We start from the raw sequence: 57,671 nt of genomic DNA, 5'->3' as shown, positions 1-57,671 counted from the left end.
GGGTCGGCAAGGTCGAAGGCGCCTATGCGCGTGCGACGCAAGCTTGTCAAGTGGCCTCCAGCACCCAGCATCGCGCCCAGGTCGCGTGCCAAAGCACGGATATAGGTCCCGCTGGAACAGCTCACTTCAGCATCGACATCCACCACGTCACGGTGCGAGCCATCCTGGAGCACGAGCTGCGAGCTTCGAAGGTTACTGAGCACGAATGAACTGATGACGACGGTACGCGCCTTCAATTCGACCGGTTGTCCCGCTCTGGCGAGGTCATAGGCCTTCACCCCATGCACCTTCACCGCAGAATACGAGCTGGGCACCTGCTCTATCTCTCCGGTGAGATGGCGCTGAACGAGGTCGTCGAGACGGGTAAGCGTGAGGTCGGATACCGTCAAGGGCGAGGATGTTTCCCGAGCAGCCTCCCCATCCGTTCGGGCTCCGTCATACTCGCGGTACTCCCCCTCGGCATCATCGGTTGTGGTCCCGATGCCGAGCCGTATCGTCGCGCGGTAGCTTTTGTCATGACCGCTGATGTAGTTCAACAGCCGTGTGGCATGACCGAAGCCAACGATGAGCACACCGGTCGCCATAGGGTCGAGCGTGCCGGCATGGCCGACGCGCTTCATGTGCAGCGCGGCGCGGAATGCCGCGACTACGTCGTGACTCGTCACACCTTGGGGCTTGTCCGCGATGAATACGCCCGACTTCGGTGCGGCGCTATTTCCCATCGGTACCGTGGCCCGCGTCGGAAGACGATGCCTCCTGGTCTTCTGACCGCGAAGCGCTGTCTTGTCCAGATTGTTGGAGGTTGTCGGCGATATCGGCAGGCTCGCTGTGAGCAGCATCATCGGCATCTTCAGCGAAATCACTGTCAGCTGCCTGGCTTTCCTGCTCGGGGCCATCGTCATGCCTGTACGGGTCGGCTTCGCCCGCGAAGCTGGCGTTCTCGCGCAGACGGGCCAATTCGGCATCCCTGCGTCTGGTGACCGTGAGAATGTCTTCGATTTCGGTCGCCTCTCCTGGCACTTCGTCATAGATGAAGCGCAGTTGCGGCGTCAAGCGGAGACCGGCCTTCGAACCGACAAGCGTGCGCAACCTTCCTCTGGCCTGGTTCAGGGCCTGCTGAGCGCGTTTGCGCTCTCCCTCTTCGTGACCTTCCCTACCGAGCTGCGTCCAATACACGTTGGCGATTTGCAGATCGTTGGTGACGCGTACCTCCGTAATCGTCACATTGCTCAGGCGTGCATCATGCAGATGCCCTTCGACCGATGATGCGATCACGCGTTGTATCAGCGCGGCAATGCGTACCGCGCGGGGGTTTGTTCCTGCCATAAGTTCCATCCTTCATTAGCTGACCGCCATTGTATCCATATTCATGCACGTTCAGCTCGCGTCGATGACCTTTGCGTAGGGATTGTTGTTCATACTCCAAGTATCGCCGAGTCTCGCCGAACTGGATGCCCGGAATTCCCATGGTCCATCCATGAAATCGCCTTGCCGGCTCAACAATCCCTTAAGGCCCCAAAACGATAACTGCACTAAAAGGACAGCTTTCAGGAGAAATCATTACCAGATTGCTGTCCTTTTAGTGCAGTTATCGTCTCTTACATGAGACTGTTAGACGATCACCGGACCGGTTCAGGCCTTGCGTTCGACTTCCTGCATCTCGAAGGTCTCGATGATGTCGCCAATCTGAATGTCGTTGAAGGAACCGAGGTTGATACCAGCCTCGTAGCCTTCCTTGATTTCGTTGACGTCATCCTTGAAACGACGAAGCGAGGATATCTCAAGATCGTTGACGGTGACCACACCGTCACGCATGATGCGTGCCTTGGTGCCGCGCTTGACCGTACCATCCTCGACCTTGACGCCCGCGATGTTGCCGAACTTGGAGGAACGGAAGATTTCACGAATCTCCGAATGGGAGGTGGTGACCTCTTCATACTCAGGCTTGAGCATACCCTTGAGCGATGCCTCAACATCCTCGATGGCATTGTAGATGACCGAGTAGTACTTGATCTCCACGCCTTCGCGATCGGCGAGCTCCTGGACCTGACGGTTCGGGCGCACATTGAAGCCGATGATGACGGCCTTGTCGACCGTGGCCAAGTTGACATCGTTCTGCGTGATGGCACCGACACCGCGGTGAATGACCTGGATACCGACCTCGTCGGCGACCTCGATCTTCATCAGGGAATCTTCCAGCGCCTCGACGGAACCGGAGGATTCGCCCTTGATGACGATGTTGAGCATGTCGATCTCGGACTTGGCGAACTGCTCCTTGAGGCTTTCCAAGGAGACGACCTTGCGACGCTTGGCCAGCAATGCTGCGCGTTCTGTGGCCTGACGCTTTTCGGCGATCTGACGGGCGGTGCGGTCATCCGGCGCCACGAGGAACAGATCTCCTGCTGTGGGCACCGAAGTCAGACCGAGCACGGCAACAGGTGTCGAAGGCTTTGCCTCATTCATCTGCTTGCTGTTCTCGTCGAGCATGGCACGAACACGTCCGTATGAGGTTCCGGCCACGATGGCATCGCCGACGTGCAGGGTTCCCTGCTGGACGAGCACAGTCGCCACGGCTCCACGACCCTTGTCCAGTCGTGCCTCGACCGTCGCGCCTCGCGCATCCATGTCGGGGTTCGCCCGCAGATCGAGCGCGGCATCGGCGGTCAGCAGCACAGCTTCGAGAAGCTTGTCCACGTTGGTGCCGAGCTTGGCGGAAATATCCACGAACATGGTGTCGCCACCGTATTCCTCGGGAACCAGACCGAATTCCGTGAGCTGACCACGGACCTTCTCCGGATTGGCACCGGGCACATCAATCTTGTTGACAGCGACCACGATAGGCACGCCTGCGGCCTGCGAGTGGTTGATGGCTTCAACGGTCTGCGGCATCACGCCGTCATCCGCCGCGACCACCAGAATCGCGATGTCCGTAAGTTCGGCACCACGCGCACGCATGGCGGTGAAGGCTTCGTGCCCAGGGGTATCGAGGAAGGTGAGCTTACGCTCCGAGCCCTCGTGCTCCACGCTGACCTGGTAAGCGCCGATGCGCTGGGTGATGCCACCGGCCTCATGCGCCGAAGTGTTCGTCTTGCGAATCGTGTCGAGCAGTCGGGTCTTACCGTGATCGACATGGCCCATGACCGTGACCACTGGCGGACGTGGCTTGAGGTTCTCGTCCTCCTGCCCGTCCTCCTCTTCCTGAAGGTTGATGTCGAACTCCTGAAGGAGCTCCTTGTCTTCCTCTTCGGCCGAAACGATCTTGATGTTCCAGTTGATTTCCTCGCCGAGGATCTGGAAGGTCGCCTCATCCAGCGACTGCGTGGCTGTCGCCATCTCTCCCAGGTGGAAGAGCACGGTGACCAGTGCAGCAGGATTGACGTTGATCTTCTCGGCAAGATCGGAGAGCGTCGCGCCCTGGCGCAGCTTCACGGTCTGACCGTTACCTGCGGGGATGCGGACACCACCGATGACCGGTGCTTTGATCTCCTCAAAATCATGACGCTTCGCCAGACGGTTCTTACGAGCCTTGGAGGATTTGCCTCCCTGACGTCCGAAAGCACCTGCTGCGCCTCCGCGGCCGCGCCCTGGGCGACCCCCTGTTGGACCGTTGCCTGAAGGTGCTCCGGTTCCTGCACCGGCTCCGAATCGGTTACCTGAATGGCCTTGGTTGTTGCCGCCGCTCTGACCCGGACGGGAGTGTCCCCACTGCCCTGGCTTTGCACCGCCGCCCTGACCCGGACGACCTCCGCGCTGACCCGGACGACCATTGGCTCCTGGCCTTCCACCGCGACCTCCACGACCGTCGTTGACGGTCGGGCGTGCCATTGGGTGTGGCCTTGGAATATCACCTGGGGTCGGAGTGCTCATGCCCTGACGGCGGCTGAAGGGATTGTTGCCTGGACGGGGCGAACCCGCGGCATGCCCGCGAGGTGTCGCCGCATTGCCGTTGCCGCCCTGCTGTCGAGGATTATGCGGTGCCGGTTTCGATGCTCCGCCTGGACGCGGTCCTCTGGACTGCTGTCCGTGGGCATTACGTCGTTGAGCATCCTGGTTTCTTTGCTCATTGTGCTGCTGTGGCCTTGGCGCGTGAGGAGTCGGGGCAGCCGATGACGACTGAGCCGTCGCTTCGGTATGCTGACCCGGTTTGCTCTGATTCTGCGGCTTGGAGGCTGAACGTTCGGCACTCTTGGTTGAGGGAGCCGTCGGACGTGCATCGCCTTGCGGACGCGGTGAGGCCGAGCCCGGCGCCGAAGTGCGCGGGTCACGAGGCATATGCTGTGCTTCGCGTGAAGCGGTTGCGCCACGCGTCGTACCGTGCGTTGTGGAATGTGCTGTGCTGTGGGGAGCATCCTGCTTGGATGCGTTTTGACCGTTCGGCTGCGACTGTGGGAAAGCGTTTTTCAGCTTGCGCACCACAGGAGCCTCAACTGTCGATGAGGCCGATTTCACGAACTCACCCATGTCCTTGAGCTTTTCAAGGACGGTCTTACTATCTACGCCAAGTTCCTTGGCTAACTCGTATACGCGTGCTTTGGGCACCAATTTCTCCTATCCAGACCACGCGCATTGTTGGCGTAGTCATTCTTCGGTGACGGCGAACATATCCTGTCTCATCGTGCGACCATGGTCGTGTTACCTCGTCTCTGTGCCTTGCTTCGGCTCTTATGCTGTTTGGTATTCCAGGCATAGTTGACTGAAGCTTGGATTCCGAGTCTCAAGCATACTCGTGTCTATGGATGTGTGTGACTAGCGTGCTTCGTTCTCAGAGGAAGACGTCGGAGCCGGTGATGTTGCTTCCGGTGTCGACGGTTCCTTCGCGCTTGTATCGGCATCGTCTGACGGCTCCGCCGGTTGCTTCGCAGCTGCCTCCTGAAGCGCCTTGGCATGCGCTTCCGCGGACTCTATACCAATCTTCCAACCGGTGAGCTTGGCCGACAGACGGGCATTCTGCCCTTCCTTACCGATCGCCAGAGAGAGCTGGTCGTCATGGATGAACGCGATTGCGGTCTTGTTCTTCTCGCTGATTACATTCACCTCGGTCGCGACTGCAGGCGAGAGAGCGGCGGCAACGAAGGTCGCCGGGTCCGCCGACCAATCGACGATGTCGATTTTCTCCGGACCAAGGTTCTCCATAACCGCACGAACCCTTGCACCACCGGGGCCGATCAACGCACCCTTGGGATTCACGCCATCGGCGTTCGCCCGCACGGCGATTTTGCTGCGTGCTCCGGCCTCGCGTGCGATGGCCATAATCGACACAGCCCCCGAAACGAGCTCGGGAACCTCACGCTCGAACAGACGACGCACCAGCTCAGGGTGAGAGCGCGAAACGATGATTTCAGGCCCTTTCAGTCCACGGGCGACATTGACCACGTATACGCGCAGACGCTCACCGTGCTTGTAACGCTCGCCGGGCACCTGCTCACGACGCGGAAGCAGGGCTTCCACCTCGCCGACGGATACGTGAACGTTGTTCGTGTCGTTCACATCCTGTTGAACGACGCCGGTAATCAGACGACCTTTTTGCCCCGAGAAAGCACCGAAAATCTTCTCGTCCTCGGCGCTGCGGAACAGCTGCCCGATGACCTGACGTGCCGTCGCGGCGGCAAGACGCCCGAAGTCCTTTGGTGTGTCGTCATATTCTTCGCCGAGTTCCGGCATGGGGTGCGGATCGTCCTCGGTGGGCTCCTGCCTGGTCTCGTCACGAGCCCAGACCGTGAAGCTTCCTGCCCTGTTGTCAATCACCACTCTTGCGTGCTTCGCCGCATGAGGTGTTTTAAGATAAGCCATACGCAACGCTTCTGCGAGCGCACCATCCAAGGTCTCTGCGTCAATTCCCTGCTCTGCCACCAACTGGTGCATGCCCGCCAGGTCTAATTCCATTTCAAGACCTCCTATGAAGTTATTGTGTGCCGGACATCCCACCGGCATGGTCTGCGTCGCATACTACTCTAACGATTCATGCAGACAGTATGGGACTCCATTCAGCTCGCAGCTCCACATCGACCTCATCGCGGCATTGCACGGGGTGTGATTGCTGGATTCGTGGGATTGGTCGTCCTGGTGACCTCGTCGTGCAGTCCTGCGGATTCGGCACTGGCAAGGGTCGAAGGACGCGCCGAACAGGAAACCGAGCTCAGCCCTTGCGAAGTGGCGTATCAGGGTGCGCAACAGGATCGGGTCGCCTTCGATACTGCAATCAGTAGCGTGCAACGGTCTCAGGCAAGCCGTTCCGCGAGTGAACATTGGATCGCGGTGGCCGCCAATTGCACGGGTCGCTTTGCGGAGGGCTCGATGAACAGCGCTTTGGCCTTGTACGCTCTGAGTCGAATCGAAGGCACTTCCCCGTTCTCGGATGCCATTGCTGCCGTGCCTTCGGACGCGATTGCGGGCAGTCATCTCTCATCGTCTGAAGCGTCCGCAATTGCCTTGGCGGAGGATCGCGCCGGGTTCGGCATCGAAGTGCTGGCGTCGCGCAGTGGCGCTTCGAGCGATTCTCTGCGGCTGAGCGATAATCACAAAGCCCTTGCGCAGTCTCTGGTCTCCTTGCACCCCGAGACGAGAGACCCTCGCGAGAAGGTATATGCGGTGCAGCAGCTGCTTGCGCATCCGGCCACCATCACCGACCCCGTAACCGGGTTGAGCACTACCACCAGTGGCCAGATTGAGATGGATACCGCCAGGGCGATTGTTGAAGCGATGACCGCCACCAGGAGTTCAAGTGAAAACGATACGGACGGGGATGATCCGAGTGCTAGCGCAAGTTCAAGTTCAAGCAACAGCACCAGCACCAGCACCAGTGCATCATCGAGCAACCGCAATGCAGAGGACAGCATTCAGGCCCTGACCGTGGCGGCCCGCATAACGGCCTCACGCGCGGCGACGGCTTTCGCCCTGGGATTCCCCGCATTCCGCGCAGCGGTCCTGACACCCGCAAGGTCCTGACAGGACCGTCAAATCTTCGTCAAGAGATAACTGCGCTAAAAGTACAGCAATATGGTAATACTGTTCCCGAAAAGCTGTCCTTTTAGTGCAGTTATCTCTCTGACGAAGAATCTGTAGGTGATTATCGCGCATTGGCGTCAGTCAATGGGGTCAACGGAGAAGATGCCGACCTCCCGAGGCGGGAATTCCCAACAAGTCTGGTCTCACGACGTGTGGGTCGTATCGTGACAGCAGCTCCCAGAAGTCCGTGGCGAACCGTCTGCGCTGATGCAAGGTCGGCTGATAACAGCCCAAAAGAATCAGATAGGCAAAAACCGACTGTGCATCCACAAGTCGTTTCACCTCGCTGCGAACCAGTCTGGCCTTCCTGAGATTCACGGTGTTGTATATCCGATTCCCGTGTGCGCTTTTGTTGCGAAGCCTCACGATGCACAGCAAGGCGTTCTGCAGATTATCGGCCGTAGTGTTGAACTCCTTTGCCACTGCCTGTCTGTCCTGTCGTTTCAAACACTGGTAATACCTGACAAGCCGCGAGAAAGGCATGGTTTCGACCATCACCCACAAGGGTGCCGTCTCACGATGCCTTGGATGCTTATGCGACCACGGAGTGCTCTGGTCCCTTTCGTCCTCGTGGGAGTACGCTTGGATGATGGCGAGCGCGTCACGTTTGCGATAGTAAAACTCCGCTTTGGTGTGCTGGTCGTGCGGACTTTCGCTGCAGTGCGCCGCAGTGAACACATGGGAGACGACCGCTCTCAGCTTGACCTCAACCGGCTCAAGGTAGCGAAGCAGCAGAAAGCGCAGCTCCTCATCAAACTGGTAGATGCTCATGATGTCAGCGAATTGGGTGCCGTCCTCGCACCAATGGCGGTCGGGCCTGACGCGGTACTGCAAGGCGTATCCGGTGATCCGATAATAGTTGATGCGAGCGAGGATACCTTCTACCTCGCGGTCCGTATACCCGTCAAAGCTGATGTTGTGCGAGGCCAGCCGCTCTCTCTGCTGTGCCAGGGATAAAGGCGGCTTCATATGCCGCGTTCGCAGCCCCGTGCCGGAGGGCTCTGATGGGATGGTAGCTGCGTCATCACGCGTAATGTCGCCAACCATGGGGTCTGACGCATCGTTCATGACCCCGTTGTTCATGACCCCGTCGTTCATGGCCGCATCCCGTTCCCTATAGGAAAGGCTACCGAGCACGAAGCCGGTAGCCTGGCACCCAATGGTTGCCGAACGCTCTGACGACCGTTCAACGAGTCCTAGGGTATAGGACACCTTTGGGAAGCTCTCCGTTTCACAGTATCACAGCGTCGTAGGAGATAACTGCACTAAAAGGACAGCTTTTTGTTGATAGTTCCTCTGTAAAGCTGTCCTTTTAGTGCAGTTATCTCATTCGCCCTTTCCAACGAAAAAGGCCCCGGGCGCGGACCCGGAGCCTTGTCTGCGGTTGAGGAGAGATTCGAACTCTCGGAGGGTGTTACCCTCACACGCTTTCGAGGCGTGCTCCTTAGACCGCTCGGACACTCAACCATCGTCGCCTACCGAAATCATTCACTCCTGAACACCGTAACCGCCATACAGCGGCCAGGTGGAGCAACCCTCGGAAAAGCAACTTGTCCATTATGCCACAGCATTACGACACCGACGGCACCCGACACACAGCATCCTTGCATCTCCGCCCCTAGAGGCGCGAAACTGTGCAGTATGGCACGTGACACGCCGAAAACACACGCTGCACATGCCATACCGCACAGTTTCGTGTATCGAGAGATGAAGAAGAGCGCTCAGGCTCGCTGTTCGTGCACGGAGGCGTTCACCCATTGTTCCTGCGTGACATTGGCCCCCGAAAAGATGCCGATGTCGAGCATGCAGTCACGATAATCCCGTCCATGTGCGATGGTGATGTATTCATCATTGACCAGTCGATTATGCGTCGGGTCAAGTCCGACCCAACGGTCATGGTCATATACTTCGACCCAGGCGTGCGTAGCTCCCTCGCCACCAAGCAGACCTGCGATGTACCGTGCGGGCATGCCCAGGTGACGGCAGGCCGCCAGCATGGCGTGCGCGTAATCCTGGCAGACACCCTTGCCCTGGGTCAAAGCCTCTTCGGCGGTGGTGCGGATGGTCGTCAGTCCAGGCGTGTAGGTGAAGGCCTCGAAAACCCGCTGCATCACGAGTTTCGCGTCATCAACCACGGAAGAATCCTGAGACCTGCGTCGTCCTAACGCGGACTCGACAGCATCGCCCTGCCCCTGCGAAGCATCGGCACCGGCAACGTCCACGGAACCGGCAGCATCCAAAGCGCTTTCCGACATCACCGGTGCTTCGGCGCCGGCGATATCGGCCCGACAACGCTCAATCAAGGCAAGAATGCTCGGGCCGGGAATCGTCAGGGCGGAATCGAAGCGATACAGCGGTTTGTATTCCTCCGGTTTGGTGTGGTCATTGTCGACGAAGGCGATGCCGGTGACCGAATACTCGAAGGAATCGTGTGGCTGGGGTATGTAACCGGTCATGACCACGGAATCGAAGGCATCGGCCTGACTCTCCAGCGTCGTTTCGGGCGATACCCGAACCTTGACATCCACCACCTGCTGACGTGGCCCTGATGCGGGCACGCAACGCAACTGAAAGCGATGGTCGGTCACTGGTGCACTGAAGCTCAACTTCATCGCATAATCAAAAACCAGTTTCTTCACAGTCCCTCTGTTTCCCAATCAACGGTTGTCGCCAACCTGCATCACCGTCGCGTTCATTGCAACGCCGCAATCATATGACTCATCCAACTGTAGCGGAGAACATGACGGATTCCTTCATCGGCTAGCCTAACCTCCGGTATGGCCTCAGCACCAGACATCCACCAGGCATCCACGTTTGTGTAGGGATTTGCGATGAGACGCCGAGTTGCCAACAGACGCCGAGACCGAAATTCCGCCATTCTCCCTCGCACGCGCCGTCAGGAACATGAGGCATCCCTACACAAATGCGGATTTCACCGTCGAACCACCTCCTATGGACGACGAGCGTCCATGTTCATGGCGTTCAGCACGCTGTTTCTACCCGCATCCATGTCGAGCACACGACCATCGAACTCGTTGAGGAACTCCTGAATCCGCTCCGCGAGACCGTCATACCCGCGAGCCGGCAACTGCGCCAACAGCTGCCTCGCCCCCGCCGCCAAACATTGAGGCAGGGGCAGGGCATCAAGCATCGCCGCATAAGCGGAAAGCTTTTTCAGCGGCGGGCCCAGACGTTGGGCCGGCAATCCGAAACGCGTATACAGGTCGACTCGCTCAAGGTACTTGCCGATGAACAGGAAGGCTTTGAGCACAGGGTCCAGAGGCGAATCTTCGATGCCTCCCCACAGGCAGAGCATATTGTCGGTGATGTCCCGCTGCCGATAGATGTTCTCGGATTTGAGGTCACCGTGTGCCGCCGCCGTAATGGATTTCACGGCCATCTCGATGTACTGCACCAGATTAGAACCAAGCTCGGGACGCAGGACGACGACATTGTTGAAGGCGCTTTGCACGGCGCTGCGCACCGAATCAGGATTGTTCTCGTCATAGAGGAAGGAATGGATGAAGGCATCGAAATCATCGAAGTCGTCAGGCAAATCCAAGGCGTGTGCGAATGGGCGAAACGCCTCGACCTCGGTGTCCATCACCAGGTCGTAGAAGGGGAAGAACTGACGGATGGTGGTGTAAACTCGCTCCGAATATCTGCCCAGCCAATAGAGATTATCCGCCTTCGCGGCGGTCACCAACGCCGGACCCCGCCTCGAATAATCGCTCAGGAGCTTCACCGCGTCGCGCTTTGCCTGCTCCGCATTCCCCAAGGAATCTTCAGGAGAAAGAACCCAAGTGTCCTTGAATCCGCCGCCCTGCGAGGAGTTGACTATCATCTCCCCCTGTATCGATGAGTAACGAGTCAGGCCGGAATACCAGACATGCGTTTTCTGACCGGTGAGCACGAAAGCCCGTAAATCAGCTTTTCGCGGCGTCAGTTCCCCTGTGGTGGGGTCGACGATGTCGATGTCCTTGAATTGGATGACCTCCTGGGCGATGAAGCGTCGCGGTTCGCGACGGATTCTGTCGGCCATCTCGCTGCGCTCCTTGGGGTTCAGACTGGAGCCGAACACCACCCCGTATCCCCCTGCTTCCGCCACATCCTTGATGACCAATTCGCCAAGCCTGTCGAGAACGGTCCGGCGATCCTTTTCGAACATCGGCATATAGGTCGGGGCGTTCTGCAGGATGGGCTGCTCATGCAGGTAATACTCAATCATCTGCGGTACGAAGTAATACATGGCCTTGTCGTCGACCGCACCGTTGCCGGGCGCGTTCATAATCGCCACATTGCCTGAGCGATATGCGGCCAGCAGGCCCGGGATGCCAATCACCGAGTCGGGATTGAAGCTGAAAGGGTCCAAGTATTCGTCCGCAAGCCTCCGGTAGATGACGCCCACGCGGTGGCGGTTGCCTGCATAGTCGATGAAGAACACACGATTGTCGACAACCTGAATATCCTCCGGGAAGGCGAGCGCGGCCCCCGTTTTCTCCGCGAGGTAGGAATGCTCGAAGAATGCCGAGTTCTGCCGACCGGGCGTGAGTATCACCGCGATGCCTTCGGTGGAGACGAAATCCATGGATTTACGCAGCAAACGCGGGTATGCACGGTTATCCCTGATATGCACGTCCCTGAACAGAGTCGGGTAGATGCGACGCTCGATATCACGGACGAACAGCGGGTAGCTCGCGCCGGAAGGTATGCGCAGATTGTCTTCGAGAACCCACCACTGGCCGTCCTCCCCCTGCACCAAATCCTCACCGGCGATATGTGCGAACACTCCTCCAGGCGGCGTGACACCGTTGACCTGCGGGAAATACCCTGCCGAGGTGTACACGTATTCTTCCGGAATGACACCATCCTTGATGATGTTCTTATCGGAGTAGATGTCTCGCAGGCACGCGTTCAGCGCGTCCACGCGTTGTTTGAGTCCTCGCTCAAGCACGTCGAATTCATCGGATTCGATGATGCGCGGTATCGGGTCGTAGGGGAACAGCCTGTCTTCGTACCGCCCGTTGGCATAGATGCCGAAACGCACACCGTTGCGGCCCAGTTCGCGGTTGATGGACTCTCGACGTCCTACCAATTCCCTTGCAAGACGTTGCGCATTGGACTCCAGCATGGCCTGCTCCATTTCTTCGACCAACGGTGAGCGCCGGACCGGCACCGCATCCTGTGGGTCTAAGAAAGCCGCCAGATGCAAGCCAATACGGTACTTCGTTGCACCGAACCGGATGAATCGATTACGCCTAAGGGTAGGCGTATTTCATTACCGATGCCAACAGCTGGTGTTACGAGACAGGTGTTACGAGAGAGCTCAGTCGCTATCCGCAGGCAATTCACGCCTGGCGCGGATGCGCTCGGCACGTTCGGCGAGCATCTCGTCGGCAGGGTACGCGATGCGCTCAAGAGTCAGACCGCAAGCAGCAGCCGGGCCGGTGGACCCCTCTCGCTTGGGATGATGCAGTTTCTCGATGAACCAGCCCTCATCCCGTTTGCCGAGGCCTATCTGCAGCGAGGCCTGCACCAGCGAACGCACCATATTGTGAGCGAATGCGTCCGCCACTATGGTCAGTGCGATAAGACCGCCGCGCTGCAGGGAAATGTCGTCAGCGGAGGCGCGCACATCCTGGATTCCTATTCGATGCCACTGCAGGGATTTGACCTCCCGGATGGTGGTCCCGCCCTCATTAGGCGTGGCGAAGGAACCGAAGTCGTGCAGACCAACGCAATGGAATAACGCGGAATTCATGGCCTCGATATCCAGTTCGCCCTCCACCCTGGCGACGCAATGCCGGAGTCTTGGGTCGTATGTTGTCGAGGAATCGCTTACGCGATACACATAGACACGTTCCAGGGCAGAGAAGCGGGCGTCGAATCCCGGGGGCGCCAGCGATATACGGTGTATCGCGATATCGGCGGGCAGAATATGTCGAAGACGGTGTTCGAGTGCGGCCATGGGCTGCAGCGTTAGATGCCCGACCGCGCGTTGCAACGTTTGCTCTTCGATATCGAGATGACAGGTCTGACGGCTGGCATGCACACCCGTGTCGGTACGTCCTGCGACGACCAGACGAATCGGTGGTTTCTCACGGTCGAGGTGCAGAATACGGCAGATGCAGTCCTCCATCACACCCTGAACGGTTCGCAGATGCGGCTGTCGGGCCCATCCATGGAATTCCGAGCCGTCATAGGCGCAATCAATTCGTAGTCGAAGCACATCAACCATTGTTCCACACCCCTGTATGCGTTTGTGTAGGGATTCTGAAGTATTCAAAGCCTCGCAGCGCTGCTATCACGTTATATTGCACGAAAAGGCAGACGTGTCTTGCGCTACATCCCTACACAAACGACATCACTCAGCAAAAAGAACTGGTCTGAACCGCATGATAAGCCGGCTGACAGCTCCAGTTCGGAACATTGTGCACCATAAGCGCACAAAGTGCATATCAAAGTGGCTCTTCGCGTTTTGGCAGGTAAGGACCCAATATGATAACTGCACTAAAAGGACAGCTTTTCCAAGAAATTATTACCCCATTGCTGTCCTTTTAGTGCAGTTATCTATCTCAAAGTCTGCAGCGCACTGCCCACACGACACAACTGTGTATTGAAGCACACGAAGCACGCTGATTTGCTGCCTTCCCGTGCTACTTTGCACACTTTCACGCACATTGTGCATCCTAAGCGAACTCCAGACATAGTTGAGGCCGGACAATCAGGTGATTGTCCGGCCTCAACGCAGTAAGACACACGGTCTCCCGAACTCATCCGGCACAAGTGCCGTGTTCGGTCAACGAAAGCGACTACTCGGCTTTCTTGGCATCCTCAGCGACGTCGGCATCTTCTTCTGCCTCGGCCTCTGCGGAATCGGCCGCCGCAGCGTCCTTCTCAAGATCGATTGCGGTCTCATTGGCGGTCTCGACATCGGTATCGGTGTCGTTGGCTTCAACGGCCTGCTCGACAGCATCCGCACCGGCACCCTCGACGATTGCGGCATCTACTGCTGCATCGACTTCGGCTGCCTCGTCCTTGGCGGCAACCTTGGTTGCTGCTTCGGCTTCCTTGACGGTGGACTGCTTGGCTGACAGCGGCTCGGTGACGAGCTCGATGACGGCCTGAGGTGCGTTGTCACCGTGACGGTTGGCGATACGGGTGATACGCGTATAGCCACCTTCACGCTGCTCCATCTGCTCGGCAATCTGCGTGAAGAGCAGGTGCACGACGGACTTGTTGCGGATGACGCGCATCACGCGACGACGGGAATGCAGATCTCCGCGCTTCGCAAAGGTAATCAGGCGCTCGGCCACAGGACGAAGACGCTTGGCCTTCGGCAGCGTGGTCGTAATCTGACCATGCATGAACAGGCTCGTCGACATATTGGCGAGCATCAGCCGCTCATGGGCTGGGCTTGAGGCCAGACGTGGGCCCTTCTTTGGTCTTGGCATTATTTCTCCTTATAAGTTCCGCACACTCCAGGTGGGCATCTGCCCGATCATCCGGAGGACGGAGCGGTAAATCGACGGTGGATATTCTCCACCCAAGGAATGGCAGGCTTCACGATGCGGGCGTCATATCGACACCCGCACCGATGACTGGCCTACTCGTCTTCGGGTGAGAAGAAGGTTCCGCCTTCGAGGTTTGTGGTATCAAAGCCCAGCGGTGATGCCTTAAGAGACATGCCCATGGTTTGGAGCTTCTCTTTGACCTCGTCAATGGATTTCATACCGAAATTGCGTATATCGAGCAAATCCTGCTCGGTATGGGCGACAAGCTCACCGATGGTGTGGATGCCTTCGCGCTTGAGGCAGTTGTATGAACGCTGCGTAAGGTTCAAATCCTCAATCGGGACGGCCAACTCAGGGTTCGTCTCTTCGACGACCGGAGCCGGACCAACTTCCACTCCTTCAGCCTGCGTGTTCAGTTCGCGGCACAGTCCGAAGAGCTCGACCAGGGTCGAACCTGCGGAAGCCACGGCGTCACGAGGTGAAATCGCCGGCTTGGTTTCAACGTCGAGGACGAGCTTGTCGAAATCGGTGCGCTGTTCAACACGCGTCGCCTCGACCTTGTAGCTGACCTTGAGCACTGGGGAGTAAATCGAATCAACCGGAATGCGACCGATTTCATCGCCGTCCTGCTTGTTCAACTGAGCCGGTACGTAGCCACGGCCACGCTCGACCGTGAACTCGATCTCCAGTTCCCCATCCTCCGCAAGATTTGCGATGTGCAAATCTGGGTTGGCGATAACCACGCCAGCGGGAGGTGTGATGTCTCCTGCTGTCGCTTCGCCATTCCCGCTCTTACGCAGATACATGACGACCGGCTCGTCATACTCGCTGGTCAGCACAATGCCCTTGATGTTCAGCAGGATCTCAGTGACATCCTCCTCGACACCAGGCAACGTGGTGAACTCATGCAATGCGCCGGAGATGCGGACCGAAGTCACAGCAGCCCCCGGAATGGAGCTCAGGAGCGTGCGACGCAGCGAATTACCGAGCGTATAGCCGAAACCTGGCTCAAGTGGCTCGATGGTGAAACGAGAACGTTGAGAATTGACGACTTCCTCAGTAAGTGTTGGACGCTGTGCGATAAGCACTGTTGTTATCCTTTCAGCTCTTGCCGATGGTGCACTCATCGGTGTCAAGCGGGTGGATGGATGGGTTTCTTAAGTGCTCAGACGCGACGGCGCTTTGGTGGGCGTACGCCGTTATGCGCTTGTGGGGTGACGTCGGAAATGGAACCGACCTCAAGTCCAGCGGACTGCAGGGAACGGATTGCGGTCTCACGACCAGAACCCGGGCCCTTCACGAAGACGTCGACCTTCTTGACGCCGTGCTCCATCGCCTTGCGGGCGGCTGACTCTGCAGCCATGCCTGCGGCGTAAGGAGTGGACTTCCTTGAACCCTTGAAACCAACATCGCCACCTGATGCCCATGCGACGACGGCGCCGGACGGGTCGGTGATCGAGATGATCGTGTTGTTGAATGTTGACTTGATGTGCGCCTGCCCTACCGGTACCGACTTGCGATCCCGACGACGGGGCTTGCGCGCGGCTTGCTTCGCAGCTGCCATTGACCCTCGTTTCCTAATACCGAATTTCTTACTGTTGCTCAGACGATGGAGACTTGCTGAGGATTGCTCCCCGGATGGTCATCCGTGGCCTGAGGCAAGGCCTACTACTTAGTAGCCTTCTTCTTACCTGCGACCGTGCGCTTCGGGCCCTTGCGGGTACGAGCATTGGTCTTCGTGCGCTGACCACGCACAGGAAGGCCCCTACGGTGACGCTGGCCTTGGTAGGAGTTGATCTGGATCTTACGGCGAATATCCGCATCGATTTCACGACGCAGGTCACCCTCGATCTTGTAGTTGCCTTCGAGGTAATCTCGCAGCGTGATAAGCTGCTCATCCGTGAGATCCTTGACGCGGGTATCCGGATTGATTCCGGTCTCGGCAAGAGTTTTCTCGGCGCGAGTACGACCGACACCAAAAATGTAGGTGAGGGCGATTTCAATGCGCTTCTCATTGGGGATGTCGACTCCGGCAAGACGTGCCATTGCGATTCCTTTGTGTTCCTACGCAGGTTATGCACCGAGTCGTCCGGTTTCCCGGCCCAGGCCTGCGTGCCCGGGGTTCAGCTTGTGCTGTGACTCAGCGCCTTATGCTATTGCCGCTGGTTGATCTACTCAGCCTTGACGCTGTTTATGGCGTGGGTTGGTGCAGATCACCATGACGCGGCCGTGACGACGGATCACACGGCAGTTTTCGCAGATCCTCTTCACACTTGGGCTGACCTTCATGGTTTTCCTTTACTTGTACCTTTTACTTGTACCCTTACTTGTAACGGTACGTAATACGACCGCGGTTCAGATCATAAGGGCTCATTTCGAGCACGACACGATCCTGAGGAAGAATGCGGATGTAGTTCTTACGCATTTTCCCTGAAATCGTAGCGAGCACAATGTGTTTGTTTTCCAGTTCGACGCGGAACATTGCGTTCGGCAATGCTTCTGCCACTCGACCTTCGACTTCAATCACACCGTCTTTTGCCATGACCCTCATTCCGTTCTTTGGACGTGTTACACTGTTATGTCCGAAGACACACCAAATTGCAAATATAGCAGCAATGCCGGATATGTGCTATGGGCGTGTCGCCAAGCCGACTGTTTCCATGCTTCTCAGAAGATAACTGCACTAAAAGGACAGCTTTCATAGAGATTTTGGGCCAAAAAGCTGTCCTTTTAGTGCAGTTATCTTCGATGCTGCCGGTTCAGAGCCGCGCATTCGCCCATTCATCGGATTTTGGAATACCTCTGATGGCCGGACTCAGAGTTGCAATCAACATACTGATTCCAATGGCCCCCCAGAATATGGCCATAGACACCGTGAAACCCGTAAAGGGCAGCAGACTCCCTGCAATGCCGCCGCAGAACATCGACAGCACCTGGGCGGGCACGGAGATAACCGTCGCCACCCGGCCTTGAAGGTTTTCATCGGTTTTGGAGAACACAAATCCGAACAGCATCGAATTGACCATGGGGAAGGGCAGCGCCACAAAGGCATAGCAGATGAGAATCACCCAGTAGTTGCTATCGACAAGCATAGGTATGACAAACACGAAGGCCATGATGAAGGCTGCACACATCATCTTGCCCACATGCACCTTGTCACTGAGCCGATTCGCCAGTATCGAGCCGACCAGCATACCGATGCACACTCCGGTATCCATCAGCCCTATGCGGAAGGGTTCGGTGCCTACATTGATGAGGTGGAGTTGAATCGTGTACTGAAGACCATTGAGTCCGAAATTGATAAGGCTGGCAGCCACGATGATGAGCGGCAGCCTGTAGCTGTGAAAAGTCCACTGCCATCCGAGTACGAAGTCACTCATAAATGAGGTACGCGTTTCGTCGTGCCCTTCGCGTTGGGCGCTGCCATTGCCTGAGCGGGCTTGCTGAATTTCAGAGGCACTAATTTCGGCAGCATCGATGCCAACTGTTGTTATACCGGCTGCTCCGATACCGGAGCTGTCAATATCAGAGCTGTCAATTCCAGCTGCCTGAACCACATCGGATGTGCTGTGCCCTGCCCCATTTGCCTCACTTGCCCGGTCGCCGGAACCCACGTCAGCGCTGGCACTGGCACCGGCACCCGCATCGGCATCCATTGGCATCCCGCGCTTGCGCAGGTGCAAACGGGTCGCGCTACCACCTGCAATCGCATACACCAACGCCGAGCATACGAAGGGCAGCCAAGGCTGGATGCCGTAGAGAATGCCCCCAATCGGGCTGCCCGCCATATTGATCGTGGCATCGCGGCCCTCGTTGATGCTTCGAGCTTTGGAGTATTCCTGCATGTCGATAATCGAGCGGAGTGCCGCGTCGGTCGCCTCTCCGATAAGTCCTGTCGTGCATGCGGCGACGCCGACGACCGCGAACAGCACGGTGATGTTCAAACGGCCGCTAATCATCAACGCCGAGACCATGGTCCACAGCAGGGTTTGAATGACGGCGTTGGCGATAATCAGTGGTTTGCGGGGGTGACGGTCGACGATAGTGCCGCCCAGCAAGGTGCAGCCCTGCTGCAACACCGCGGACATCGTGGCGAGCCATCCTGCGGTGGCGAGCGAGTGAGAAACCGAGAATGCAATCAGAGGAATGGCGAAACCTCGCAACGCCGTGCCCACCGCCACTGCGGTATCAGCGGTAAACCACGCGAGATACCCCTGGGAGCGCCAAAGTTCTTTGCTTGCGGTCACGCCGTACCTCTCCCCTTGATTACGGTCATCCTTAACCCACAGTTTTACTCCCCCGACAGGGCAAAAGAAGATAACTGCACTAAAAGGACAGCTTTCAGAGCGATTTTCGGCCAAAAAGCTGTCCTTTTAGTGCAGTTATCTTCGCCGAAGAGGGTTGCTGACGGGGAATGTTACATAGTTCCAGCTTATTGACCATATTGGTGGGATTGATGATGTCTGAGAAGTCAAACCTGATGATGTCGCTGATTCCGGCGAGCTTTATGCGCTGTTCACGGTTGCGCTCCTCCAGAATCACCTCCCCGGCGTGTGCATCCCCGGTCATGGCACGGTCCAGATACTTCTGCTTGCCATCGTATTCCCCAGCGATGCGCTTGCCATCGGGCAGTTCCCAGAGAAAATCCGTCCGATACCGTTTGCCTGCTTCAACCGGGTCGATGAACTCGACTTGCAATTCCGGGGCCTGGAACCCCTGTTCGATGATGACGGCCCGACACATCGATTCTCCGCCGTTCTCACTAAGAGGGTCTGCCGCTCGGGCGACTTTCAAGGCTCTTGCACGGCCTCGTCCCCGCTTCGGCGTCTCACAATATTCGATGAGGTCGTCGTGCAGCACGGCGTCTCGAGCCAGCGCCGAATCGACAATGGGGAGCGCGGAGACGAAGTCGTATTCTCGACCGCAATCGAAGACTGTGCGCAGTGGGCTGGTCAGCCGGATGCCGTAAAGGGACTCGACATGCAATTGCGAGGCCGGAATGTAATGAGGACGCAGTTGCGGAGCGTGGCATCTGTTGGTCGAACCTGTAGTGGCGATATGGACCAATCCCCGGTGCAAACGATATGCATGCTCGAAGCCGTATATGCAAGCAGCGGAGAGTGAACAGAACACCCAGTCGGGGTGCTTGGCACCGAGAGAACGAATCACCGTCAACGATTGATTATGTGGGTCGAGCTGCTCCCACCACTCCCGAACAACATACATATTTGGGTACGGTTCCGTCAGATGTCCCTGCTGTTTGCGAAGGCGAAGTGCAATCTGTTCGGAATGCGTCTCGCCACTAAGACACAGCCGCTCATGCTTCGCTATTCTGAGCTTTACCTCAAGTTTGTCCCATTTGTCCATTGCAAAAAGCTATCGCGAGACCGATTCGGCAGCAATCCCACAGCCCCCATGTGCATAAATGAGATAACTGCACTAAAAGGACAGCTTTTGGGGAGTTTTTTGGGTGAAAAGCTGTCCTTTTAGTGCAGTTATCTAGCTAAGCGGGAGTAAATCAGCCTTCGATGGCTATGGTGTGAGCCTGCTCGACCTGCGGGGCGGTGTTCTTCGGGACCTGCAGGCACAAAGTACCGTTCTGGTACTTGGCGTGGATGTCGGACTCCTTCACATCCGAGCCGACATAGAAGCTACGCGAGCACGAACCGACGTAACGCTCACGACGCAGCCACTTGCCGCCGCCATCGGAGCTGCTAGAGACGTTTGAACCGTCAGAAGCGCTGGAATTCTGAGCTTCACCCTGCTGAGCATCTCCCTGCTGAGCATCAGCCGCTTGAGTGCCCTGCGCAGTGTTCACATCACCCTCGGTATGATTCTCCTCGCGATGCGCCGATACGGTCAGATACCCGTTGTCGAGTTGAATCCTGATATTGTCCTTGTCGAAGCCGGGCATATCAATGTCGACATCGTAAGAGTCGCCGTTATCCTTGACATCGGTGTTCATGAGCTCGGACCCGGCCATCGGCATCAGCGCCGTGCCGTCCGTATTCGCGGCACCGTTGGTACGTGAACCACGCCAACCCGCGAAGAACGGGTCATCAAAGAGGTCACTGAAAATCGAATCATTCACCGTTGCCGGAAACATTGCTGGAAACATTGCCATAATCAATACTCCTTCATCGTTCATTAAGGAGGAGAAGCAGTTTGGCGACAGGCTTCATCGGCATCCGCTGTTACTCCGGTATGCCCGACCTGCTTGGTGACTGCTTCCGGAACCCCTCTTTCGGGTTCCTTCGTTGCCGTTCACTTCACACAATAGATAGGCGGCCGAGAGACTTCCCAGCTTTTACCCACAGTGAAAACTTGAGCGATAGTGACTCAAGTTTTCACTGTTCAGATAACTCCTGCAATGTCAGGACATCACCGCCGACGATGACGCGGACATGAAAAGTCCCGTCTCATGCCATCATGGTTTGAGTGAATATCCGACCGCAAAACCGTTGAGCGCTCGATGCCGACCCAGTACTGTGAAACCATCCCGCTACCAGCACCACGGCAATGAGCAACCACCACCACAATGGCCATGAGCCCGTGAACGGCAAGGACGTGGCTGGTTCCAGTGGCCTCCACTTCGCGTAGAGGGTGATGTTGGCATTGCTTCCTGCAGGAATCTTTTTATCCGTCAACTCCTCGGTGAAAGCCGCATCCTCGTACCATCCAAGGAAGGAACGACCGAGGTTGGTGGGGTCCTTGAGTGTGATGTCTGATTCCAGCTCGCCGAACCAACCATCGGGATTATCGGCATGGTTCTTACCACCATTGAGCTCATACGAAACCGTATGCCATGTGAGCGTTAGAGGCTCGGTAGCCTTGTTCGACCAACCATTCTCGGCGGAACCATCCTCCTGCCCCCAGTAATACAGGACATACGACTTACTGGCATCAAGCGAGGAAGGCAACGTCATGTTGCCCCCAGCATTCGACTTACCCGAAGCCACCACAACATCATCCGATACGAGTTCAGTATTCTTCGTATCCACCAGCTTCCAGCCCCAACCAGTCTGATTATCCAGATTCGTGGAACCGCCAGTAAATTGCAATACATTGACGCCATTCGTGCGTGCGACCGTCACCTTCGGCGCATCATCCACAGTAATACTTTTCCCATCCTCGACAAAGGTCAGCTGCAAAGACTTGTCCCTATCAGCATCCGTAACCTTTAACGGCAACTGCCCTTGAGTCACGCTCTCCGCCGACAACACCAAGTCGACCAACTGCAGGCGGAGAGCAGGTCGCAACCCCACGCTCCCATGCCTAACACCGGCACTGGTCACGGCACCGCCCGGACTTTGAACAATATACGTTGCGTCGTGCGCGTCCCAGTAAGCAGTGCGTAACCAATAGCCGCCGGTTGCAGAATTGTCGCAAATGCCAGTTTGACAAGAAAGGTTCGAGTTCGAGGTACCTTGGGTGTTTAGGAACTTATTTAAATCACCGACAGATATTGGAAACACCGAATAGTCATTCACTGACTTTGCATTTGGATTCTCCGCGCTCAAAGGCTCATTACCAGTTCCACACCCATCCCTGTCAGTACAAACCCCCTCCACACGGCCGGCACGCAACAGTCTTTGCTCGAAATCTGAGTAATTGTTAACCGCAACATTTGCCGCAACCTTTGCGGGATTCGACTTATAACCATTGTATGCCACTGAATCAAACGCGTTGAAATTATCACCATCGCCCGATTGGAACCCAGCCGTCGAAACTACAACATTGTCAGCCCACAACAACGCCTCTTCTGAAGCTATCGACGTCGTTGATGATGCCGTTTCGTCTTGCACCGGGCTCTGAGGTTCGTAAACCGACATATATGACCTACCAGATTCACTCGTGATACCCGTGCTGCCACCGTAACCTATGGTCTTGTAGCCTCCTGAAACCTTCGCACCGTCTAGCGTTTCGGTTGAAGTGTGTGTGTCGTCTTTTTGCTTGCCAAAGAGGATACGACGAGTCTGTGCCCATCCGTCCTGAACTACTTCTGGCGTTGCATTATCCGCATCAATCACCGGAGTTGCACTAGTATCGCCATCCGAGAGGGTGTCGAAATAGCCGTCTGGGCCGAGGTTGCGTTGCTCCCAGTGGGCGTAGAGAACGTAGCTTTGCGTTGAATCCGCGGGAATCTTGGTGACCTTTTCGCCACCTGCCATAGCATCGTACCAACCCAGGAACTTGTATCCGGAGCGAGTCGCGGCCTTCAACGTCACTTCGGACGCTGACTCACCGACCCAACCTACCGGATTATCAGCATTATTCGTTCCTCCGTCGAGGTGATAGTCCACAAGGCTCACCGTGGTCTTATGTGGTGTCGTCGCACGGTTCGACCAACCGTTCTCGGCAGAACCATCAACCTGACCCCACACATACAAGTTGTAGGTAGTGCCGTTCTCCACCGACGACGGCAGCGTCATATTGCCATCCGCGTCCGTAGCAACGTCTTTGTTGGACCTGCCCGACTGATTCACCACATCATCAGACGTGTCATCGGCTTTCGTACCAGGGTCAAACATCTTCCAACCCCAGCCCGTCTGCTCAGCAGCAAAATCAGAAGACCCACCGTCAATGGCAATCTTCCGCTTGTCACCGGAACGCTCCACCGAAATACTCGGCAAGGAACCGTCAGCAATGCTCTTGTCAGCATCGACAAAGGTCAGTCGCAGGGACTTGTCTTTATCAGCATCGGTAACCGTTGCCGACAATTGGCTCTGGTCTTGGCTATCAGCCGACAACAGCAAATCATCAAGTTTCAGACGGAACGCCGGGCGAAGACCGAGAACACTAGAAGACGCAACAGTAAGGTTCACGCGACCTTCTTTCTCTACTGTAAACAGATGTTGCGTATCATTCCAGATAGGAGAACGTAACCACGAGCCAGAAGCACTATTTGCACAAGTGTTCGAGGGACAGGCAAGATTAGCATCCGCATCGGAGCCCGTATTATGCTCGAAATACTTCCTCATATCCCCAGTAGACAATGGAAACACCTTGTAAGCGTTCACTGAATTAGACTGTTGCGAATAATAACCAGTACCGCACCCAATCGAATGAGCAGCTGTGCACACACCTTCCACCGGAGCATCACGCAACAACTCACGCTCAAAATCGGAATAATTCTGCGCGCCCACATCATCGGACACCCCTGCAAGATTCGATTGATACGAATCCTTCTCACTATCGAAGGAATGCCGAAACACATCGTTTATATCAAACTTAAAACCACTAGTCACAACATCATCAGCCCACAACATCGCCTCATTCTCAGCCACCGAAGTTGTAGCAGACGACGAATTTGTCTGATTCAAGCCAGGATTAGCACTCATCTGACTATCCACGCTGCCCTTCGCCAATGTCTTGTACCCACCAGACACGGTGGCTTTGGTACCAGCAGGCTTGGAAACGTCCTGAATATCCCCTGACTTGCCGAAGAGGATACGACGAGTATTCGCCCAACCATCCTGAGTAATGCCGAGCGTAGCGGCATCAGCTTCGACCACCGGAAGTTCGCCTTCGTCCATCTCATGGAAATAGCCGTCGGGGCCGAGATCGAGTAGTGGAGTGAATTTGGCGTAGAGAACGTAGCTTGTTGTTGCACTTGCAGAAATTTTGGTGACCCGAGAGCCCGTAAACTGCGCGTTATCATACCAACCCCTGAACGTGTACCCAGATTTTGTAGCGGGCTTCAATGTAATGTCGGACGATGATGCAGCAACCCAACCTCCAGGGTTATCCGCGTGGTTGGTTCCATCGTTGAGGTGATATTCCACGAGGTACAACGGGGATTGCAACGGCACTGTCGCCTCATTGGTCCAGCCGTTCTCAGCTGTGCCGTCCTTCTGATGCCAGTAATAGAAGACATAGGACTTTTCGACATCAAGCGAAGCGGGCAGCGTCAGGTTGCCCCCGGCATTCGACTTGCCCGAAGCCACCACAACGTCATCCGAAACGACGGTGGTCTTTTGCGTGTCCATGAGTTTCCAACCCCAACCAGTCGCACCGGCAAGATTCGACGAGCCACCCGCAAAGTTCAACACACGGTTGTCACCCGACCGCGCAACCGTCACCTTCGGCTTATCGGTTGACGAAACCTGCTTGTTTTCATCAACAAAGGTCAGCTGCAAAGACTTGTCCTTATCAGCATCCGTGACCGTCGACGCTAACTGACTCTGATTGCTACTATCTGCAGACAACAGCAGATTATCAAGCTTCAGACGAAGAGCAGGTTGTAAGCCTTGAGTCGCATCTGCTGCGAACACATTATTTATTCTTCCATCGTATCTAATTTCAAACATGCCGCTGACGCTTGTCCAATAGGAGCGCAGCCAGCTTCCATTTGCACCATTCCCGCACGTGTACTTGACGGGAGGGAAACCCTCTTGCACAATAGTTACTCTTCTAAAATACTCAGCAACAGCACCATTTTGCTTTATCGTATGGCCAAGGAACTTATTTGTATCACCAATAGACAGCGGAAACACCTTATATTTATTTATCGAAGGAGAAAACAAGGTATCCGTTGGCTCTTTACCAGAACCGCAGCCGGCAGCTAAGGTGCATACACCCTCAATCTTTGCTTCACGCAACAACCCCTGCTCGAACGTTGAATAATTTTGGTTTGCAACGTTAACAGACACCAACGCGGCATTCGACTTGTAGCCGGTGTCCACGTCACCGGAATCAAAATCATTCTTGCATTGAGCTATCGAGCTATTCGGTTCTGTCGCACAGGTCTCTCGCGCGTCGAATTTGAACCCGGCAGTCACCACGTCGTCAGCCCACAACAACGCATCATTTGTCTCAACTGAAGTAGTTGACGATGCAGTGTCATCAGTCATAGGTATCGTTGTACTCGCATACGACACGCCAAATACGCTCGGTAGCGGACCCACTGCCAGAGTCTTATACCCACCGGATACCTGATAATTGCCATACGTGGTACCAGCAGTACTCGAATCCGAATCCTTCTGCTTACCAAACACAATCCGACGCGTCGAAGCCCACGAATCAGTAGCAACAGGAGTATCCCCAGCATCCAACCCACTGAAATACCCGTCAGCCACACCGGCCTTAACTGTGCCTTCAATCCCATCCCCGCTTGCCGACGCAATATCCGGTGAATGCTGTAGGGCCAAGGCCGCGCCACAGAGCGCGATTACGAAACAGGTGAGAGCGATGATTTGTTGCCACACTAGTCGGCGGGCGGCCTTCGCCGCCTTCGCTTCGTTCAGTCGGCGCGCTGCTTTGCGCGTGTGCTTTGGCGACGCACTCCTTGACGACATATCTTCACCTCATCAACTGTCTGTTCCTGATAACCGCGAACGTTCAACCCAACCTGTTTCGCATATCTCTATTTTGTACATATGACTGTAAATTATACATTGTATTCAAACTTTGTGCTCAAACCGGAATTTTCCGTTTGGCCGCTGTCATGTCATGAGCACCATCTGCGCTCACCACCACGGGAGCCATAAGGCGTGCCGGGCACGCATGAAGCGCATGGCTTGACGTCGTCTTCGGGCAATCCACGCGCATATCAGGGATGCCACGAGCGCGATAACCGCACACACCGGAATCCAGAGAATGTCTCTTCTTGCGTCAGGCAGGGGCGACACCGGCTGCGGGATATTCCCGCGCAATCCTGAGACCAGAAGACGGTGCGAGTTGATGCCGTAGGGTGTGCATGTCATCAGTGTGAGACGCTCCTCCCCCTCCGTCAGCCCCAGCTTCGATATATCCGTGGGCTCTATAACCTCGATGCGGTCGACTATGTATCCGAAGGTTTTGCCCATCGTGGTGACATACATTTCATCGCCGATATCCAACTCGCCCAGGCGAGTGAAGAACATCGCCGTCGGCAAGCCACGATGCGCGGTAATGAAGGTGTGGGACCCGGGTTCGTCAACGGGGAAGCTCGTGCCGTAGAGATGCCCGGCTCCTGAATTGAGCACGCTGGATGATGTGCCGTGATACACCGGCAGCTTCACTGAGATAATGGGAATCTCGACGGAGCCGATGACTCCGCCTCCCTGATTCAGGATGGATGAGTATTCCTCATCTTGCGCCGACGTGGAAGTTTCCGACGTGTCGGGACCACTCTGCACGCCAAGCATCTGCCCCAAGGCATCGGTCAGGTCTCCTTCATGCTCCTGCTGCGAGTAGGGGTCGTTGAGCTCACCGATGTTGTGCGGGCCGGTAGCGTACAGTTTGCGGTTGTATTCCCGGGCCTTCGCCAGAGCCTCCTCTGCCTGCGGATACGGCCATTGCGCCACGGTACGGTTGGACTGTTCGGCGAGCATGGCGAACTTGTAGGCGTTGTACGTCTGATACAGCATTGGGTAGAGCACAATCAGAAGACCTGCTGCGACCGCGACGAAGGCCACAATCCTGTAGACGGCGGCCTTCCTGCGCAACTTGTCTCGCAGCACACCCAGACGTTTCGCCTGGTCCGCAGATTCGGACAGCAAGATGTTGAAATCAATAGCAACGTCGTTCATATGGTCTGCGTTGCCGGGCGGCGAGAGGTCCGAGTCGCTCCGGGCTTCGGAGAGCGTGGATTCACCATTTTGCGCAGCATACGGGTCGCGCGGGTCTTGAGGATTCTCCGAGCGCTGCGAACCGTCGGCCCCAACTTGAAGCTCTTGAAGCTCTTGAGCCCCCTGAGTCCCATGAGTCCCTTGAGCCTCTCGGCTCATTCGGACCCCATGAGTCTCTTGAACCCCATGAGCCTCTTGCCCCTCTTGCCTCTCTTGCCCATCCTGCCATGCCTGTGGATTCACCGGCGCATCATCGTGCCCGTGAGCGCCACCCGATTCCTGCCTGCTCCCCCACATCGACATTTTCCCCCGATTCATCGCCCTATTCCCCCCCCTCCATCGGCTTGACCGCATAAGCCCTGTCAGTACAGCCGCCGACTACGGGCGCAGACCTTGTCTTCATCGGCTCTGCGCCCTGTCGACTGGTGCAACAGTCGGAATCCTCACGCCCCGATTTCCCCGACCCTTTCGGGCTGCTTGCCTGCTTCGCGCCTGCGCTTGAGCAATATGCCGAGTATCAGCAGGAATCCGGCCAGCAGTATGAATCCCAGAACGCCCGCACCCGTTTTGGCCAGCACATCCCAGGGGAATGGCGCTATCGCGTCGACATCCCTGGAGGTTTTACCGTTGAGCACGTCGATTTCATGCGCATAATAGGTGTGCTTGACGTGGTCCACGTCGTTCACCCACTCGGTCGTCGCCGGACGTAGATATGCAGGCAGCGAGCGCGGATGCATGTATGTCGCGTCCGCATAACGGTATTCCGTGGCGAGCACTTCGGTGGGACGTGCGTCGGAGTTGTACACAGGTTCGATGCGCACCGTGAAATCCACCATCTTCATATTCCCGGCATCGTAGCCTTCCGGCTGTTTGCTTTCCTGGACCTGATAATCCACATGGGCTTCAAGACCTTTGACCAGCACACGCCCAGAGGAATCAGCCTTGAGCACGCCAGTCGACCCGTTCTGGCAGGGAGCCTGGCTGGTGCGCATGTACACGCCGCCCATGAGGGTGAAGCATTCCAAAGTGCCATCTCGTTTCACCGAGAATTCCGCACCCGGCAGGGTGACGTTGCTGTTGGAGTCTATTTTTGTGATGGTCAACGGGAAGGTGAATACGGAAAGGTCACGGGCTTTGGCTGTGGCATAGGACCGTGACACGCCGAAATCCGTGTAATCCTCTCCGTACGGGTTGCTGCTGAAGGTCGCAGATGCCACAGCCCAATCCTCGCTTCCCGGTCCGCCGTCGACTTCATCGAAGGCTTCCAGCGGCGAAGCATCATCGTCGTTAATGGTGTGCAGCATGTGCTGCGCATACCTGATGACCACATTGCCGCCCCCATTGGCTCGCAGAACCCAGCTGGGAATCTGAATCAGCACCGTGGTTTCCCCTGCAGCATTGGGAGTTCCCTGCCGATAGGCGAAACACGGGTCGCCGGTGTTTGCAGTCCCGAGCACGCACGATGCCGAGTAGTGAAGCACGGTCGAAGCAACCTGAACCTCCATATCGGCCAGACCGGGCACGGTTCCGGCAGCATCGGGATTGGAGAAGGCGGAGGAGAAGTCGATGGCCACATCAAAACGTACGGGATTGAGCACCGGGGCGTCATCCGCCAGATGTACCGTTGCCGACCCTTGTCTGAACACGGTTGAGGTGATTGTCGGAGCTGAAAGCGATTTGGGTTGCATCACCTTGCTGGGGAGCACTCCCCCCGAGTAACTGCCGTTACCGCCCTGCGCGGCGAATCCGTCGAAATTCGGCAGTGTGGCGGTGACGATGTACGGAACGGTGTCGCCGATGCCAAAAGTCGGGTGTGCCCTTTTGTAGGCGTCGTCGATTTCGATGGAGATGGCGACCTCGTCGCCTTTGGCGTTGAGCACGCCGAGTTCATGGTGGACCTTGGTGCCGGTGACGTCATACATGTCGTAGAGTTCGCGTTCACCATTGACTTCGATGGGAATCTTCGTGCCCACAATCATCGCAGGCACGGAAGTGACGCTTCCATTGCCTTCCGGTGCCGGCTGTTCTTCGACCTGGTACATCAGGTAGAGGCCGGGTTCGATGGATTCAAATGTTGCTTGAGCAGGATTGCTCGCATCTCCGCTCAGTGTCGCGCGGGTTTCCGAGACATTGGGCATACCGAAGCACTGCGGGTCGGTACCGGCCACGCATCCTGCATCCTCCACGACGTTGGCATACAGCCAGTCGGCGAGAGAACGCATGGGCCCGGCCGCCTGAGTATTGGTGTTGAGCCAGGGGTCGACGGTGTCCGAGTCGACTCCGCGTTGCCAGAACGTGGTTGCCCAGACCAGAGGGTCAAGATTGTCGATACTGCCGGTATTTCCATCGAGGTTTGGCGCAGGGTCTGCACCGTTGCGTGCATCCTCAAGGCAGGTTATCTCCCTGCCGAGTGCTTGCTTGAAATTCAGGGTATTTGCTGACGTACCGTCACAGAAGGTGATGGCTGAACTGTTGTCCCCCGTTGCAGCTGTTACCAGTTCAGTGCCGACCGGCTTGTCGTTGCGTATCACGACATTCACGTAGTCGGCGATGCGATAGGCCCTGTAGAGTCTCCCGGACAACACGTTGCCGCTTACTACGATGCTTGCGTCTGCCGGAACCGGAGCCGCGTGCGCCGCCGGAAGCATTGCGGAGCTTGGTAGGGTGGCGCCTATCGCGCATAGCAGCGTGCTTGTCAGAACGAGCGATGCGAAGTTCTTCATGCCGAGCTTGAGATTCATGACAAACACCTGTCTGTGTTGAAATGGCGATATGCCTTGGTGTGCATGTTGCTGTCTGGTATTGCATTCCCATGTGGCGGTTCACGTGGCGTTGGAGCATCTTTGCCCCGAAACAAGACCAGACGATATGTGGGAAGCCCTCTCCCCGTCTCGAAGGATAGGAGAGAGGGCTTCATGTGGTTATCAGAGAAACCGAATGGGGATTCAGCTGCTCTGTCAGACCGCGGTGGCTGCCGTTTCGGCCTTGGCGCTCTGACGGTGTGCGCGGACACCGATGATGGTGACGGTCGCACCGACAATCAGGAAGATGGCGATGCCGATGCCGCCCGTGTAGGGCAGATTGGCGAGCGTCTCAGCTGGGTCGGCGACGAGCACGGTTTCGCCATCACCGGAAATCCAGGCAGCCTGAGTACCATGCCCGACGCTGTAGGCGATTGCAGTCACAACTTCACCATCAGCATCCCACGTCGGGGTGATGGTCACCTCGAAGGGGTCAATCGTGTAGTAATCCGTAGGAGCCTTGGTTTCTGTCAGCTCATAGGTTCCGGCCTGCACACCCTCGAACTTGAACTTGCCGGTGGTGTCATTCTGAGACCAGATGGTGGCAGTCAAGCCCTTGTTCGTGTCGGTGCCCTCAGTGATTTCATCAGCGGTGGCGAGACGGTAACGGTCAACACTGGCGATGTTGTCGGGGACAGAGTCAGCGGGGTTCGTGTCGACAGTCAAATCGACCTGTGCATCATCAGAAGCCAACGCGATGAACTGACGAGCAATCTTGGTGTTGGTTTCCTCGTCAAGATACTTGACGGTGAATCCTGCACCACCGAGCTTCTTCGTGTTGTCATCCTTATCGACCTTGGTGAGGTCCACACCGAAGACATAGGCGACAGGAACCACGTCCGGGTCGGTTGGTGACGTGGTGGCTGTGTCAGTGTTGGAGGGGTTATTCGAATAGGTAAGCTGCGCACTGTTGTCCGTGTTGACTTCACCAGGCTCGGAAGGCGCATAGCTGGAGACGGCATCCTCGTTGATGGTCGCGGAGTAGACGATGCGGATGAGTGTGCCTGCCGGGACTGAGTCTTTGTTCTTGATACCGTTGGAATTTACCTCTGCAAACAGCACATCGAGGTCTTCAATGGTCAGCACCTGACCATTCAACTTGATGCTGTTCGGACTCAGCGAAGTCGTCACATCATCAGAGCCGAGATACACCTTGATGTCGTTCACATCCGGAGGCGTAAGACCTGCGGAGAAGGTATCCGTGAAGTCGTACTTGTAATCGGACAAGCTATACGTCGCGCTGTTATACGCGGTCAAATCCGGCACCGGGATAGTGATTTCGTAATCCACCGCATCGCCGACGTTGAAGCCGTCTGCGTCACCGCCGTTGGTGATGTTCTTCTCGATAAGGGAATCGACGGCCTTTATTGTTGCCTGTCCGAGCACAGGCTTGCCATCAGTCCCTGCATCCACGAAGTCCACGTCGCGGTCCTGGGTTGAGTTATACACGGTCGTGCCCACGATAATAGGCAGCGAACGGGTTCCACCATTCAAATTGCTGGTCACATCGACAATCAGGTACAAACCTTCCGTCACATCAACAGAAGCGCTACTGGTCGCGGCGATTGTTGCCGCCGTAGACAGGTCTTTCACATCACCGGTATCAATAAGCTTTGCTACATTGGGCACAAGATTGGCAGCAAAATCCTGCAAGCTGCCTGCATACGGTGAGCGACCCGAAGTAGTGTCGTTGCTGGCACTACCGTATCCCAGCCAGTTCGCAGCGACCCAGCCAAGAGGATTCGTGGCATCGACGGCACTGCCGCCACCGGCATCAATAGCTGCTTGCTTGATATAACCCAAAGCCGGGTCCGAACCTGCATCGTAAGTTGTCGTAACCACTTCGACACTCTTCAGGTCACCGGTAGCGGTGAACACCGGGTCGGCGTACGTGCCAATTTTATACAGCTTAAAGTCGCGTGCAGTGGTGTTGGTCGGAACGTTCAGTGTGATTTTGGGAGTACTTGCGGCTTGTGCCGTCTGCACGCCGACGTTGGCGGCCGCCAGGCCACCGAGAGCAAAGGCGGCAACCACAAGCGAGGTTGTCACCTTCCGAGAGAGATGAAGTGTCTTCATCGTTTCTTCTCCTTCTAATGATTTATTTCCACATCTCCCCCGTATGGAAAACCCAGGGCGGGTGAAGAATTATTGGATTAACTGGTAATGGGGAACCGACTCTGTCGAGCGGTCAATCCACTTCCGGAAGTAGCGAAGGCATCACGGCATGACTTGAATTCAGTGAGATTCGGAGACTTCTCCATCATCAACCACCTGGTTTCATCGACATGTGGACAGTTCGCCACAACCGGCAACCCCCCCCCCGCTAGGAGATTGAGGTATACAACACTTTTACACAGTATTGTAAAACATGCACCACGTCAAATTTTATATTGACAGCATAGTGTGCTTTTGGTTGTGTTGAGCATTGAGATAGACATAGTCAGCTGACTGCAATTCCTCTATGACTTCCTCGCGGCGTATCACCGACCTGCACAGCCTGGTGTACGACACCGACATAGCAAACGCCACCATACACATGCTCACATATATGGCTTTCGGCATCATCATGCCAACGGCGCCCGCAATGATACCTACTACCCGTGGCATGACGTCTAGGAGTAATAATTGGACTATGAGTATCGCATTCACATGGCCAATTCGGACAGGCGAAGTTTTCCAACACATTCGTGACATCACTACCCTGATCGGAGGGGGAAACTCACAAAGCGGCATCACACGGCCACATGGTTGGCGTGACGTACTGGTCTTTTCCAACCCAAGCGCAGCCGAGAGAAATGGGTATGCAGACAGAGAAGGCCTACAAGAAAATGGTGACTACTGGTATGCTGCGCAAGGCAAACAGGGTGATCAACAAATTGATAAAAGATCCAATAAATCCCTGTTGGACACCAGAAATAATGGAGGTGCAATCCGACTATTCATTTACCAAGTAGACAGTGGATACCATTACGTCGGACCATTCGGACTGTCTGAAATTCCCTACATCCAAACGAACGAACACCCCAGGCTATACGCATTTTGTCTGACGCCGCAAGGCGCTGACACACGACTGCTTAGCAAACTAACTCATAGTGACAAGCAATTGAACACACTTCATAACACCGTCCGTTGCGAAGATTGGAAGCCAAAATCCACTCTTTTCGCGGAAATCCCTGAGCACTCTTATGAAAGCAAACGAGCACAGCAACTTGAGCACATACAAGAACAAGCCTTCGGCGAGTGGCTGAAACAACAAGGCAAAAGCGTGTTGGATCTTCATCTACGAGTCGAGGGCAGAGAAATCACCACCGACCTTTTTGATTCTACGGACGCAGAGATCATTGAGGCAAAATCCTCGAATTCGCGCGGGCACGTGCGAATGGCAATCGGTCAGGTGCTGGATTATGTCCATAATTTCAATAATCGAAAGACACAGGTTACGGATAGTCTGCCACCGATCGCTAAACCGGCAATACTGCTACCCAACGAACCTGAACCCGACTTGACTGCGCTGTGCGCATCGTTAAAGATCAAACTTTATATACCCGCTGGAATCAGCACAGAAGGCTTCCGAGAACTCACCAAATCCTGAAGGAATAGTTGCTTGAGTAGAGCGGAGTCCTATTCCGCAAGCCAAATCAACAGGTTCTGCGACAAACAGTTTGGCCGATGTGCGATCTATTATATAAAAGGTTGACTTAATCGCAATCTGCTAGTTCTACATGAACCCTGGGCCGATGTTCGTGCTCCAATCGAATACGGTACCTCCTCGTGCTGTTCTAATAAACATTTGTACAGTGCTGCCGTTTACATCATCCCACTGCTCTCCAGCGTGGTTCATTCACTGCTAAATCCTATATACTCACGACTTCTCACATTTTGCATTCGTAGGACATTGCGACACCTTGCAACGAAACACACCTCATGCAGTGAAGTTGTACGCAAGGAAGCACTCAATATCTGGCAACGAAAGGAACGCCCAGATCTACAAGTGCAACACCACTCGGTGTCAGCCCTGAAATATAAGTAATGACCAGTGCACTATACCGAATTGACAGCTCCAGGCGTGGTGTCCAGCGGGACCAATCACTTCCCCTTCTTTGTAAAAAATACTACACAATCCTCCGTTACCCTGTTACAGTACGCGACACCTCAGGACGCTTTGAACACCGCTGACAAATCTAAGCCCGCACATGCTCGCATTACAGTTATGTACGCGTTAATGCACGTCATAGGAGGCGTGTTCATGGAAACCATCAATTCGACGAATGCAAGGAAAACACTGTTCGGTCTGATTGACCAGGTCAACGAGGAATCACAGCCGTACACTATCGTCGGCAAACGAGGCAACGCCGTTCTCATCGGCGAAGACGACTGGCGCTCCATGCAGGAGACCCTGTACCTCTCCTCCATTCCAGACATGAACGCGTCCATCCTCAAGGCACTCGACGGAGAAGCTCGAGGATGGCAGCACGGAGATCGAGTGGTGAGCAACTGGGTCATCGCCATGAGCACGCTAAAAAGATAACTGCACTAAAAGGATAGCTTTTCGGTGAATAATCGAGCGAAAAGCTATCCTTTTAGTGCAGTTATCTGCTGTTGACCCGAAAAATCAGAGTTTGGCGATGATGGAGGCGGAGATGTCCGCGATTTCGCCTACGCCGTCGACCTCCACGAGGTTGCCACGGGTGCGATAGATGTCAAGGATTGGCGCGGTCTCGTGCTCGTAGACATCGAGACGCTTGGCGATGGCCTCCGGGGTATCGTCCTCACGGCCTTCGATTTCGGCACGCTTGGTCATGCGCTCCATCAGTACGCTGCGGTCTGCAGTCAGCGCGATGGCGTTGTCGAGCGGGGTTCCCAGCTCTTCGAGCATCGTGTCGAGAGCTTCGACCTGAGCGGCGTTTCGAGGATAACCGTCGAGAATCCACCCCTTGGCCGCATCCTCCATGGCCAGCCTGTCCTTGACGATCTTATTGGTCAGCTCATCGGGAACGAGCAAGCCCTTGTTCATGAAGGTCTTGGCTTCCTGCCCCAGCGGAGTGTTGTTCTTCAGGTTGTAGCGGAAGATATCTCCTGTCGAGATGGCGGGAATGTCATAATGCTTGGCCAGGAGCTCTGCCTGCGTGCCTTTGCCGACTCCCTGTGGTCCCATAATCAGTAATCTCATAATTGCTAATCCTTTGCTGTCTATTGATACGGTGAAGCATTACTCATCCACCACGAACTGTGCAGAAAAGCACGTCAGGTTGCGGAAATCTCGACCTTCAGATGCTGACTTGCACAGTTTCGAGCCACATACAGCGAAACTGTGCAAGGAGACACGTTAGGCACCACCATACGCGGTGTGTTGCGTGCTGTATTGCACAGTTTCGCGGAACTGAACAGTGAAGTGGATGCTCAGGCCTTGTGCTCTTTGTCCTCGAAGAGGAATCCTGCGTACTGGAACTGCTCGGTCTGCGCACGAGCCTGACGCAAGGTATCCAGACCGACGCCGGCGATAATCAGAATCGTCGTACCGCCGAATGGCAGCTTGCTGCTGATGCTCAGCACCATGATCAGCACGGTAGGAATCAGCGCCACGAAGAGCAGGTACACCGCACCGACCGTGTTCAGACGGTTCATCACATAGGTCAGATACTGGCTTGTCGCGCGACCCGCCCTGATGCCCGGAATGAAGCCACCATACTGCTTCATGTTGTCTGCGGTCTCGTCAGGGTTGAAGGTAATCGACGTGTAGAAGAAGCAGAAGAACACAATCATCAGCGAATACAGACCGATGTACCAGACGGAGGTCGTGCTGGCCAGGTTGTTGTTGATCCACGTCACCCAGCTCTGATCGGTTTTCCCGAACTGTGCGATCAAGGTCGGTATGGCCAGAATCGAAGAAGCGAAGATTGGCGGGATAACACCCGACATGTTGATTTTCAACGGCAGATAGGTTGAAGAACCGCCGTACATCTTGCGTCCGATCATACGACGTGTGTACTGCACGGGGATACGACGCTGAGAAAGCTCGACAAAGACCACGAACACCAGAATGACCAGAAGCACTGCCGTTACGATACCGAACTTCTTCCAATCACCGTTCGTACCGTTGGTGCCCCAACCGATCTCCCAGAGCTGCGGCAGGAAGCCGGAGCAGATGGACATGAAAATCAAGACGGACATGCCGTTGCCGATGCCCTTGTCGGTGACCAACTCAGCCATCCACATAATCAGGCCGGTACCACCGGTCATAATCAGCACCATGACGAGAAGGTTCCAGGGAGAGCTGTCCGGAATCACCTGACCGCTGCACGCGTAATTGAAGAGCGCGCCGGAACGGGCGGTGACCAGAATCGTCGTGGACTGCAGCACGGCAAGTCCGATGGTCAGATAACGCGTGTACTGCGTCAGTTTGGCTTCGCCGGACTGCCCTTCCTTGTGCAGGGCCTCAAAGCGAGGAATCACCACTCTCAGCAACTGGACAACGATTGATGCCGTGATATATGGCATGATGCCCAAGGCAAAAATCGACAGCTGCAGCAACGCGCCACCCGAGAAGAGATTCACCAGCCCGATGAAGTCCTCGCTGCTCGCGGAGGTGATGCACTCCTGCACGACCTTGTAGTCCACTCCCGGAGTAGGAATGAACGAGCCTATGCGATAGATGATGATGATGCCAAAGGCAAACAGAATCTTGTTTCTGAGCTCTTTGGTCTTGAAGGCCTGGATTAAGGTCCGCACCTGGGTTTCCTCCCTGTAAGCATCCAAAGCAAGCATTGACTTGATTCCCGCTGCCCCTTGGCAACAATCACCGAATCAATACGTATGCCGACACACTAGTATACGAGTCTAGCCGCTCTTCGCGCAATTGCGGTACGCCATGTTGTCCAGGACGCTCGTATCCGCTGTATTACAGTGTTCTCTCCACTGCTTCCTGCCTGGGAAGTGCGCTGGGACGTGCCACCGGAAGGCAATTCCGAGAGAACCCTGCCCGAAACAGAACAACATATGGAGCCGAGATTACATACACGTACGCATACGCATACACACGCACATGCGGGCAATCCCGTATATACGACAATGACCTCCCCCGATAACAGGGAAGGTCATTGTCTGCAGTATGGTACTCATCCCCTTGGGACCGAAAATCAGTCCTCGGAGATCGAGCCGCCTGCTGCCTCGATCTTAGCCTTGGCCGAAGCCGAAGCCTTCACACCCTTCAGTGTGAACGGTGCGGACACTTCGCCCTCACCGAGCACCTTGACGGCATATCCGCTACGAACCGCACCCTTGGCGACCAATGCCTCGACATCGACATCGCCACCCTTCGGGAACAGTACGGACAGTGCCGACAGGTTTACCACCTGGAATTGCTTCTTGAACGGGTTCTTGAAACCACGCAGCTTCGGCAGGCGCATGTACAGCGGAAGCTGTCCACCCTCAAAGCCTGGACGAACCTGGTAACGAGCCTTCGTGCCCTTGGTTCCACGACCTGAGGTCTTACCCTTCGAGCCTTCACCACGGCCGACGCGGGTACGATCCTTCTTGGCACCCGGAGCCGGACGAAGATCGTGCATCTGCAGGATTTCGACCTGTTGTTCTTCAGTGTTGGTAGCCATGGTCAGTCAACCTCCTCGACGGTGACCAGATGACGAACCTTGTTCACCATACCGCGGTAAACAGGAGTGTCCTCACGAGTCACGCTCTGGCCAATCTTACGCAGTCCGAGAGAATGAACATTCTCTTTCTGCTTGATGTTGGAATTCACCAATCCCTTGGTCAGTGTGATCTTGATCTGCTTCGCCATCACTCACCTTCCTTCTGGTCGGTGGCTGCCTTGGCCTTGGCTTCTTCACGAGCCTTGCGAGCCTCGGCGATGCCCTCTGCGCGAGCACGAAGCATCGCGTCGGGAGCAACCTCTTCGAGAGTCAGACCACGGCGAGCCGCGATCTCTTCCGGCTCTTCGAGCTGCTTCAACGCCGCAACCGTCGCACGAACCATGTTGATGGCCGTTGCCGACCCCATGGACTTGCTGAGGATGTCGCTGATGCCAGCGCACTCGAGTACTGCACGCACCGGACCTCCGGCGATAACGCCGGTTCCCGGAGCGGCAGGACGCAGCAGCACGGTACCGGCTGCTTCGTGACCGATCACCGGATGGGTGACGGTGCCACGAACGCGCGGGACAGTGAACATGTGCTTCTTGGCATCCAGCTGACCCTTGGCGATAGCCGCAGGAACCTCGCGGGACTTGCCATAGCCAACACCAACGGTTCCGTTGCCGTCGCCCACAACCACGAGAGCTGCGAAGCTGAAGGTACGACCACCCTTGTGGACCTTGGCCACACGGTTGATGGTGACTACGCGGTCGAGCAGCTCGTCGCGATTGTCATCGCGGTCATGACGACCACGGCGACCCTCGCCACGACGGCCCTCTCCGCGACCACCGCGACGGCCGCCCTTGCGGTCATCATTGCGGTTGTCGTTGCGGTTGTCAGAAGCGCTCTGGGTGTTCTGTGATTCTCCAGCCACCTGAGTTTCCTTAGTATTCTGATTCTCGCTCACAGTGCCAAACCTCCCTCACGTGCGCCCTCAGCTACCGCTGCAACGCGACCGTGATACTTGTTGCCACCGCGGTCAAACACGACGGCAGAGATGCCTGCATCCTGAGCCTTCTTGGCAACCAGCTCGCCAACCTTCTTGGCTGCTTCTGCCTTGGTCCCCTTGAAATCAGAGAACGATGCAGTCAATGTCGATTCGCTTACCAGAGTGACGCCCTTGCTGTCATCGACAATCTGCGCGATGACATTGCGGTTCGTACGAGTGACGACCAGACGTGGACGCTCGGCAGTGCCGATGACGTGCTTGCGCAGACGGGCGTGACGACGCAGACGAGCCACGTTCTTTCCCTTGCCCAAAATTCGGACTGTCATGCTTACTTACCAGCCTTTCCGGCCTTGCGCACGATGTGCTCGTCCGCGTACTTGATGCCCTTGCCCTTATAGGGTTCGGGAGCGCGAAGCTTGCGGATGTTCGCGGCGACCTGGCCCACGACCTGCTTGTCCGTTCCGCGGACGATAACCTCGTTCGCGTTCGGGAGCTCGAAGGAGATGCCCTCGGGAGGATTCACGGTGATCGTGTGGGAGTATCCAAGGAAGAACTCGAGGCCCTGTCCCTTGGCTACCACACGGTAACCGGTTCCGACGATCATCAGGTGCTTCGAGAAACCCTCATGCACACCCTGAACCATCGATGCGATAATCGAACGGCTCAGACCGTGACGTGCACGGGTAGGCCTGAGATCATCTTCAGGAGTAAGGATGATATGACCATCCTCAATCTTGCCGGTGATGCCCTCAGGGAGAACGTACGAATCTGTACCCTTAGGTCCCTTGGCCGAGAAGGTGCCGTTGTCGATTGCGACGTCCACACCTGCCGGAATGGCGACAGGGAGCTTACCAATATGCGATGCCATGTTCAGCTCTCCTTTCTCACCACACGTAGGCGACGATTTCGCCGCCGATGCCTCGGTCGAGGCACTCTTTTTGGGTCAACAATCCCGCACTGGTCGAGATAATAGCGATACCAAGGCCTCCAAGAGGCATTGGCAGCGAATCAGACTTCGCGTAGCGACGCAGACCAGGCTTCGAGACACGCTTGATGCCCTGAATGCTCTGCTCTCCGTGTGCTCCATACTTCAAGGTCAGTTCAAGAGTCTGACCGACCTTCGCCTCTTTTGAGGAGAAGTCAGTGATGAAGCCTTCGCGCTTGAGAATCTGTGCGATATTCGCTTTGAATTTGGAATACGGCATATCCACGGTCTCGTGTTTTGCCGCACTCGCATTACGCAGACGCGTCAGCATGTCTGCAATAGGATCTGTCATTGTCATGTGGGCTTGTGCCCTTCCTCGCGGTGGTTTCCGCCGCTCTCACACTGCACTCAGTGCTCGAACCGCGGACCTTCAGCGTCGATCTTTACCAACTGGACTTCGTAACGCCGGGCAGTTCGCCACGGTGGGCCTTCTCGCGAAGGCAAACGCGGCACAAGCCGAACTTGCGGTATACGGAATGAGGACGACCGCAGACCTCGCAGCGCGTGTAGCCACGTACCTTGAACTTCGGCTTTGCGGCCGCTTTGTTCTTCAGAGCGGTTTTCGCCATATCAGTTCTCCTTGAAAGGGAAGCCGAGGTGCTTCAACAGCACGCGAGCTTCCTGGTCATCCTTGGTGCTGGTCACCACGGTGATATCCATACCGCGCTGGTGATCAATCTCATCAGGGTCGATCTCATGGAACATCGACTGTTCCGTAAGACCGAAGTTGTAGTTGCCGTTGCCGTCGAACTGCTTGCCGTCGATGCCGCGGAAATCGCGGATACGGGGCAGAGCCAGGTTTAGCAGACGATCCAGGAACTCCCACATGCGGTCGCCACGAAGTGTGACGTACGCGCCAATGGCCTGACCTTCACGCAGATGGAACTGTGCGACCGACTTCTTGGCCTTGGTGACCTTCGGCTTCTGACCGGTGATCTTGGTGAGATCCGTGATTGCGCCCTCGATAAGCTTGGAGTCGCGAGCCGCGGCGCCAACACCCATGGAGACCACGACCTTCTCGATACGAGCGACCTGCATCGGGTTAGAGTAGGAGAATTCCTTCTCCAGCTCGGCTACGATCTGATCGTTGTATTGCTGCTTCAAACGTGGGAGAGCAGGTGCTTCAACTGTAGTGTCACTCATGCCAGCTCCTTGCCTGATTTCTTGGCTACGCGAACACGCACGGTCTTGACCTTGCCATCGCGAGCCTCTTCCTTCACGGTCACGCCCACGCGGGTAGGCGCTTTCGTCTCGGGATCGACAAGCATCACGTTCGAACGGTGAATCGGAGCCTCGACGGAGACGATTCCCGACTGCTGACCCTGCTGGGTAGCACGCACATGCTTCTTAACAATCTGCACACCCTCGACAATCAGACGGTCGTTGGAGAGCACGCTGGACACAGTGCCTTCCTTGCCGCGATCCTTGCCACGGATGACCTTGACCTGATCGCCTTTTCTGATCTTGGCTACCATCTCAGATCACCTCCGGTGCGAGAGACACGATCTTCATGAAGCGCTTGTCACGCAGTTCACGACCGACCGGTCCGAAAATACGAGTGCCCTTCGGCTCACGACCGGAGCCGAGAATGACGGCCGCATTCTCATCAAACTTGATGTAGGAACCATCGTTACGACGGTGTTCCTTTACTGTACGGACGACGACGGCCTTGACCACCTCGCCCTTCTTGACCGACCCGCCGGGGATTGCATCCTTGACGGAGGCGACGATCACATCGCCAATGCCGGCATAGCGTCGCTTCGATCCGCCGAGCACTCGGATGGCCAAGATCTCCTTGGCACCCGTGTTGTCGGCGACATGAAGCCGCGATTCCTGCTGAATCATTGATTCTCCTTAGCCGAGCTGGTTCTCCCCACACACTCGGATGGTGCGCCATCCTCCCCCAAAGGGATTACTACGCACCATCCGGGTGTATGCGGAGCCTTGCCGAACTTGTTTACTTAGCGCGCTCCACAATGGATTCGAGGCGCCAACGCTTGGTCTTGCTCAGGGGCCGAGTTTCCATGATACTCACGAGGTCGCCAACATGCGCCGCGTTTTGCTCGTCATGAACCTTGACCGTGCGATTTGAACGGACGACCTTGCCATACAGAGGGTGGGTCGAACGCTGCTCGAGTTCTACCGTGACCGTCTTGTCCGCTTTTTCGGACACCACGTATCCACGACGAACCTTGCGGAAGTTGCGCTCTTGCTTCTCAGCCATGCTTACTTCTCCTCAGCTTCGCTGGTTTTGGACTCTGCAGCTTCCGGCTCCGGGCTGATGCCCAGTTCGCGTTCGCGCAGAATGGTGTACATCCTGGCGATGTCACGCTTCACTGCCTTCAAACGTGCAGAGTTGTCGAGCTGACTGGTGGCCGACTGGAAACGGAGGTTGAACAGCTCCTCCTTGGACTTCTTCAGGAAGTCCTCAATCTCCACGTTGGTCTTCTCGCCAAGATTCTTGATTGTGTATTCTGCTGTTCCGACTGACATCAGATGTCACCGCCTTCACGTGCGATAATCCTGCACTTCATGGGGAGCTTGTCGATTGCACGACGCAGCGCCTCACGAGCGATATCATCGGTGACGCCACCGATCTCGAACATTACGCGGCCTGGATGGATATTCGCCACCCAGAACTCTGGAGCACCCTTACCGGAACCCATTCGGGCGCCGAGAGCGTGCTTGGTCAACGGACGATCAGGGAAGATCGTGATCCACACACGACCGCCACGCTTGATGTAGCGGGTCATGGCGATACGAGCCGCCTCGATCTGACGGTTGGTCACATACGCGGGAGCCAGAGCCTGGATGCCGTAATCGCCGAAAGCGATTTCGGTGCCACCCTTGGACATGCCTCTACGTGTAGGACGATGCTGCTTGCGGTATTTAGTCCTCTTTGGGATAAGCATCCGCTCACTCCTTTGCTTCCGTTGCGGCAGGAGCCGACTCGGTTGCAGTGGCTGCACCCTTGGGCGCGCTCTGCTGAGACTGAGCTTCTGCTGGACGTGAGCCTCTGCGCGGCCTGCGATCTGAACCACGACGGCCCTGACGGCCACCCTGTTGCGCCTGCTGCTCTTCGAACTCGCGCTCGGTCATGTCACCCTTGTAAATCCATACCTTGACGCCGATGCGGCCGTACGTGGTACGAGCTTCAAAGAAACCGTAATCAATGAGTGCACGGAGAGTCTGCAGAGGAACGCGTCCCTCGCGGTAAAACTCCGAACGGCTCATTTCGGCTCCGCCGAGACGACCGGCGAGCTTGATACGGATACCCTTGGCGCCTGCACGCATGGCATCCTGCTGAGCCTTGCGCATTGCACGGCGGAAAGTCACTCGGTTGGTCAACTGCTCGGCAATTCCCTGAGCAACCAACTGAGCGTCAATCGTGGCGTTCTTCACTTCGAAGATGTTGAGCTGGACCTGCTTGCCCGTCATCTTCTCGAGCTTCGCGCGAACGCGCTCCGCTTCTGCACCACGGCGACCAATGACGATGCCCGGACGTGCGGTGTGGATGTCCACGCGCACACGATCCCTCGTACGCTCGATGATGATGCGGGATACGCCTGCACGCTCAAGATCCTTGTTCATAGCCTTGCGGATCTTGTCATCCTCCAGCACGAAGTCACGGTAACGCTCACCGGACTTGTTGGAATCGGAGAACCACTTGCTGCGGTGATCCTCGGTGATGCCGAGGCGGTACCCGAAGGGGTTAATCTTCTGTCCCATTATCGGGCTCCTTCCTTATCGGCGACAATGACTGTGATGTGGCTGGTGCGCTTGTTGATGCGCGCCGCACGTCCCTGGGCACGAGCCCTGAAACGCTTGAGGGTTACTCCCTCGTCCACGAATGTCTCCCTGACCACAAGGTCATTCTCGCGGAAAGGCTCATTGGCTTTGTCCGCCTTGACGCGGGCATTGGCAATGGCGCTTTCGAGAACCTTGCGAACGGGAACAGCCGCATCCTGAGGAGCGAACTTGAGAACGGTAACCGCCTCGGTCGCCTGCTTGCCTCGGATGAGGTTGACGACGCGGCGAGCCTTGCGCGGCGTCACGCGTACGTGACGAGCGATAGCTTTAGCTTCCATGTGTCTCTACTCTTCCTCGCCTCAGCGGCGTGCTTTCTTGTCATCCTTCACGTGACCCTTGAAGGTACGTGTAGGGGCGAACTCCCCGAGCTTGTGGCCAACCATGGACTCGGTGACGAACACCGGCACATGCTTGCGACCATCATGGACAGCGAAGGTGTGCCCAATGAAGTCAGGTGTGATCATCGAACGACGCGACCATGTCTTGATGACATTCTTCGTGCCCTTCTCGTTCTGATCGTCGACTTTCTTCTGCAAGTGGGCGTCAACGAATGGGCCCTTCTTGATGCTACGAGTCATCTTTCCGAAACTCCCTTACTTGCGGTTCTTGCCATTGGGACGACGACGAACAATCATCTTGTTCGAAGCCTTCTTTGGATGACGAGTACGAACCTCACCCTTACCCCAAGGAGACACAGGTGGCTTACCACCGCGTGTACGGCCACCATGTGGATGGTCGACAGGGTTCATGGACTCACCACGGGTGATCGGGCGCTTGCCTACCCAGCGAGCACGTCCGGCCTTACCGAGCTGAAGATTCGCGTGATCGGAGTTGCCGACCTCGCCAACCGTTGCACGGCAACGGGCATCGACGTTCCTGATTTCGCCGGAGGGCATACGCAGCTGAGCGAAAGCACCATCCTTGGCGACCAGCTGAACTGCTGCGCCTGCTGAACGAGCGATCTTCGCGCCGCCCAAAGGACGAAGCTCGATGGCGTGAACGACGGTACCAGTCGGGATGTTGCGCAGAGGCAGGTTGTTGCCGGGCTTGATATCAGCCTGGGCACCGGTCTCGATGACATCACCCTGATGAATGCCTTCAGGAGCGACGATGTAACGCTTCTCACCATCTGCGAAGTGCAGCAGTGCGATACGAGCAGAACGGTTGGGGTCATATTCGATATGAGCAACCTTTGCTGGCACGCCGTCCTTGTCCCAACGCTTGAAATCAATCAAGCGGTACTGACGCTTGTGACCGCCACCGCGATGGCGGCTGGTGATACGCCCGTATGAATTGCGCCCGCCGGTCTTGCTGAGCTTCCTCAGCAGCGACTTCTCAGGCGTTGAACGCGTGATCTCAGCGAAATCCGAGACCGAGGCGTTGCGACGACCAGCGGTCGTCGGCTTGTATGTGCGGATAGCCATAATCTAGTTCTTCCTAACTTTCTCGGCTAGCCTTCAGTTGCCGAAGATGTCGATGGTCTGACCCTCGGCAACGGTCACGATTGCGCGCTTCTGAGAAACACGCTGGCCGAAACCGGTACGAGTGCGCTGACGCTTGCCGGCGCGGTTAAGGGTGTTGACGTTCGTCACCTTGACGTTGAAGATCTGCTCAATCGCCTGCTTGATCTGAACCTTGTTTGCGGTCGGGGCCACCACGAAGGTGTACTGGCCGCGGTCAGATCCTGCATAGCTCTTCTCAGAAACTACTGGCTTGATGATGACATCGTGCAATGGCTTGTGGATAGCTGACATGGAAATCAGGCCTCCTTAGCGGATTCGGTCTTGGAACCGGTCTTCGCCTCAACGAAAGCAGCAAGGCCTTCCTTGGAGAAAACGAGATCCTCGGCTGTCACCACGTCATACGTGTTGAGCTGATCGGCGAAGATTACATGTACGGTGGGGATGTTCCTTACGGAAAGCCACTCGTTCACGTTCTCGCGTGAAAGGACAACGGTTGAGAAACGGTTCTCGGCAACCTGGAGCAACACGGCATTGGCCGTCTTGGTCGAAGGCTTGTCAGCAATGCCGAAGTCGACGACGTGCACACGACCCGCATTGGCGCGATCAGAAATCACGTAACGCAGTGCTGCTGCCTTCATCTTCTTCGGGGTGCGCTGGCTGTAGTCACGTGGCTGAGGCCCGTGAACGACAGCGCCGCCAGCCCACTGAGGAGAGCGAATGGAGCCCTGACGAGCACGACCCGTGCCCTTCTGCTTCCATGGCTTCCTGCCGCCACCGGAGATGGTGGAGCGGGTGCGTACCGAGTGAGTGCCCTGGCGTGCAGCGGCCAACTGAGCCACAACAACCTGGTGCACCAGCGGAATGTGAGCCTGAATGTCTTCGGAAGCGATGCCGAAGATATCTTCGGGAACATCCACAGAACCTGCGGAGGCACCCTTGGCGTCAGTGACGTTCAGAACTGTGACGTTCTCAGTTTTGCTTGCCATGAAAATCAGGCTCCCTTCACTGCTGAACGGACGACCACGATGCTACCTGCAGGCCCTGGTACAGCGCCCTTGATAGCGAGTATGCCGCTCTCGGCGTCAGCCGAAACAATGACCAGGTTCTGCACGGTGGCGGTGTCGTTACCCATACGACCGGCCATGCGCTTCCCCTTGAGGATGCGGCCTGGCGTTGCGCATGCCCCGACTGAACCGGGACGACGCTCGTTTTTGTGCGAACCGTGTGTACGACGGTAGGACTTGAAGCCCCAACGCTTGATGGTTCCGGCGAAGCCCTTGCCCTTGGTGGTTCCGGTTACGTCGACTTCTGTTCCCTCAGGGAGCAGCTCGACGGTCAGTTCCTGGCCGGGCTCGAATGAACCGGTGGTGTCGGTGCGAACCTCGACGAGATGACGACGAGGAGTGACACCGGCCTTGGCGAAATGACCTGCAAGAGGCTTGGTGACCTTGGTGGGGTCGATCTGGCCGTAGCCGATCTGTACCGCCTGGTAACCGTCAGTCTCTTCGGTCTTCACCGCGGTGACAACGTTGGTGGACACATCCACCAGCGTCACAGGGACGAAGAAACCATTCTCATCCCAGACCTGCGACATGCCCAGCTTCTTGCCGAGCAGCGCGGTGCGTTCTGTCTTCTGTGAAGTCATGATGGTTCCCTCCCCTCTAGAGCTTGATTTCGATGTTGACATCCGCAGGCAAGTCGATATGCATCAAAGAATCCACAGCCTTAGGTGTGGGATCGACGATATCAATGAGACGCTTATGTGTACGCATCTCGAAATGCTCGCGGGAATCCTTGTATTTATGGGGAGAACGGATAACACAGAACACGTTCTTCTCCGTCGGCAGAGGAACCGGGCCAACAACAGTTGCTCCCGCGTTCGTCACCGTCTCGACGATTTTCTTCGCCGACTGGTCGATGACCTCATGGTCATAGGACTTAAGCCTGATGCGGATTTTCTGTCCCGCCATTGCCGTCCGCCCTTTCCTAGCGATTTAGATACTGTTTACCAGCCTGTTCCTAGAGGGCATTCATGCAAGGCGGTTATTCGGGAATCACACCCAATTACGGGTGCTGGTCCGTCGAACCGACCACATCAATGCACGGCCATGCAAGAAAAGCTGCAAGTTGATTTACAACGCTCCTTGTGCCGCGCTCGCTTTTTTAATTACAAAGTGCGAGCCCAAAACAGGCAACTTCTCTATTAAAGCACATGGGGGGCCTAGAAGAATCCGGGCGTGTCGCCCGGATGCCGTACTGATTTCAGCCCTTCGCGCCCTTTGCGGGCGCTCACTTCGCCTACACACAGCCCACCGGGCTGCGTGCATAACGGCTCAGCGGGCGTGTCGCCCGGATGCCGTACTGATTTCAGCCCTTCGCGCCCTTTGCGGGCGCTCACTTCGCCTACACACAGCCCACCGGGCTGCGTGCATAACGGCTCAGCGGGCGTGTCGCCCGGATGCCGTACTTATATCAAGCCCTTCGCGCCCTTTGCGGGCACTCACTTCGCCTCCAACGCTTATCATGACGGTTTCGTTTACACCTCGCTGATCAATCGCTTTCAGCGATTCTTCGCGCCCTTTGCGGGCGCTCACTTCGCCTACACACAGCCCACTGGGCTGTGTGTTTAACGGTTCAGCCTATAAGGACCAAATACGATAACTGCACTAAAAGGACAGCTTTTCGGAGAAAATATCACCATATTGCTGTCCTTTTAGTGCAGTTATGGAATTTAGCCCCACTGCCACCAAGCATGCGAAGGTCGCGCGCGATGCGATGATCGCGCGCGACCTGGCGTGATTCCGGTGGCGTCAGGCGCGTTCGGAGGCTTCCTCGGTGGCTGCGGCGCCTTCACGCTCGACGCGCTTGGCGTGTGCGGCCTCCTGAGTGATGCCGTAGTAGGCGGCGATGGCGATGTCCTTCATGTCCTCGATTTGGGGGATGCGGGGATTCGCGGGTGCGCACTGGTCCTCGTAGGCGCGCATGCCGATCTGGTCGAGAACGCTCCAGAAGTACTCCTCGTCCACGCCGGCGGCCTGGAAGGTGGGGTCCATGCCGAGCCGGTTGTCACGGTAGTCCTCCACCGCGGTGGCCAGGGCCTCGACGGCGGTCTCTGGGGTGTCGCACTTGAGACCGAGGTTGCGGGCGATGTCCTGATAGCGCTCCGCGGCGATGTACTCGCTGTACTTCGGCCAGCTCGTGGGCTCCTCGGGGACCTCGGCGTTGTAGCGAATCACGTAGGGCAGCAGAATGGAGTTCGTGCGTCCGTGCGCGATGTGACACAAAGCGCCGATGGTGTGGGCCATCGCGTGGCACATGCCCAGGAACGCGGAGCCGAAGGCCATGCCGGCCATGGTGGCGGCGTTGTGCATCTTCTCCTGCGCGGCCTTCCTGGTCTCTGGGTCCTCGCTGTTGACCGCGTTGTCGAGGTTGTCCCACACGAGCTTCGCGCCGTGCAGGGCCATCGCGTCAGTGAAGTCGTTGGCGTACACCGAGGCGTAGGCCTCGAAGGTGTGCGTCAGCGCGTCGAAGCCGGCGTCCGAGGCCAGGCGGCGCGGCTGCGTGCGCGCCAGCACCGGGTCAACGATCGCGACCGAGGGCGTGAGCGCGTAATCGGTGATGGGGTACTTGTAGCCGGTCTTGTGGTCGGTGATGACCGCGAAGGGCGTGACCTCGGAGCCGGTGCCGGACGATGTCGGGATGCACACCAGCTTGGCCTTGGTGCCCAACGGTGGAATCTTGAAGGCCCGCTTGCGGATGTCGAAGAACTTCTCGCGCACGTCGGCGAAGGAGATCTCGGGGTGTTCGTACAGCAGCCACATGATCTTCGCGGCGTCCATCGGGCTGCCGCCGCCGACGGCGATGATGGTGTCGGGCTCGAACTCCTCGCGCATCATCTTCGCGCCACGCTCGACGGTCTCCACGCTGGGCTCCGGCTCGACGTAGTCGATGATGCGGAAGGTCACCAGCTCGGGACGCGCCCGCAGCTGGTCGATGACCTTGTCGACGATGCCAAGCTGCTCCATGACCTTGTCGCACACGATGACGGCCTTGCGGATGCCGTACATGTCGCGCAGGTAGCGCACCGCGTTCGCTTCGAAATAGGTCTTCGAGGGAATCTTGAACCACTGCATGTTGTTGTTCCTCCGAGCGATGCGTTTGACGTTGATCAGGTTCACGGCCTGCACGTTGCCGGACACGGAATTGCCGCCGTACGAGCCGCAGCCCAGGGTCAGGGACGGGGCGATGGCGTTGTAGATGTCACCGATGCCGCCCAGCGAGCTCGGCTGGTTCCAGATGATGCGGCACGCGTGCATCCGCAGCCCGTACTCGCGCACGAGCTCCTCGTCATCCGTATGGATGGCGGCGGTGTGCCCGGCACCATGTACCAACATCTGCTCGCACATCACGAAGGCGTGGTCCTTGTCCTTGGCCTTGAGCACAGCCTGCACGGGGGCGAGCTTCTCCATCGTCAGGGGCTCCATCTCGCCCACTTCCTTGCACTCCGCAGCCAGAATCGTGGCATCGGCGGGAATGGAGAATCCGGCCTGCTCGGCGATGTACTGAGGGGACTTGCCCGGCACCACGGAGTTCAGCTTCGGCTTGTCTCCCGAATACGCGGTGCAGCCGAACATGTACTGCTCGAGCTTCGCCTTCTCGTCGCCGGACACGAAATAGGCCTTCCGATGCTTCATCTCGGCAATCAGACGGTCATAGATGTCGACGTGAGCGATAATGGCCTGCTCGGTCGCGCAGATCATCCCGTAATCGAAATGCTTCGACAGAATCAGGTCGTTCACCGCGCGCTTCACGTTCACATTCCGGTCCACATACGCCGGAGCGTTGCCCGCACCCACACCCAGGGCGGGCTTGCCCGAGGAATACGCGGCCTTCACCATGCCCGGTCCACCGGTGGCCAGAATCGTGGCGATGCCCGGATGCTTCATCAGCGCGCCCGTCGCCTCAATCGAGGGATGCTCGACCCACTGGATGCAATCCTCGGGCGCACCCGCAGCAATCGCCGCGTCACGCACCACACGCGCCGCCGCAACGGAACACTTCTGCGCGAAGGGATGGAAACCGAACACAATCGGGCAACGCGTCTTCAACGCAATCAAGGACTTGAAAATCGCCGTCGATGTCGGATTCGTCACCGGGGTCACACCCGCGACCACACCCACAGGCTCCGCGACCTCAACGATGCCATCGATGTCATCCTCGCTGATGACACCCACCGTACGCTGCTTGACCAGATGGTTCGTCACATGCTCGCACGCGAAGATGTTCTTCGTGGCCTTATCCTCGACCAAACCACGACCGGTCTCCTCCACCGCCAGCTTCGCCAGCACCAGATGCTGATTCAACGCCGCAATCGACGCCTTCGCCACGATGCGGTCAACCTGCTCCTGATTCAGCCTCTCAAACTTCTTGAGCGCCACCAGACCTCGGGAAACCAGCGCATCGACCTCGCGCTCGGCATCAGACGGTTCGGGGGTTGCAGCCGGCGCTGTTTTGGCCGCTACCGTATTCACTGTTGTTCTGTTCTTGGCTGTAACCACGGGTCCTCCTTGGACGTGCAGAAAGCAAAGGCCACGAATCCTGATGACGACATGCTCGGACGGCATATCGTTGTTGTGGAGTTCGTATCATCAGTTCTCAAAACTGTGACTTGCATCACAATTTAGCGTAGAGGGCGTACCAGAACAATTTCTGTTCACGACATGAGGAATCTGAGCGTGTCATGTGGGTTTGCTTGTCATTTTGTGTCTTTATTGTTTGCCGGTTGAACATTTATGCGCATATATGAACATCAGGTCCACCAACCTCGGAGGAACGATCGTTTGTGTAGGGATTGTTGAGTACTAAGGGGCCGTCAACATTGAAATTTGGCAGAATCATGCGTCCCATACTCGTCGAGTTGCGAGAAATCCCCACACAAACGGCATTGATGACGAAAAAACCGTCATTATTACGCGACGGCGCGTGCATCGCCGTGGTTGCTTCGTCGAAAACACACTGAACGGGCGGGCGCAACAGAGCACCAGCAACACATCGAAACTACCAAGGAAAGCAGCGGTGCAGAAACGCAAAAAGCCCGAAACCGAAGTTTCGGGCTTTCGCCACCACCACTGAAACACCGTGGCGGGAAAACAGCGTTTAGCGCTTTGAGAACTGAGGCGCGCGGCGTGCCTTGTGCAGACCGGCCTTCTTGCGCTCGACTGCACGAGCATCACGAGTCAGGAATCCTGACTTCTTAAGTGCTGCGCGGTTTGCATCACGGTCAATGGCGTTCAGTGCACGTGCCACGCCAAGACGGATCGCTCCGGCCTGACCGGTCGTGCCGCCGCCATCGACGAGAACCTGCACATCGAATTTGCCCTCAAGCTTGAGCAGGACGATAGGTGAATTCACCTCACGCTGCTGCAAACGGCTTGGGAAGTATTCTTCCAAAGTACGGCCATTGACGGTCCACTTGCCTTCACCCGGGGTGAGGCGGACGCGTGCGATGGCTTCCTTACGACGACCCGTGCCATAGCCAGGAGCGATAGCGGAGGTGCCGGTACCTGCACCCGCGTTGGTCTCGGAAGTGTACGAAGTCAGTTCCTCTTCGCCCTCGAGGACTGCGGAGTCATTGCTTTGATCTGCCATGTCAGTATTCTCCTTCGGTCCTACTTGGCCTGCTGTGAGATCTGAGCGATCTCAAATTGGACTGGCTTCTGAGGGGTGTGCGGATGGTCCTCGCCCGCGAAGATGCGGAGGCGGTCCATCTGAACCTTGGAAAGACGGTTCTTCGGCAGCATGCCCTTGATTGCTTCGCGAACGATGCGCTCAGGGTTCTTCTGCATCAAATCACCGTAGCTGTCCGCACGCAGACCACCAGGGCGACCGGAATGTGTGTACAGCTCTTTGCCGAGCTTGTCGCCGGTCAACGCAACCTTGGAAGCGTTGACTACGATCACATGGTTACCCGAATCGGCGTGAGGCGCGAAAGTCGGTTTGTTCTTGCCACGCAGCAGGATTGCAACCTGGGTGGCCAGACGGCCAAGCACCACATCAGTGGCGTCGACGATGTACCAGTCATGGGTCAAATCGGCTGGTTTAGGCGTGAAAGTCTTCACAGTTCAACCTTTTCTTTGCATTGTGTTCCGGGCTTCACATTAGGCAAACCATTACGTTCGCCATGAGAAGCCTCATTATCCGTGGGCTCCCTGAAAGTCCTATGGGCGAGTGGGAAACGCTTCGAGGACCCCTGAGGGAAACACAACAATCCTCTACTATAACGCTTACTCGCTCACTGTCAAAGTCCACCGTGTCATCAGCCGCGTATCCGATTCAGGCCGTGCGCATAATCGCCGCCAGAGACTGCAGGCGCTTGTTGGTGAACAAATCTTCCAGAAGCACGTTCTTCGCTTCGGAATCCCCAAGGGGAATTCTCCAGTTCGGATACTCGTTATTCGTCCCGGGCTGGTTCTGCGCACGCCGCTCCCCCACACCGTCCGTCAGCGCAGCAGCCAGCAGTTTGCAGGAAGAAGCCGTCAGCGCCTTGTACTGGGCCTCGACTATCTGCTGCTCGCCCACGGTCCTGTTCTTCACCTCATCCTCATTCAGGAAACCGCCCTCGACCAGCATCGACATCATCGCCTTCTGCTCAGCTACTGCGGATGCCATGAAATCCTCGGCGGTCCCCGTCAGCAAACCGAGCCGTTTGTGCAGTTCGACATGCTCGTAATTGAGATACCCTGCATCCGGCGGCATATCATGCGTGTTCACAGAAGCGAGGGCGCACTCCCTCCACTGGGACGGAGCGCGGAATTTCCCGTTGCGCTGCTCGAACCACTCGACCACGCATCCCAGCACCTCGTGCCGAATCAGTGAATCGGCCACGTATTGCGGTACCACGCCAAGGTCCTCGCCGACGACGATGCCGTTCACACGACTTGCCTCAATAGCCAGAATGCCCAGCATCGCCTCGGAACGGTAGTTGACATACACGCCCTGCACGGCACTCATCCCGGCAGGAATCCACCACAATCTGAACAGACCCAGGATATGGTCGATTCGCAACGCTCCCGCATGCGCGAACATGCCGTGCACCATGTTGCGGTAGCTGAGATACCCTGTGCGTTCCAGCTCCACTGGATTCAAAGGCGGCTGGCTCCAGTTCTGCCCTTGTTGATTGAAGTAATCAGGAGGCGCCCCCACCGTGACGCCCTTGACGTATCTGTCCGGATTCCACCAGACCTCAGCCCCCTGAGGGTGAACGCCGACGGCCATATCCGACATCACGCCGATACGCATACCCACATGTTCCGCCTGCCGCTGCGCCTCGTCAAGCTGCTGCGTGGCTATCCATTCCATCCATCGGTAGAAGTCCAATGTATCCGGGTATTGCTCACGCAGAACTTTGATTTCCCCGCTGTCCTTGCCGAAGCGGTTGACCCACGAGTCCGGCTTCTCGCTCGGAGCACCCCACTTGTCGTAGGCCAGGCACCATGTTGCATAAGCTTCGAGGTCATCTCCGCACGTCGTCACATAATCGGCGAATTCACGCTGCCGCTCCACGGAGCGACCAAGCTTGTATATCAGCCACAAGGCACGCATCTTGTGCTTCCACATCGTGTCCCGGTCGATATGGTCCGGATTGTCGTTCAACGGCAGGCAGGCCTCGTAGGCGGCCTTGACCTGTGCAAACGACTCCTCACCGAGCAGTTGATATTCCTGAATCGCCTGCGGTCGAATATACGTGAAATTCACCAGACGCCGGGATACCGGCAGATAGGGGGACGGAGTGAGCGGTGACACCGGCTCGGCGGCGTGCATCGGATTGACCAATACGAAGTCCGCACCGGTCTGGCCCTTCGCCTGAACCAGCAGCTGTGCCAGGTCGGCAAAATCACCTACGCCCCAAGACGAGCGAGAGCGTATGGAATACAACTGGGCCATCCAACCCCAAGGGCGAATCTGCGCTTCCGGAACCGCCCACGGAATCGAACGGGGAGCACATATCAACGTCGAGGTCTGCTCCCTCTCGCCCACCGTGACGATGAGACGGTGGTATCCGACCGGAAGGTCGGCGGGCAACTCCAAGGCCGCATTGACGACGAATCCATCGTCCAGAGGGTAGGCGGCTGCGCCATCACCACTGGCAGGCATCAGAGAACGGGGGTATTCCTCACCGTTTTCGAGAATAATCCTTCCTGCGGGGATATCCAAAGCACCCGCATGAACCGGAACCGTGGATGCCTCTCCCGCCGTCATGAACACGGTGGGCTCAATCAGTTCGCGATGACGGGCATCCTGCAGCGTTTTCAGCGTGGCTCTGGCCTGACTAGCGTCAGATGCCTCGAAACCCAGGCTCTTCAGTGCCGCGACCAGCACCTCGTCCTCGATTTCGTGATAATCGTCGTTCTGGCCCACATAACTCGTTGACAGCCCGACGGCTCTGGCCAGTTCAATCAGCGGTCGATGCAGCCGCTGGTTACTCTCTACGTGCTCCATAGCCCAAGTGTAAGTCAAGCACCCACAAGGCGCACCAACCAGCCGCCACCGAACACAACCGGCTCTATCGCTTTTCGACCCATACGGAAGGCGGTAACTGCACTAAAAGGACAGCTTTTCGGAGAAATGCTTACCAAATTGCTGTCCTTTTAGTGCAGTTATCGTCTCGTACCTGTACACATTGGACCCGTACACGCCACACGTTTTATCTTGCGGCCAATGCCCGCTGAGCGGCCTTCGCCACATCCGGTCGAGCGTCCCGGGCAAGTTTTTCCAGCATTTCGCTACTCGTATTAGGGTTCAACGCCACCGCCCTGCGTACCATCGAAGACAATACGATAGGAGCGTCATTCTCGGTTTCGGCACCAAGTTTTCCCAGCACATCAAGGGTTGCGGTATCCGTCCCCGCGCTCTGTGCGCCTTCCAGTCGCATCTTCCATGACGTCTGCGGGTTCACCAAGGCGGCTGCACGCACCTTCGCATCCTCATCCTTGGTGAGATTACCGACAAGCCAGTTTTTATCGGACACATTGGCTGCGACCGCTCTGCGCACCTGCGCATCAGGGTCCTGGGAAAGCTTCACGAGAACATTCGGGAAAGGCATGTTTTCAGCCAGGAACACACGGTCCTCAAGAGGCGTGTGCGGATTGCCCGCCACCGCCTCAAGCAGTGCCGTCGCGCGAGAGAACGCCGATTGATTGCTGCTGTCCGGCAGTTCGGCTCGGGCCACCTCGCTGAGTTCCTTGCTGTCGATGGAATGGCGAAGACGCTCGTAGGAGACCGTCAACGTCTCCTGAACCACGCTCGTGGCTTTCTCCTGAGCTGCAGGGGCGGCCTGATCCTCCAACTGCTGCTTCTTCTGCTCGATGTCATCGGCATCGGATTCGATGGTCGGCGCGGAGTCGGGCACCGTAGTCTCGCCTTCGTTCGTCCTCATGGCTTCAACACCTGCAGCCTCGCCGTCAAGCCGAGCATCCTCATTCACCGTCATATCCACCGTATTCTTCGCATCCTGCGTCGTAGCCATACCGTCAGCATAATTGACACCGGCGAACAAGCTTCATCCTTTGTCGCATACCCACGACCTCAGACGGGGATGGGCACATTCTGGCTGCCTGCCCTCTTCAAGGAGACCGTCGCATTGAAACTTTGCGTGATGCGGTTCTCAAAAAGCCTTGTTTTCGATTCAGGCACCGTCGCCTGCGCCTCGATATGATCCGAGTATTCCACGACCTCGAACAAGCCCTCCTCATCCGCAACCACGCGCTTGCACAGTTCCAACTGCGAGTAAGCAAGCGCGAAACGGTATACCGCGCTCGGCACCAATCGTGCAATCCTTGCGGCATGCAGAGCCGAAGAAGCCGCGGTTGAGTAAGCACGAATCAAGCCACCGGAGCCAAGAAGCACACCACCGAAATATCTGGTGACCGTCACCATGCAATCGATGAGATGCTGCTGCCGGATGCAATCGAGAATAGGCTTGCCGGCAGTGCCCGAGGGCTCGCCGTCGTCACTCATACGTTCCGATTGCTTTGCAGGAGAGTCCCCCCAAATCGTGGCATAGGCAATGTGGCGAGCCTTGGGATGCTGAATGTGCATCTCTTCGAGAATCGCCGCAACATCGTCATTGGAGTCGATATGCCAACAATTCCCGATAAAGCGCGAGCGCCTTTCCTCGAATTCCGCTTCCGCCGGTGAACCCTGAGGGTTGAGCACCGTATACACTTCCGGACCGTTCACAGATGCGACTCAGACGACCACGTTGTATCGTTCACCGCGGTAGAAGGCGCTGACGCCATCGAAGCACTGAGCAATCACATTCACCACGGCTTCCTGGGTAAACCATGCGACATGCGGCGTGAGCACCACGTTGGACAGGCTCAACAGCGGGTCATCCATCGGCAGGGGCTCATGGTCGAAAACATCCAGTCCCGCCAGGACGTCGCCTTCGCTGAGACGCTTCACCAAAGCTCCGGGCTCGATGAGCTCCGCACGAGCGGTGTTGATGAACAACGCACCGGGATGCATCTTCGCCAGATGAGCTTCGGTAATCATGCCCTTCGTCTGCTCGTTCAGCCCAAGATGCAGACTCACGACATCACTGCTCTCAATCAACTCATCTATCGAGGACGTCCACGTGGCCCCGAACTCCTGAAGGGCCTGGGTATCTTCGTGGCGTGAGCACACCGCAACCTTCATGCCGATACCGTGGGCAATCTTGGCCACGGCTTTGCCGATACCTCCGAAGCCGACAAGCCCCAAGGTCTTCCCATTGAGTTCCAGACCTTCCATCTCAATCCATTTGCCGTTACGCAACTGCTGATTGAGGTATCCGGAATGCCGAGCCAGCTCGAACATCAGCGCGACCGTGTGCTCCGCAACCGCTTCGTCGCCGTAATGCTCGACGTTGCAGATTCGTATGCCATGCTCGTTCGCGGCGGACAGATTCACGTAATTCGCCACTCCCGTCCCCCCGAACACCATGCAGTGCACGCTTGTGGCGAGTTTCTCCAACAGTGCGTCGCTCACGCGGAAGCCGATGACCACAACGGAATCGGCATCCTTGCAGCGGGATGCTATTACATCCTCGTCGAGAACGGTGTCGGTATACATTCTGACCCGGCAAAGGTCGTCGAGTTTGCTGAAAGCACTGCGGAATGCCTCGACCATGGAAGGCATGCACGAAGGAATGACCATCAGAGGAAGGTCTTCACGTGTTGATGCTGTTTCGATAACGCTCATGCCCAACAGGGTAATACGACAACGCAACATCGTAGTGAACTCACCGTCAGAGGAATCCGTGAGCCGTCTCCTGTTCTTCTACGCCAACCCTTGTGGCTTCGTCGCCGTACCGCTAGCGTTGGCCGTATGACCGATCATCAACACACATCACCGGTTTCGCAGGCGACCAGACGGCACGCTGGCGAGGAATTGCCGTTTTCCGAAAGAGATTCGGCCCACGTCCCAGGTCACTGGCTCCTCGCGCGGCTCGGCAAGCGAGTGTTGAGACCCGGTGGCCGGGAGCTGACCAGACAGATGCTCTCGCACGCCGGAATAGAAGGCCACAAGGTTGTGGAGTTCGCGCCCGGACTCGGCTCGACGGCAAAGGAGATTCTCCAACACGCTCCTGCAAGTTATGTCGGTGTCGATGAGGACCGCAAGGCCGCCGCGATAGTGGACAACATCGTTGCGGGCACAGGCCATGCCGTGACGGCCAAAGCCCAGGAGACCGGATTACCGGACGACAGCGCAGACGTGGTCGTGGGCGAAGCCATGCTGACCATGCAGAGCGACAGCGGCAAGCAGAGCATCATCGCCGAAGCCGCACGCTTGCTGCGCCCCGGTGGACGGTATGCCATCCATGAACTCGGCCTGGAACCCGACAGTCTGGGTGATGAGACCAAAACCCGGATTCGCAAGGATCTAGCACGTGCCATCAAGGTCAACGC

The 57,671-nt window shown here is 56.7% G+C and carries 53 protein-coding genes, 1 tRNA gene and 2 pseudogenes (2 of these 56 cut by a window edge); 4 read left to right on the top strand and 52 right to left on the bottom strand.

The window, feature by feature from the left end:
* The 4 genes from truB to nusA form a co-directional block, all read right to left on the bottom strand.
* Window positions 1-722, bottom strand: partial view of a tRNA pseudouridine(55) synthase TruB gene (truB, locus tag DB51_RS02980; protein WP_034251619.1) — the 5' portion only. Its footprint begins 346 nt before the window's first position; 722 of the gene's 1,068 nt are visible here — the first part of the coding sequence; it begins with the start codon at window positions 720-722; its stop codon lies off the left edge, out of view.
* On the bottom strand, window positions 712-1,326 hold the full coding sequence (gene rbfA, locus DB51_RS02975; protein WP_084674525.1) for a 30S ribosome-binding factor RbfA: 615 nt from the start codon (window positions 1,324-1,326) through the stop codon (window positions 712-714). The genes truB and rbfA overlap by 11 nt, the downstream gene beginning before the upstream one ends.
* A gap of 306 nt (window positions 1,327-1,632) precedes the next feature.
* The gene (infB, locus tag DB51_RS02970; protein WP_034251616.1) at window positions 1,633-4,539 is read right to left on the bottom strand and encodes a translation initiation factor IF-2; all 2,907 of its coding nucleotides are present in this window, start codon (window positions 4,537-4,539) and stop codon (window positions 1,633-1,635) included.
* Between the two features lie 207 nt (window positions 4,540-4,746).
* Window positions 4,747-5,883 (bottom strand): transcription termination factor NusA, encoded by a 1,137-nt coding sequence (gene nusA, locus DB51_RS02965; protein WP_051867445.1) that lies wholly within the window; start codon window positions 5,881-5,883, stop codon window positions 4,747-4,749.
* Between the two features lie 78 nt (window positions 5,884-5,961).
* Here nusA and DB51_RS02960 point away from each other — a divergent pair, with 78 nt between their 5' ends.
* The gene (locus DB51_RS02960; protein WP_034251613.1) at window positions 5,962-6,945 is read left to right on the top strand and encodes a hypothetical protein; all 984 of its coding nucleotides are present in this window, start codon (window positions 5,962-5,964) and stop codon (window positions 6,943-6,945) included.
* Between the two features lie 150 nt (window positions 6,946-7,095).
* Here DB51_RS02960 and DB51_RS02955 read toward each other — a convergent pair whose 3' ends face one another.
* From DB51_RS02955 to DB51_RS02870, 18 genes and pseudogenes are all read right to left on the bottom strand, one after another.
* A complete protein-coding gene (locus tag DB51_RS02955) occupies window positions 7,096-8,073 on the bottom strand; it encodes an Abi family protein (protein ID WP_162174613.1) in 978 nt (325 codons plus the stop codon).
* Between the two features lie 313 nt (window positions 8,074-8,386).
* Window positions 8,387-8,472: transfer RNA gene (locus DB51_RS02950), tRNA-Ser, on the bottom strand.
* Window positions 8,473-8,726: 254 nt separating this feature from the next.
* Window positions 8,727-9,644, bottom strand: coding sequence for a transglutaminase family protein (locus DB51_RS10405; protein WP_034251607.1), 918 nt, complete (start codon window positions 9,642-9,644; stop codon window positions 8,727-8,729).
* A gap of 424 nt (window positions 9,645-10,068) precedes the next feature.
* A pseudogene (locus DB51_RS02940) lies at window positions 10,069-12,136 on the bottom strand (circularly permuted type 2 ATP-grasp protein); the annotation flags it as partial.
* Between the two features lie 195 nt (window positions 12,137-12,331).
* Window positions 12,332-13,243, bottom strand: a complete 912-nt coding sequence (gene truA / locus DB51_RS02935; RefSeq protein ID WP_034251604.1) for a tRNA pseudouridine(38-40) synthase TruA — start codon at window positions 13,241-13,243, stop codon at window positions 12,332-12,334.
* 700 nt (window positions 13,244-13,943) lie between these two features.
* Window positions 13,944-14,459: pseudogene (gene rplQ / locus DB51_RS02930) on the bottom strand (50S ribosomal protein L17); the annotation flags it as partial.
* A gap of 152 nt (window positions 14,460-14,611) precedes the next feature.
* Window positions 14,612-15,607: a DNA-directed RNA polymerase subunit alpha gene (locus DB51_RS02925; RefSeq protein ID WP_034251597.1), complete on the bottom strand. Its 996-nt coding sequence runs from the start codon at window positions 15,605-15,607 to the stop codon at window positions 14,612-14,614.
* 77 nt (window positions 15,608-15,684) lie between these two features.
* Window positions 15,685-16,083, bottom strand: a complete 399-nt coding sequence (gene rpsK, locus DB51_RS02920) for a 30S ribosomal protein S11 (protein WP_015022328.1) — start codon at window positions 16,081-16,083, stop codon at window positions 15,685-15,687.
* 104 nt (window positions 16,084-16,187) lie between these two features.
* Window positions 16,188-16,565 (bottom strand): 30S ribosomal protein S13, encoded by a 378-nt coding sequence (gene rpsM / locus DB51_RS02915; protein ID WP_034251593.1) that lies wholly within the window; start codon window positions 16,563-16,565, stop codon window positions 16,188-16,190.
* Between the two features lie 129 nt (window positions 16,566-16,694).
* A complete protein-coding gene (gene rpmJ / locus DB51_RS09970) occupies window positions 16,695-16,808 on the bottom strand; it encodes a 50S ribosomal protein L36 (RefSeq protein WP_003814578.1) in 114 nt (37 codons plus the stop codon).
* A 34-nt stretch (window positions 16,809-16,842) separates the two neighbouring features.
* Window positions 16,843-17,061, bottom strand: a complete 219-nt coding sequence (gene infA / locus DB51_RS02910) for a translation initiation factor IF-1 (RefSeq protein WP_033494768.1) — start codon at window positions 17,059-17,061, stop codon at window positions 16,843-16,845.
* A gap of 217 nt (window positions 17,062-17,278) precedes the next feature.
* Window positions 17,279-18,766, bottom strand: a complete 1,488-nt coding sequence (locus DB51_RS09710) for an MFS transporter (RefSeq protein WP_051867221.1) — start codon at window positions 18,764-18,766, stop codon at window positions 17,279-17,281.
* 94 nt (window positions 18,767-18,860) lie between these two features.
* Window positions 18,861-19,886 carry a hypothetical protein gene (locus DB51_RS02895; protein ID WP_156958206.1) on the bottom strand — a complete coding sequence of 342 codons (1,026 nt, stop codon included), beginning with the start codon at window positions 19,884-19,886 and terminating at the stop codon, window positions 18,861-18,863.
* 151 nt (window positions 19,887-20,037) lie between these two features.
* A complete protein-coding gene (locus DB51_RS02890) occupies window positions 20,038-20,643 on the bottom strand; it encodes an Hsp20/alpha crystallin family protein (protein WP_238548286.1) in 606 nt (201 codons plus the stop codon).
* A 295-nt stretch (window positions 20,644-20,938) separates the two neighbouring features.
* Entirely contained in the window at window positions 20,939-25,816 is a 4,878-nt protein-coding gene (locus DB51_RS02885; RefSeq protein ID WP_034251590.1) for an InlB B-repeat-containing protein, read from the bottom strand.
* Window positions 25,817-25,987: 171 nt separating this feature from the next.
* Entirely contained in the window at window positions 25,988-27,229 is a 1,242-nt protein-coding gene (locus DB51_RS02880; protein ID WP_162174612.1) for a class C sortase, read from the bottom strand.
* 284 nt (window positions 27,230-27,513) lie between these two features.
* Complete coding sequence (locus DB51_RS02875; protein ID WP_034251587.1) at window positions 27,514-29,811, bottom strand: SpaA isopeptide-forming pilin-related protein; 2,298 nt, start codon at window positions 29,809-29,811, stop codon at window positions 27,514-27,516.
* 216 nt (window positions 29,812-30,027) lie between these two features.
* Complete coding sequence (locus DB51_RS02870; protein ID WP_034251585.1) at window positions 30,028-31,947, bottom strand: isopeptide-forming domain-containing fimbrial protein; 1,920 nt, start codon at window positions 31,945-31,947, stop codon at window positions 30,028-30,030.
* A gap of 556 nt (window positions 31,948-32,503) precedes the next feature.
* On the opposite strand from DB51_RS02870, the gene DB51_RS02865 reads away from it, so the two are divergent.
* Entirely contained in the window at window positions 32,504-33,463 is a 960-nt protein-coding gene (locus DB51_RS02865; RefSeq protein ID WP_156958205.1) for an SRA domain-containing endonuclease, read from the top strand.
* Window positions 33,464-34,117: 654 nt separating this feature from the next.
* Window positions 34,118-34,399, top strand: a complete 282-nt coding sequence (locus tag DB51_RS02860) for a type II toxin-antitoxin system Phd/YefM family antitoxin (protein WP_084674685.1) — start codon at window positions 34,118-34,120, stop codon at window positions 34,397-34,399.
* Window positions 34,400-34,483: 84 nt separating this feature from the next.
* Here DB51_RS02860 and DB51_RS02855 read toward each other — a convergent pair whose 3' ends face one another.
* From DB51_RS02855 to DB51_RS02705, 30 genes are all read right to left on the bottom strand, one after another.
* Window positions 34,484-35,041 (bottom strand): adenylate kinase, encoded by a 558-nt coding sequence (locus DB51_RS02855; protein ID WP_034251580.1) that lies wholly within the window; start codon window positions 35,039-35,041, stop codon window positions 34,484-34,486.
* 230 nt (window positions 35,042-35,271) lie between these two features.
* Entirely contained in the window at window positions 35,272-36,600 is a 1,329-nt protein-coding gene (secY, locus tag DB51_RS02850) for a preprotein translocase subunit SecY (RefSeq protein ID WP_034253496.1), read from the bottom strand.
* A 407-nt stretch (window positions 36,601-37,007) separates the two neighbouring features.
* Window positions 37,008-37,478, bottom strand: coding sequence for a 50S ribosomal protein L15 (rplO, locus tag DB51_RS02845; protein WP_034251578.1), 471 nt, complete (start codon window positions 37,476-37,478; stop codon window positions 37,008-37,010).
* 2 nt (window positions 37,479-37,480) lie between these two features.
* The gene (gene rpmD / locus DB51_RS02840) at window positions 37,481-37,666 is read right to left on the bottom strand and encodes a 50S ribosomal protein L30 (protein ID WP_034251576.1); all 186 of its coding nucleotides are present in this window, start codon (window positions 37,664-37,666) and stop codon (window positions 37,481-37,483) included.
* On the bottom strand, window positions 37,666-38,424 hold the full coding sequence (rpsE, locus tag DB51_RS02835) for a 30S ribosomal protein S5 (RefSeq protein ID WP_034251573.1): 759 nt from the start codon (window positions 38,422-38,424) through the stop codon (window positions 37,666-37,668). Before rpsE ends, rpmD begins: the two co-directional genes overlap by 1 nt.
* Entirely contained in the window at window positions 38,421-38,792 is a 372-nt protein-coding gene (gene rplR, locus DB51_RS02830) for a 50S ribosomal protein L18 (protein WP_034251570.1), read from the bottom strand. Before rplR ends, rpsE begins: the two co-directional genes overlap by 4 nt.
* A gap of 2 nt (window positions 38,793-38,794) precedes the next feature.
* Entirely contained in the window at window positions 38,795-39,334 is a 540-nt protein-coding gene (gene rplF, locus DB51_RS02825; RefSeq protein ID WP_034251567.1) for a 50S ribosomal protein L6, read from the bottom strand.
* A gap of 16 nt (window positions 39,335-39,350) precedes the next feature.
* Window positions 39,351-39,749, bottom strand: coding sequence for a 30S ribosomal protein S8 (gene rpsH / locus DB51_RS02820; protein ID WP_034251564.1), 399 nt, complete (start codon window positions 39,747-39,749; stop codon window positions 39,351-39,353).
* Between the two features lie 85 nt (window positions 39,750-39,834).
* A complete protein-coding gene (locus DB51_RS02815) occupies window positions 39,835-40,020 on the bottom strand; it encodes a type Z 30S ribosomal protein S14 (RefSeq protein WP_033494748.1) in 186 nt (61 codons plus the stop codon).
* A gap of 1 nt (window position 40,021) precedes the next feature.
* On the bottom strand, window positions 40,022-40,594 hold the full coding sequence (gene rplE, locus DB51_RS02810) for a 50S ribosomal protein L5 (protein ID WP_034251561.1): 573 nt from the start codon (window positions 40,592-40,594) through the stop codon (window positions 40,022-40,024).
* Complete coding sequence (gene rplX, locus DB51_RS02805; RefSeq protein WP_034251558.1) at window positions 40,591-40,926, bottom strand: 50S ribosomal protein L24; 336 nt, start codon at window positions 40,924-40,926, stop codon at window positions 40,591-40,593. Before rplX ends, rplE begins: the two co-directional genes overlap by 4 nt.
* Window position 40,927: 1 nt before the next feature.
* Entirely contained in the window at window positions 40,928-41,296 is a 369-nt protein-coding gene (gene rplN, locus DB51_RS02800) for a 50S ribosomal protein L14 (RefSeq protein ID WP_034251555.1), read from the bottom strand.
* Window positions 41,297-41,408: 112 nt separating this feature from the next.
* On the bottom strand, window positions 41,409-41,675 hold the full coding sequence (gene rpsQ, locus DB51_RS02795; protein ID WP_033494742.1) for a 30S ribosomal protein S17: 267 nt from the start codon (window positions 41,673-41,675) through the stop codon (window positions 41,409-41,411).
* A gap of 2 nt (window positions 41,676-41,677) precedes the next feature.
* Window positions 41,678-41,944, bottom strand: coding sequence for a 50S ribosomal protein L29 (rpmC, locus tag DB51_RS02790; RefSeq protein WP_034251552.1), 267 nt, complete (start codon window positions 41,942-41,944; stop codon window positions 41,678-41,680).
* Window positions 41,944-42,363, bottom strand: a complete 420-nt coding sequence (gene rplP / locus DB51_RS02785) for a 50S ribosomal protein L16 (RefSeq protein WP_034251549.1) — start codon at window positions 42,361-42,363, stop codon at window positions 41,944-41,946. The genes rpmC and rplP overlap by 1 nt, the downstream gene beginning before the upstream one ends.
* Before the next feature lie 4 nt (window positions 42,364-42,367).
* Window positions 42,368-43,180 (bottom strand): 30S ribosomal protein S3, encoded by an 813-nt coding sequence (rpsC, locus tag DB51_RS02780; protein ID WP_034251546.1) that lies wholly within the window; start codon window positions 43,178-43,180, stop codon window positions 42,368-42,370.
* On the bottom strand, window positions 43,180-43,539 hold the full coding sequence (rplV, locus tag DB51_RS02775) for a 50S ribosomal protein L22 (RefSeq protein ID WP_034251543.1): 360 nt from the start codon (window positions 43,537-43,539) through the stop codon (window positions 43,180-43,182). The genes rpsC and rplV overlap by 1 nt, the downstream gene beginning before the upstream one ends.
* A 21-nt stretch (window positions 43,540-43,560) precedes the next feature.
* Window positions 43,561-43,839: a 30S ribosomal protein S19 gene (rpsS, locus tag DB51_RS02770; RefSeq protein ID WP_033494732.1), complete on the bottom strand. Its 279-nt coding sequence runs from the start codon at window positions 43,837-43,839 to the stop codon at window positions 43,561-43,563.
* 15 nt (window positions 43,840-43,854) lie between these two features.
* Window positions 43,855-44,685, bottom strand: a complete 831-nt coding sequence (gene rplB, locus DB51_RS02765) for a 50S ribosomal protein L2 (RefSeq protein ID WP_034251540.1) — start codon at window positions 44,683-44,685, stop codon at window positions 43,855-43,857.
* Window positions 44,686-44,718: 33 nt separating this feature from the next.
* Window positions 44,719-45,015, bottom strand: a complete 297-nt coding sequence (gene rplW / locus DB51_RS02760; protein WP_034251537.1) for a 50S ribosomal protein L23 — start codon at window positions 45,013-45,015, stop codon at window positions 44,719-44,721.
* Between the two features lie 5 nt (window positions 45,016-45,020).
* Complete coding sequence (gene rplD, locus DB51_RS02755; protein WP_034251534.1) at window positions 45,021-45,710, bottom strand: 50S ribosomal protein L4; 690 nt, start codon at window positions 45,708-45,710, stop codon at window positions 45,021-45,023.
* Window positions 45,711-45,715: 5 nt separating this feature from the next.
* Entirely contained in the window at window positions 45,716-46,369 is a 654-nt protein-coding gene (gene rplC / locus DB51_RS02750; protein WP_034251532.1) for a 50S ribosomal protein L3, read from the bottom strand.
* A 16-nt stretch (window positions 46,370-46,385) separates the two neighbouring features.
* A complete protein-coding gene (gene rpsJ, locus DB51_RS02745) occupies window positions 46,386-46,694 on the bottom strand; it encodes a 30S ribosomal protein S10 (RefSeq protein WP_003827292.1) in 309 nt (102 codons plus the stop codon).
* A gap of 840 nt (window positions 46,695-47,534) precedes the next feature.
* Window positions 47,535-50,255: a bifunctional acetaldehyde-CoA/alcohol dehydrogenase gene (adhE, locus tag DB51_RS02735; protein WP_034251526.1), complete on the bottom strand. Its 2,721-nt coding sequence runs from the start codon at window positions 50,253-50,255 to the stop codon at window positions 47,535-47,537.
* 625 nt (window positions 50,256-50,880) lie between these two features.
* On the bottom strand, window positions 50,881-51,372 hold the full coding sequence (gene rpsI / locus DB51_RS02730; protein WP_033494720.1) for a 30S ribosomal protein S9: 492 nt from the start codon (window positions 51,370-51,372) through the stop codon (window positions 50,881-50,883).
* 20 nt (window positions 51,373-51,392) lie between these two features.
* A complete protein-coding gene (rplM, locus tag DB51_RS02725; protein ID WP_034251523.1) occupies window positions 51,393-51,842 on the bottom strand; it encodes a 50S ribosomal protein L13 in 450 nt (149 codons plus the stop codon).
* A gap of 214 nt (window positions 51,843-52,056) precedes the next feature.
* The gene (gene malQ, locus DB51_RS02720; RefSeq protein WP_034251520.1) at window positions 52,057-54,222 is read right to left on the bottom strand and encodes a 4-alpha-glucanotransferase; all 2,166 of its coding nucleotides are present in this window, start codon (window positions 54,220-54,222) and stop codon (window positions 52,057-52,059) included.
* Between the two features lie 205 nt (window positions 54,223-54,427).
* Window positions 54,428-55,159 carry an AbrB family transcriptional regulator gene (locus DB51_RS02715; RefSeq protein ID WP_051867444.1) on the bottom strand — a complete coding sequence of 244 codons (732 nt, stop codon included), beginning with the start codon at window positions 55,157-55,159 and terminating at the stop codon, window positions 54,428-54,430.
* Window positions 55,160-55,308: 149 nt separating this feature from the next.
* A complete protein-coding gene (locus tag DB51_RS02710) occupies window positions 55,309-55,962 on the bottom strand; it encodes an IMPACT family protein (RefSeq protein ID WP_238548284.1) in 654 nt (217 codons plus the stop codon).
* A gap of 9 nt (window positions 55,963-55,971) precedes the next feature.
* Complete coding sequence (locus DB51_RS02705) at window positions 55,972-56,964, bottom strand: D-2-hydroxyacid dehydrogenase family protein (RefSeq protein WP_034251518.1); 993 nt, start codon at window positions 56,962-56,964, stop codon at window positions 55,972-55,974.
* Between the two features lie 126 nt (window positions 56,965-57,090).
* Between DB51_RS02705 and DB51_RS02700 the strand changes: the two genes are divergently transcribed.
* Window positions 57,091-57,671: the 5' portion of a class I SAM-dependent methyltransferase gene (locus tag DB51_RS02700; RefSeq protein WP_051867217.1), read on the top strand. The gene runs 259 nt beyond the window's last position; only the first 581 of its 840 coding nucleotides appear in the window; the start codon lies at window positions 57,091-57,093; its stop codon lies beyond the right edge, outside the window.

Origin of the sequence: Bifidobacterium crudilactis, from assembly GCF_000738005.1 — a bacterium.
In the GTDB taxonomy this organism is placed as follows: Bacteria; Actinomycetota; Actinomycetes; order Actinomycetales; family Bifidobacteriaceae; genus Bombiscardovia; species Bombiscardovia crudilactis.
Note: the sequence above shows the minus strand (reverse complement) of the source record. Positions and strands in the feature narration are given on the sequence as shown.

Excerpts from the sequence above, each read along its gene's own strand:
- rbfA (WP_084674525.1), bottom strand. The coding sequence starts at position 1,326 with ATGGCAGGAACAAACCCCCGCGCGGTACGCATTGCCGCGCTGATACAA.
- nusA (WP_051867445.1), bottom strand. The coding sequence starts at position 5,883 with ATGGAATTAGACCTGGCGGGCATGCACCAGTTGGTGGCAGAGCAGGGA.
- DB51_RS02960 (WP_034251613.1), top strand. The coding sequence starts at position 5,962 with ATGCAGACAGTATGGGACTCCATTCAGCTCGCAGCTCCACATCGACCT.
- DB51_RS02955 (WP_162174613.1), bottom strand. The coding sequence starts at position 8,073 with ATGAACGATGCGTCAGACCCCATGGTTGGCGACATTACGCGTGATGAC.
- truA (WP_034251604.1), bottom strand. The coding sequence starts at position 13,243 with ATGGTTGATGTGCTTCGACTACGAATTGATTGCGCCTATGACGGCTCG.
- rpsK (WP_015022328.1), bottom strand. The coding sequence starts at position 16,083 with ATGGCAGCTGCGAAGCAAGCCGCGCGCAAGCCCCGTCGTCGGGATCGC.
- rpsM (WP_034251593.1), bottom strand. The coding sequence starts at position 16,565 with ATGGCACGTCTTGCCGGAGTCGACATCCCCAATGAGAAGCGCATTGAA.
- rpmJ (WP_003814578.1), bottom strand. The coding sequence starts at position 16,808 with ATGAAGGTCAGCCCAAGTGTGAAGAGGATCTGCGAAAACTGCCGTGTG.
- infA (WP_033494768.1), bottom strand. The coding sequence starts at position 17,061 with ATGGCAAAAGACGGTGTGATTGAAGTCGAAGGTCGAGTGGCAGAAGCA.
- DB51_RS02895 (WP_156958206.1), bottom strand. The coding sequence starts at position 19,886 with ATGGACAAATGGGACAAACTTGAGGTAAAGCTCAGAATAGCGAAGCAT.
- DB51_RS02890 (WP_238548286.1), bottom strand. The coding sequence starts at position 20,643 with ATGGCAATGTTTCCAGCAATGTTTCCGGCAACGGTGAATGATTCGATT.
- DB51_RS02885 (WP_034251590.1), bottom strand. The coding sequence starts at position 25,816 with ATGTCGTCAAGGAGTGCGTCGCCAAAGCACACGCGCAAAGCAGCGCGC.
- DB51_RS02880 (WP_162174612.1), bottom strand. The coding sequence starts at position 27,229 with ATGAGCCGAGAGGCTCAAGGGACTCATGGGACTCAGGGGGCTCAAGAG.
- DB51_RS02875 (WP_034251587.1), bottom strand. The coding sequence starts at position 29,811 with ATGAATCTCAAGCTCGGCATGAAGAACTTCGCATCGCTCGTTCTGACA.
- DB51_RS02870 (WP_034251585.1), bottom strand. The coding sequence starts at position 31,947 with ATGAAGACACTTCATCTCTCTCGGAAGGTGACAACCTCGCTTGTGGTT.
- DB51_RS02865 (WP_156958205.1), top strand. The coding sequence starts at position 32,504 with ATGAGTATCGCATTCACATGGCCAATTCGGACAGGCGAAGTTTTCCAA.
- DB51_RS02860 (WP_084674685.1), top strand. The coding sequence starts at position 34,118 with ATGGAAACCATCAATTCGACGAATGCAAGGAAAACACTGTTCGGTCTG.
- DB51_RS02855 (WP_034251580.1), bottom strand. The coding sequence starts at position 35,041 with ATGAGATTACTGATTATGGGACCACAGGGAGTCGGCAAAGGCACGCAG.
- rplO (WP_034251578.1), bottom strand. The coding sequence starts at position 37,478 with ATGGCTACCAACACTGAAGAACAACAGGTCGAAATCCTGCAGATGCAC.
- rpmD (WP_034251576.1), bottom strand. The coding sequence starts at position 37,666 with ATGGCGAAGCAGATCAAGATCACACTGACCAAGGGATTGGTGAATTCC.
- rplR (WP_034251570.1), bottom strand. The coding sequence starts at position 38,792 with ATGACAGTCCGAATTTTGGGCAAGGGAAAGAACGTGGCTCGTCTGCGT.
- rplF (WP_034251567.1), bottom strand. The coding sequence starts at position 39,334 with ATGGCATCGCATATTGGTAAGCTCCCTGTCGCCATTCCGGCAGGTGTG.
- rpsH (WP_034251564.1), bottom strand. The coding sequence starts at position 39,749 with ATGACAATGACAGATCCTATTGCAGACATGCTGACGCGTCTGCGTAAT.
- DB51_RS02815 (WP_033494748.1), bottom strand. The coding sequence starts at position 40,020 with ATGGCGAAAACCGCTCTGAAGAACAAAGCGGCCGCAAAGCCGAAGTTC.
- rplE (WP_034251561.1), bottom strand. The coding sequence starts at position 40,594 with ATGAGTGACACTACAGTTGAAGCACCTGCTCTCCCACGTTTGAAGCAG.
- rplX (WP_034251558.1), bottom strand. The coding sequence starts at position 40,926 with ATGGTAGCCAAGATCAGAAAAGGCGATCAGGTCAAGGTCATCCGTGGC.
- rplN (WP_034251555.1), bottom strand. The coding sequence starts at position 41,296 with ATGATTCAGCAGGAATCGCGGCTTCATGTCGCCGACAACACGGGTGCC.
- rpsQ (WP_033494742.1), bottom strand. The coding sequence starts at position 41,675 with ATGGCTGAGAAGCAAGAGCGCAACTTCCGCAAGGTTCGTCGTGGATAC.
- rpmC (WP_034251552.1), bottom strand. The coding sequence starts at position 41,944 with ATGTCAGTCGGAACAGCAGAATACACAATCAAGAATCTTGGCGAGAAG.
- rplP (WP_034251549.1), bottom strand. The coding sequence starts at position 42,363 with ATGCTTATCCCAAAGAGGACTAAATACCGCAAGCAGCATCGTCCTACA.
- rpsC (WP_034251546.1), bottom strand. The coding sequence starts at position 43,180 with ATGGGACAGAAGATTAACCCCTTCGGGTACCGCCTCGGCATCACCGAG.
- rplV (WP_034251543.1), bottom strand. The coding sequence starts at position 43,539 with ATGGAAGCTAAAGCTATCGCTCGTCACGTACGCGTGACGCCGCGCAAG.
- rpsS (WP_033494732.1), bottom strand. The coding sequence starts at position 43,839 with ATGACTCGTAGCATCAAGAAGGGCCCATTCGTTGACGCCCACTTGCAG.
- rplB (WP_034251540.1), bottom strand. The coding sequence starts at position 44,685 with ATGGCTATCCGCACATACAAGCCGACGACCGCTGGTCGTCGCAACGCC.
- rplW (WP_034251537.1), bottom strand. The coding sequence starts at position 45,015 with ATGTCAGCTATCCACAAGCCATTGCACGATGTCATCATCAAGCCAGTA.
- rplD (WP_034251534.1), bottom strand. The coding sequence starts at position 45,710 with ATGGCAAGCAAAACTGAGAACGTCACAGTTCTGAACGTCACTGACGCC.
- rplC (WP_034251532.1), bottom strand. The coding sequence starts at position 46,369 with ATGACTTCACAGAAGACAGAACGCACCGCGCTGCTCGGCAAGAAGCTG.
- rpsJ (WP_003827292.1), bottom strand. The coding sequence starts at position 46,694 with ATGGCGGGACAGAAAATCCGCATCAGGCTTAAGTCCTATGACCATGAG.
- rpsI (WP_033494720.1), bottom strand. The coding sequence starts at position 51,372 with ATGGCAGATCAAAGCAATGACTCCGCAGTCCTCGAGGGCGAAGAGGAA.
- malQ (WP_034251520.1), bottom strand. The coding sequence starts at position 54,222 with ATGGAGCACGTAGAGAGTAACCAGCGGCTGCATCGACCGCTGATTGAA.
- DB51_RS02715 (WP_051867444.1), bottom strand. The coding sequence starts at position 55,159 with ATGAGGACGAACGAAGGCGAGACTACGGTGCCCGACTCCGCGCCGACC.
- DB51_RS02705 (WP_034251518.1), bottom strand. The coding sequence starts at position 56,964 with ATGAGCGTTATCGAAACAGCATCAACACGTGAAGACCTTCCTCTGATG.